This is a genomic window from Prolixibacter bellariivorans ATCC BAA-1284, from assembly GCF_000621705.1.
In the GTDB taxonomy this organism is placed as follows: Bacteria; Bacteroidota; Bacteroidia; order Bacteroidales; family Prolixibacteraceae; genus Prolixibacter; species Prolixibacter bellariivorans.
The window spans coordinates 115,344-173,014 of the sequence record NZ_JHXO01000013.1; the positions used below are offsets into that span (position 1 = coordinate 115,344).

The 57,671-nt window shown below is 44.1% G+C and carries 45 protein-coding genes (2 of these 45 cut by a window edge); 23 read left to right on the forward strand and 22 right to left on the reverse strand.

All coding sequences use genetic code 11. From position 1 onward, the window contains the following. The 4 genes from T426_RS0118045 to T426_RS25295 all read right to left on the reverse strand — a co-directional run. A protein-coding gene (locus tag T426_RS0118045) for a heme-binding domain-containing protein (protein ID WP_025864832.1) crosses the window boundary here: on the reverse strand, positions 1-297 show its 5' portion. Its footprint begins 171 nt before the window's first position; only the first 297 of its 468 coding nucleotides appear in the window; the start codon lies at positions 295-297; its stop codon lies off the left edge, out of view. A gap of 95 nt (positions 298-392) precedes the next feature. Continuing rightward, on the reverse strand, positions 393-1,691 hold the full coding sequence (locus tag T426_RS0118050; RefSeq protein ID WP_025864831.1) for an ArsB/NhaD family transporter: 1,299 nt from the start codon (positions 1,689-1,691) through the stop codon (positions 393-395). Positions 1,692-1,702: 11 nt separating this feature from the next. Beyond that, positions 1,703-2,155 carry a CBS domain-containing protein gene (locus T426_RS0118055; RefSeq protein WP_025864830.1) on the reverse strand — a complete coding sequence of 151 codons (453 nt, stop codon included), beginning with the start codon at positions 2,153-2,155 and terminating at the stop codon, positions 1,703-1,705. Continuing rightward, on the reverse strand, positions 2,152-3,099 hold the full coding sequence (locus tag T426_RS25295; RefSeq protein ID WP_025864829.1) for a 1-phosphofructokinase family hexose kinase: 948 nt from the start codon (positions 3,097-3,099) through the stop codon (positions 2,152-2,154). The genes T426_RS0118055 and T426_RS25295 overlap by 4 nt, the downstream gene beginning before the upstream one ends. Positions 3,100-3,546: 447 nt before the next feature. Here T426_RS25295 and T426_RS0118065 point away from each other — a divergent pair, with 447 nt between their 5' ends. From T426_RS0118065 to T426_RS0118080, 4 genes are all read left to right on the forward strand, one after another. Beyond that, positions 3,547-3,996, forward strand: coding sequence for a DUF2231 domain-containing protein (locus T426_RS0118065; protein WP_025864828.1), 450 nt, complete (start codon positions 3,547-3,549; stop codon positions 3,994-3,996). Positions 3,997-4,026: 30 nt separating this feature from the next. Next, positions 4,027-4,701 (forward strand): response regulator transcription factor, encoded by a 675-nt coding sequence (locus T426_RS0118070; RefSeq protein ID WP_025864827.1) that lies wholly within the window; start codon positions 4,027-4,029, stop codon positions 4,699-4,701. Between the two features lie 24 nt (positions 4,702-4,725). Then, positions 4,726-6,120, forward strand: coding sequence for a sensor histidine kinase (locus T426_RS0118075; protein WP_025864826.1), 1,395 nt, complete (start codon positions 4,726-4,728; stop codon positions 6,118-6,120). A 113-nt stretch (positions 6,121-6,233) separates the two neighbouring features. Beyond that, the gene (locus T426_RS0118080) at positions 6,234-6,860 is read left to right on the forward strand and encodes a rubrerythrin family protein (RefSeq protein ID WP_051538928.1); all 627 of its coding nucleotides are present in this window, start codon (positions 6,234-6,236) and stop codon (positions 6,858-6,860) included. A gap of 93 nt (positions 6,861-6,953) precedes the next feature. On the opposite strand, the gene T426_RS0118085 is transcribed toward T426_RS0118080, so the two are convergent. The 8 genes from T426_RS0118085 to trxA all read right to left on the reverse strand — a co-directional run bounded on the left by T426_RS0118085 (position 6,954) and on the right by trxA (position 15,284). Further along, positions 6,954-7,964: a CAP domain-containing protein gene (locus tag T426_RS0118085; protein ID WP_025864824.1), complete on the reverse strand. Its 1,011-nt coding sequence runs from the start codon at positions 7,962-7,964 to the stop codon at positions 6,954-6,956. A 396-nt stretch (positions 7,965-8,360) separates the two neighbouring features. Further along, on the reverse strand, positions 8,361-8,546 hold the full coding sequence (locus tag T426_RS0118090; RefSeq protein WP_025864823.1) for a hypothetical protein: 186 nt from the start codon (positions 8,544-8,546) through the stop codon (positions 8,361-8,363). Between the two features lie 85 nt (positions 8,547-8,631). Beyond that, on the reverse strand, positions 8,632-9,501 hold the full coding sequence (locus T426_RS0118095; protein ID WP_025864822.1) for an NAD(P)-dependent oxidoreductase: 870 nt from the start codon (positions 9,499-9,501) through the stop codon (positions 8,632-8,634). 202 nt (positions 9,502-9,703) lie between these two features. Beyond that, positions 9,704-11,374, reverse strand: coding sequence for a formate--tetrahydrofolate ligase (locus T426_RS0118100; RefSeq protein WP_025864821.1), 1,671 nt, complete (start codon positions 11,372-11,374; stop codon positions 9,704-9,706). A 223-nt stretch (positions 11,375-11,597) separates the two neighbouring features. Further along, a complete protein-coding gene (locus tag T426_RS0118105; RefSeq protein WP_036984603.1) occupies positions 11,598-12,959 on the reverse strand; it encodes a TrpB-like pyridoxal phosphate-dependent enzyme in 1,362 nt (453 codons plus the stop codon). 268 nt (positions 12,960-13,227) lie between these two features. Next, entirely contained in the window at positions 13,228-14,409 is a 1,182-nt protein-coding gene (locus T426_RS0118110) for a MalY/PatB family protein (protein WP_025864819.1), read from the reverse strand. Positions 14,410-14,471: 62 nt separating this feature from the next. Next, positions 14,472-14,897, reverse strand: a complete 426-nt coding sequence (locus tag T426_RS0118115) for an OsmC family protein (RefSeq protein WP_025864818.1) — start codon at positions 14,895-14,897, stop codon at positions 14,472-14,474. Between the two features lie 18 nt (positions 14,898-14,915). Next, positions 14,916-15,284 carry a thioredoxin gene (trxA, locus tag T426_RS0118120; protein WP_036984601.1) on the reverse strand — a complete coding sequence of 123 codons (369 nt, stop codon included), beginning with the start codon at positions 15,282-15,284 and terminating at the stop codon, positions 14,916-14,918. A 201-nt stretch (positions 15,285-15,485) separates the two neighbouring features. Here trxA and T426_RS24215 point away from each other — a divergent pair, with 201 nt between their 5' ends. Next, complete coding sequence (locus T426_RS24215) at positions 15,486-15,905, forward strand: MarR family winged helix-turn-helix transcriptional regulator (protein ID WP_025864816.1); 420 nt, start codon at positions 15,486-15,488, stop codon at positions 15,903-15,905. 102 nt (positions 15,906-16,007) lie between these two features. On the opposite strand, the gene T426_RS0118130 is transcribed toward T426_RS24215, so the two are convergent. The 4 genes from T426_RS0118130 to T426_RS0118145 form a co-directional block, all read right to left on the reverse strand. Continuing rightward, positions 16,008-17,213, reverse strand: coding sequence for a TolC family protein (locus T426_RS0118130; protein ID WP_036985498.1), 1,206 nt, complete (start codon positions 17,211-17,213; stop codon positions 16,008-16,010). Further along, entirely contained in the window at positions 17,210-20,311 is a 3,102-nt protein-coding gene (locus T426_RS0118135; RefSeq protein WP_027586082.1) for an efflux RND transporter permease subunit, read from the reverse strand. The genes T426_RS0118130 and T426_RS0118135 overlap by 4 nt, the downstream gene beginning before the upstream one ends. Positions 20,312-20,329: 18 nt before the next feature. Beyond that, a complete protein-coding gene (locus T426_RS24220) occupies positions 20,330-21,841 on the reverse strand; it encodes an efflux RND transporter periplasmic adaptor subunit (RefSeq protein WP_025864812.1) in 1,512 nt (503 codons plus the stop codon). 127 nt (positions 21,842-21,968) lie between these two features. Beyond that, on the reverse strand, positions 21,969-22,370 hold the full coding sequence (locus tag T426_RS0118145; protein WP_025864811.1) for a hypothetical protein: 402 nt from the start codon (positions 22,368-22,370) through the stop codon (positions 21,969-21,971). A 574-nt stretch (positions 22,371-22,944) separates the two neighbouring features. Between T426_RS0118145 and T426_RS0118155 the strand changes: the two genes are divergently transcribed. After that, positions 22,945-23,892, forward strand: a complete 948-nt coding sequence (locus T426_RS0118155; protein ID WP_027586083.1) for a hypothetical protein — start codon at positions 22,945-22,947, stop codon at positions 23,890-23,892. A gap of 324 nt (positions 23,893-24,216) precedes the next feature. After that, positions 24,217-25,032: a DUF4382 domain-containing protein gene (locus tag T426_RS0118160; protein WP_025864809.1), complete on the forward strand. Its 816-nt coding sequence runs from the start codon at positions 24,217-24,219 to the stop codon at positions 25,030-25,032. Between the two features lie 69 nt (positions 25,033-25,101). On the opposite strand, the gene T426_RS0118165 is transcribed toward T426_RS0118160, so the two are convergent. Further along, on the reverse strand, positions 25,102-26,631 hold the full coding sequence (locus T426_RS0118165; protein WP_025864808.1) for a carbon-nitrogen hydrolase family protein: 1,530 nt from the start codon (positions 26,629-26,631) through the stop codon (positions 25,102-25,104). Between the two features lie 188 nt (positions 26,632-26,819). Continuing rightward, positions 26,820-27,251 (reverse strand): hypothetical protein, encoded by a 432-nt coding sequence (locus T426_RS0118170; RefSeq protein WP_025864807.1) that lies wholly within the window; start codon positions 27,249-27,251, stop codon positions 26,820-26,822. Positions 27,252-27,589: 338 nt separating this feature from the next. Here T426_RS0118170 and T426_RS0118175 point away from each other — a divergent pair, with 338 nt between their 5' ends. The 8 genes from T426_RS0118175 to T426_RS0118210 all read left to right on the forward strand — a co-directional run bounded on the left by T426_RS0118175 (position 27,590) and on the right by T426_RS0118210 (position 36,535). Continuing rightward, a complete protein-coding gene (locus T426_RS0118175) occupies positions 27,590-27,979 on the forward strand; it encodes an HYC_CC_PP family protein (RefSeq protein WP_025864806.1) in 390 nt (129 codons plus the stop codon). 123 nt (positions 27,980-28,102) lie between these two features. Then, on the forward strand, positions 28,103-31,936 hold the full coding sequence (locus T426_RS0118180) for an efflux RND transporter permease subunit (protein ID WP_025864805.1): 3,834 nt from the start codon (positions 28,103-28,105) through the stop codon (positions 31,934-31,936). After that, positions 31,933-33,177, forward strand: a complete 1,245-nt coding sequence (locus tag T426_RS24225) for a TolC family protein (RefSeq protein WP_025864804.1) — start codon at positions 31,933-31,935, stop codon at positions 33,175-33,177. Before T426_RS0118180 ends, T426_RS24225 begins: the two co-directional genes overlap by 4 nt. Before the next feature lie 13 nt (positions 33,178-33,190). Next, a complete protein-coding gene (locus tag T426_RS0118190; RefSeq protein WP_234406734.1) occupies positions 33,191-35,017 on the forward strand; it encodes an efflux RND transporter periplasmic adaptor subunit in 1,827 nt (608 codons plus the stop codon). A gap of 114 nt (positions 35,018-35,131) precedes the next feature. Continuing rightward, on the forward strand, positions 35,132-35,518 hold the full coding sequence (locus T426_RS0118195) for a DUF302 domain-containing protein (RefSeq protein WP_025864802.1): 387 nt from the start codon (positions 35,132-35,134) through the stop codon (positions 35,516-35,518). 64 nt (positions 35,519-35,582) lie between these two features. Beyond that, entirely contained in the window at positions 35,583-35,825 is a 243-nt protein-coding gene (locus T426_RS0118200) for an SHOCT domain-containing protein (protein WP_025864801.1), read from the forward strand. Positions 35,826-35,855: 30 nt separating this feature from the next. Then, a complete protein-coding gene (locus T426_RS0118205) occupies positions 35,856-36,218 on the forward strand; it encodes a heavy-metal-associated domain-containing protein (RefSeq protein WP_025864800.1) in 363 nt (120 codons plus the stop codon). 77 nt (positions 36,219-36,295) lie between these two features. Beyond that, positions 36,296-36,535, forward strand: a complete 240-nt coding sequence (locus T426_RS0118210; protein WP_036984628.1) for an SHOCT domain-containing protein — start codon at positions 36,296-36,298, stop codon at positions 36,533-36,535. A gap of 25 nt (positions 36,536-36,560) precedes the next feature. Here T426_RS0118210 and T426_RS0118215 read toward each other — a convergent pair whose 3' ends face one another. Then, positions 36,561-38,432, reverse strand: coding sequence for an ABC-F family ATP-binding cassette domain-containing protein (locus tag T426_RS0118215; RefSeq protein WP_025864798.1), 1,872 nt, complete (start codon positions 38,430-38,432; stop codon positions 36,561-36,563). A gap of 176 nt (positions 38,433-38,608) precedes the next feature. Here T426_RS0118215 and nth point away from each other — a divergent pair, with 176 nt between their 5' ends. Then, positions 38,609-39,262, forward strand: coding sequence for an endonuclease III (gene nth, locus T426_RS0118220; protein WP_025864797.1), 654 nt, complete (start codon positions 38,609-38,611; stop codon positions 39,260-39,262). A gap of 7 nt (positions 39,263-39,269) precedes the next feature. Here nth and zupT read toward each other — a convergent pair whose 3' ends face one another. Then, positions 39,270-40,097 (reverse strand): zinc transporter ZupT, encoded by an 828-nt coding sequence (gene zupT, locus T426_RS0118225; protein ID WP_199898609.1) that lies wholly within the window; start codon positions 40,095-40,097, stop codon positions 39,270-39,272. A gap of 216 nt (positions 40,098-40,313) precedes the next feature. On the opposite strand from zupT, the gene T426_RS25615 reads away from it, so the two are divergent. Beyond that, positions 40,314-40,484: a DUF362 domain-containing protein gene (locus tag T426_RS25615; RefSeq protein ID WP_081782451.1), complete on the forward strand. Its 171-nt coding sequence runs from the start codon at positions 40,314-40,316 to the stop codon at positions 40,482-40,484. Between the two features lie 69 nt (positions 40,485-40,553). Here T426_RS25615 and T426_RS0118230 read toward each other — a convergent pair whose 3' ends face one another. Beyond that, positions 40,554-42,149, reverse strand: coding sequence for a YfcC family protein (locus T426_RS0118230; RefSeq protein ID WP_025864795.1), 1,596 nt, complete (start codon positions 42,147-42,149; stop codon positions 40,554-40,556). A 509-nt stretch (positions 42,150-42,658) separates the two neighbouring features. On the opposite strand from T426_RS0118230, the gene hutI reads away from it, so the two are divergent. From hutI to T426_RS24230, 6 genes are all read left to right on the forward strand, one after another. Continuing rightward, the gene (hutI, locus tag T426_RS0118235) at positions 42,659-43,909 is read left to right on the forward strand and encodes an imidazolonepropionase (protein WP_025864794.1); all 1,251 of its coding nucleotides are present in this window, start codon (positions 42,659-42,661) and stop codon (positions 43,907-43,909) included. 81 nt (positions 43,910-43,990) lie between these two features. Beyond that, a complete protein-coding gene (gene ftcD / locus T426_RS0118240; protein ID WP_025864793.1) occupies positions 43,991-45,679 on the forward strand; it encodes a glutamate formimidoyltransferase in 1,689 nt (562 codons plus the stop codon). Between the two features lie 494 nt (positions 45,680-46,173). Next, positions 46,174-49,272, forward strand: coding sequence for a SusC/RagA family TonB-linked outer membrane protein (locus T426_RS0118245; protein ID WP_025864792.1), 3,099 nt, complete (start codon positions 46,174-46,176; stop codon positions 49,270-49,272). 20 nt (positions 49,273-49,292) lie between these two features. Continuing rightward, positions 49,293-50,708 (forward strand): RagB/SusD family nutrient uptake outer membrane protein, encoded by a 1,416-nt coding sequence (locus tag T426_RS0118250; RefSeq protein ID WP_025864791.1) that lies wholly within the window; start codon positions 49,293-49,295, stop codon positions 50,706-50,708. A gap of 1,356 nt (positions 50,709-52,064) precedes the next feature. After that, complete coding sequence (locus T426_RS0118260) at positions 52,065-55,268, forward strand: SusC/RagA family TonB-linked outer membrane protein (protein WP_025864790.1); 3,204 nt, start codon at positions 52,065-52,067, stop codon at positions 55,266-55,268. Between the two features lie 17 nt (positions 55,269-55,285). Continuing rightward, the gene (locus T426_RS24230; protein WP_025864789.1) at positions 55,286-57,055 is read left to right on the forward strand and encodes a RagB/SusD family nutrient uptake outer membrane protein; all 1,770 of its coding nucleotides are present in this window, start codon (positions 55,286-55,288) and stop codon (positions 57,053-57,055) included. Positions 57,056-57,190: 135 nt separating this feature from the next. Here the strand turns inward: T426_RS24230 and T426_RS0118270 are convergent, their stop codons facing one another. Further along, positions 57,191-57,671, reverse strand: the 3' end of a protein-coding gene (locus T426_RS0118270) for a S41 family peptidase (protein WP_025864788.1). It continues 812 nt past the right edge of the window; only the last 481 of its 1,293 coding nucleotides appear in the window; its start codon lies off the right edge, out of view — the gene reads right to left on this strand; the stop codon is at positions 57,191-57,193.

A 57,671-nucleotide genomic window follows, 5' to 3' on the forward strand; every position in this document is an offset into this window, starting at 1 on the left:
GCCCCATTCGGAAAGGTTAATATGTGCCCGTGCTTCATCAATGTGTGATTCCAGCATCCAGGAAACCGGTGCTACATGTGAATACCACGGAAATTCGGTGGCATTGGAATGACAGTCGTAGCAGGCATTTCGCATCATGCTGCTGATTTCGGACGATGGCTGGTTGATGTGCAGGAAATCCTTGGCTGGTGCCGTGTTGGGATCTTGCAAATGAACAGGAACAAACTGAATCAGTATGAAAACGATGAACAAGGCAACGGTGATTTTGCCTAACAGGTTAAGTTTGATTTTTTTCATCAAGTATACATTTGGTTGATTAGTAGTTACTCGCAAGTCATAAAATTACAACAAATCTTTTTCCCTTGCCAATTAAATATGGGAAGCAATAACCGTTAAAAATAGCGTATGTACAGGTACAACGAAGTAATAACAATGGAGACCAGCATCATTGGGAAACCGATTTTGAAATACTCTTTGAACTTAATGGGGTAAGGGGTTTTTTGAGTAAATCCGGCTACAATAATGTTGGCGGCAGCACCAATCAAAGTCCCATTTCCTCCGAAACATGCCCCGAGTGACAGTGCCCACCATATCGGTTCAATGCTTTGGTCGGGGTTGATAGCCATTTCTTTAATAACGGAAATCATGGTTGCCGTGTAGGGAATACTGTTAATGAAGGTTGTCGACAATGCCGACATCCATAGCACAAGCTGGGCAGCTGGCTCTGTTTCGCCATGTGTTACTTCTACCATCTTGTCCGCCAGAAAACTGATGATACCGGTTTTTTCCAGACCACCAATAATAATGAACAGACCAATAAAGAAGAAAAGCGTGGCCCATTCTACCTCTTTCAGTATTTCCTCCGGGTCCTGTTTGGTCACCATCATCATGGTAAAACCACCACCAATGGCTAATGTCGCGAGGTCAATCTTGTGCAGTTGGTGGGTGATGAATAGCGTGATGATGACGAGGAAGACGATCAGTGTAGTATAGAAAAAGCGTTTGTTTTGGATGGCTCTTTTTTCGTCGAATGCCTGAATTTTTTCCTTGTCGGCAATTACGGCAGATAATTTTTTGTAATAGATGAGCCGGAGGAGAAAGAAGGTAACAACAGATACGATCAATACCACAGGTGAATTATTCTGAATAAAATCCATGAAATCGAGGTTGGTGGCACCGCCTATCATGATATTGGGCGGATCACCAATCAGTGTTGCAGCCCCACCGATATTCGAAAAGAGTATTTCGGAAATCAGTATCGGCATCGGATTAATTTTCATGGTGTCAGCTACCGCGAAAGTCAACGGAACAATGATTAAAACAGTGGTAACATTATCGAGGAACGCAGACAAAATTGCGGTAACGATGGACAGCACGACCAGAATCCGCCACGGGCTTCCTCCGGTGAGTTTGATACTCTTAATGGCGATGTACTCGAATAACCCCGATTTTCGCATAACAGCCACGGTCATCATCATGCCACTAAGCAAACCGATGGTTTCAAAATCTATCGCCTCAATAGCTTCTTCCTGATTGACAATGTGAAAAGCCACCAGTAAAAAAGCTCCAATCATGGCTGCAATGGCATTGGGGAGTGTTTCGGTTGTAATAAATACAAACGTAAAGATGAAGATGACCAGGGTGGTGATGATATGGATGGTGTCGAGATGCCAACTCAGGAATTCCGTCATAAGTTGCCTCCTTAGCTTATTTTATTTCCATTGAGAGATACGGTTAGTATTTCGATTCGGGTGAGTAACCCTATCAGCATTTTACCTTCCAAAACCGGAAGGGCTGTTTTTTTTGAGCGAAAAAGCAAATCGGCAGCGTACGACATGGAATCACTGGGTGTCACAGTCGGATAATTTGAATCGGTGAACTTGATGGCTTTCTCATCGAGCAAATCATGCAGGTGCCCGACGATGTGATCCAAATCGGCCATGAATGATGTATTATACATCGATTTCATGTACTGCGGAACCGATGCATTGAGAATATCCTGTTCGCTGATACAGCCTATATATTCTCCCAATTGATTGACCACCGGAATGGCACATACTCTGTGCCGCTTCATGGTGATGATGACCCGTCGCAAATCCGAATTCTCGTTGACCGACAGAATATCCCTGTATATGAAATCTTTCACCCTGTTCATGACACTTCCTCCACATCAATGCGTTCAAGGTTGGCCGTAATTTGTTCGGTATTGCGTATCTCTTTGTACAGCGCTTCGATGTTGGTCAGCCCGGCAGCTGAAGCGTACCGGAGAACATCCGCCGTCGGGAGATTTTGCCGGTATGCATGAATAAATCCCGCGAGGTAGGCATCGGCATAGCCCAGCATGTTGACAATTTTCAAATCTCTCGGGCGCAAAATGTAAGACTGCTTTCGGGTAACCGCCACTACATTTTCAATCCGGTGTGTGAAAATGACAAACTCCGTATCTTTTTGGTAAGCAATGATTTCTCTTCCTGCCTGCAGAAACGCATCAATACCATCGAGCGGACGGCCCATGAAATGGTGGTAACTGCGCATATCCGGATTGATAAGAAATGGTCCGGAATCAATTAATGGATCGGTATATTTGGGCGCAGCGTGCAAAACCACTTTGATCCCGTGTCCCTGGGCCATGATAATCATTTGGCGGTACACATCTTCGATGACACCTTTAGGAAGTGAACCGGCCAGTACAACCATATCAACCCGGTTGAGAAGTCGTTCGTAGCTTTCCAGCAAGAATACCAGGTCGTCTTCCGGAATCTCTTGCCCAAAGTCGTTTATTTCGGTCAGCGTTTCATGTTGCGTGTCCAGAATGGATGTGTTGGTCCGGGTGGAACCTTCGGTAAAGACGAAGCTGGTGGTAATGCCGCTTTGTCGCAGGGAGTCACAAAGCAAATGTCCTTCATGACCACCGGCAAAGCCTGTTGCAATCGTGTCATCGCCCAGTACTTTTAGGTTCAGCGCAATGTTAACACCTTTCCCACCGGGAACCGTCATACTCATCTCCCGACTGTCGAGCCGATGCAACTTGTGAATTTCAAACCCGTTCAGGATTAGGATTTTATCGATGGCCGGATTCAATGTGACGGTTAGTATCATAAGGCATCTCCCGGTTTTTGTTGGATGAGAAAGCAAGTGTGCTATGTATAAATTTAAGGAAAATAATCGTCGGGTTTAGGTAAGGCGGAGGATTTTAAGGAGTTATGCAACATAAACGCTGATGAGATGTAACAGAATATAACCATTTATTAAGTACTCTATTTAGCTAAAAGCGGAATCTACAAAGGTTTAGGTTGAGAGTGGATTGTGTGAGCCTTTCGCCTTGGAATTTAGAATGGATATACAGAATTAAGCATATTTTAAGTTTTTATAGAGAACCAGTTAAGATTAGCTATTGTTTCTTTGACAGAAACTAAGCGAGTTACAGTACTCCTTAATTTCACTTATGATTTTAACTTCCGGAAATATACAAATTGATATGACGTGGCAGAATAAGTTGTTCCCCGTCAGTTTAAACGTTATAAATTCATTTAAAAATTGAACGATATGATTGATATTTCACACATCCACCCCATGTTGGTTCACTTCCCGATTGCATTATTAATTGCTGGGTTTTTCTCTGATGTCCTTGGTCTGTTTGTAAAGAAGGAATTCTTTACCCGCGCTGGATTTTATTTGTTAATTTTGGGAACGCTCGGGGCAATTGCTGCAGTTATTACCGGGCATATGGCAGGCGATGGCATCGAAGCGGGCTCGCTGAAGCAAGCTGTTGAAGTTCATGAAGATGCCGGAACATTGACATTGTGGCTCGCTTTAATTACTTCGGCCTTTCGGATTATTCTGGTCTGGTTTGAAAAATACAGGGGAGCATTAAAAGCTGTGGCACTGGTTCTTTTTCTCGCGACCGTTTTGTCGGTTGCCCGTACCGGATATTACGGAGGTGAGTTGGTGTACAAACATGCCGCCGGCGTCGAACTCAGTTTCGGAAACAACTAATACCTTATCTAACAACTAGTCTGATTCACTATGCGTATTTTAGTCATTGAAGATGAGCCTGGAATTGCCAGGTTCCTGAAAGAGGGTCTCGAAGAAGAATCTTTCGCCGTTGATGTAGCAGAAGATGGAATTAAGGGGCAGGAGATGGCTATGGACAATGGTGAAGAGTACGATTTATTACTGGTCGACTGGATGTTGCCCGGTATGAGTGGTGTGGAGATTGTTCGGCAGATTCGTGAAGAAGGCCTGCAAATGCCGGTCATTTTTCTGACAGCTCGCGATACCGTACAAGATGCTGTATTTGCGCTGGAAATGGGAGCCAATGATTATATTCGTAAACCTTTTTCGTTTGAAGAGTTGCTGGCCCGGATAAGGGTTCAGTTACGTGAGCCTTCAGGCGAAACTTCCCGTTTAAGTACAGGGAAACTGGTCATGGATTTAAACACACATCAGGTTTTTCGTGGTGAGGAAGAAATTCAACTTACGCAAAAAGAGTTTGCGCTTTTGGAGTTTTTGCTTCGAAACAAAGGGAAGGCTTGTTCCCGTACCCGGATAATAGAACATGTGTGGGACATCCATTTCGATTATGATACGTCTGTGATTGATGTGTACATTAATTCTCTTCGAAAGAAGATTGACCAGAAAGATGAGCCTGGATTTATCCGTACCATTCGTGGTGTCGGTTACATCATACAGGAGGAATAAAAATCGCAAACACGAAACCTACGAATGAGACTTAGCTTCAGCAATCGAATTGCTCTGTATTACATGGGAACCACCGCAATTTTGACAATGGTGGTGTTTTTTTTCATATACATGGTGGTATATCAGAGTGTGTACCGGCATCTTGATGCTGAGCTGTCGGAGGAATCCGAGCAGTTAAGCGAAGGCTTCGTTATACTGGACGGTGAGATTGTCATGACGAATCCCTATGAATGGAATGAAAATGAGCATGAGCAGGTTGAGGTGAATCCTATTTTCATGCAAATTAGTGACGTGCACGGTCAGATTATCAAACGCACTCCTAATTTATACGATGATTCACTAAAAATTTACCTGAATCGTACCGAAAACTTTTTCGTCAATACCACACTTTCCAAGCAACCGGTCCGGCAGTTACAAACACCGATTTTTGATTCGTTGAATGAAATAAAGGGATACATGGACATGGCTGTTCCGCTGGAAAGTACAGTGGTTGTCCTGCGGAATCTGCGCAGCGTACTAATTCTGGCTTTTCCGATTGTCCTGATCCTGCTTTTTTTCGTCACGAGCCTGATTGCCCGCCGAAGCATTCATCCGGTATTCCGGTTAACCGAAACAGCCGAAAAGATCAGCAGGGAAAATTTGAATGAACGGATTCCGTTGCCATTACACGAAGACGAATTATATACGCTTACGCAGACAATCAATCAGTTGCTTGAACGACTTGAAGATGCTGTAATTCGCGAAAAGCAATTTACATCGGATGCTTCCCACGAATTGCGGACACCGCTTTCCATTCTGAAGGGAACACTGGAGGTGATGTTGCGGAAAAGTCGTGAGCCGGAATATTACATCGAGAAAATCAGCAGCAGTTTATCTGAAGTGAACCGGATGTCGGATTTGGTTGACAAACTTTTATTGCTGGCTCGTTACGAAGGCGATGAAGCTCCGGTTCATTTGTCGAATGTGGATGTTCAGGATTTGCTGGAAGGCGTTTTGGCCCGTTTTGAAACCCGGTTTGCTGAAAAGAACTTGAAGCTGGCACTGGATTTTACACCGGAAGTTGTTTTGCAAACGGATCGGTTTATGGTAGAGCAAATTGTGGAGAATCTGATTACGAACGCCATTAAATACAGTCCGGCTAATTCCAAAATATCGATCACCTTACAAAAACAGAAAAAAGTGACCAGCCTGGCGGTAGCCGATGAAGGTCCCGGTATTCCCGAACATGCAATGGACGGGATTTTTGACCGCTTTTATCGTGTCGACGAATCGCGGAATTCCTTTATCGAAGGTAATGGTCTTGGTTTGGCACTAGTCCGTCGGTTTTGCGGATTGCTGCACATTAGGCCGGAGGTGGAGAGTAAGCCTGGAAAAGGTACCCGGTTTACCTTGTATTTCCCTGAAGAAAATAGTGTGTAAACGGATGTTTTCATCCGATTTAAGCTGTTCTTAAGTTTCTCTTTAGACGATCTTTATGGTTGGTGTATTAGATTTGTTCTCATAATAAATAAAGAACAAAACAAACATTGACCATGATGAAAAAAGAATTTTCTTCCTTGTTACTGGCATTTGTATTAATGCTGGGATTTACGCCTGTTTTTGCTGCAGGAAATACACAAACCGTGAAAGATTTACAGGACGCTTTCACGGGTGAGAGCACAGCGCATGCCAAGTATGCGGCTTTCGCCAAAAAGGCAAAAGAAGAAGGCTATGCTAAAATTGCTTTGTTATTCGAAGCAGCTTCACGTGCAGAGAAGATACATGCCGGAAATCATCAAGCGGCCTTGAAACAACTCGGAGCAGATGTTCCGGTAGTGAATCCGGAGTTTGATGTGAAAGGTACGCGTGACAATTTGAAAGATGCAATAGCGGGCGAATCATACGAAGTGGCAACCATGTATCCCAACTTTTTAAAGGATGCATCGAAAGAGAAGGTAAACATTGCCATGATGTCATTCAACTACGCATTCCAGACTGAGAAAAAACACAAAGAGTTGTATGAGAATGCACTTAATTCGCTGGATAATAATCAGGTAAATAGTATGCCGTCGCTTTACCAGGTTTGTCTGGTGTGTGGCAACACCTATGCCGGACAAGGACCTGCCCGTTGCGGTATTTGCATGACGCCGAATGAAAAATTTGTTACACTGAAACTTTAAGAGTAGAGAAGACCATTTTGATGCAGTGTTACTGAAACAATTGGTTGATTAATTGAGAAGAGGGCTTTCCCGTTTATTTGGGAAAGCCTTTCTTTATTCTACCCTGATGACGATTCCAGATGCTTGAATTTTACCACGGTTACTGGCTCTCCTTCCACCTTGATACGGTTCTTTGCTCAGGTAAATCTGAATGTAGTATAAGCCTTTTTTATTGAAGCGTTTTCGTATGGTGATATAACCGTCGCGGTTGGGGGATGGAATTTCCCAGGGCCATAACTGGAAAGCTATTTCTCTGGTGAAATCATTGTAGCTATTCAATCGATTGATTTGAGCGCGGGTCATGGGCTTCAGTGGAGGTTCGTAGTAGCCGATGATGGCATACGGGTAAAGCTTCTTATCCAACAACCGGAATTGTATTGCAGCCGTTTCTCCCTTCTTGATGGTTTGCAGAAATGGACCAAACTGTATATAGCGGTCGAGATATTCTTCGTAATACCGGAAGCCATGCGTACACGAAGCCGTTCCGATACCTACGTAATTATGAAACGGCCCAATGACCGTTTGCTTGTGTCCGTCATCCGGAGCTTTTTCTTCCATGAAACCGGTATGAGCATTCTCCATCAATTTGACAATATTATCGAAATCGGGTGAAATCTTTCCTGTGGTGATTAAGGCCGAAGCGTTTTCCGATACATGGTCGGTACCACCGGCAAAAGCGTATCGGTGGTATGGTTTTTCACCTTGAAGATTCCAGTGCCCGAAAAAGCCATTGTCACACGATTTGCGGCTCATTTTGTTGGCTACCCGGCTGGCCAGAATATCCAGTTTCAGTGACGGAACAGAATATTTTCTCCGGCTTTCGTTGATGTGGTGCAGCAGGATGATTTTGGATAAAAGCATCAAATTGTCATCCCGGTAGTTACTTAGCCGGTGTTCTTTGTTATTCAGAATCTGGTAATAGGCAAATTCTTCCCGTGAAATATGGTGGTCCCGAATTTTTTGGTCCAGGTTAGCTTCAGGTTCCGTCAAATTTTGGGAAAAAGCAATCCCGTGAAAGAGACTGAAGGAAATAATAAGTAAAGCAAAAAATGGAATGATTTTCATGCCTTTTGAATAAATAGTCCTTACCTGAATAACAAATATCAGACCTTTTGGATGACAAAAAAAGGGGCAGATGCCTTAACATCGCCCCTTTTTCGCTCTCGGGTTCCTCGGGGAGGAATGGATTGGTTGGGTTAAAAAAATAAATTGGTTTTGAAAAAGTCAACCAAGCCTCGCTCAACTAACTGAATCCATCATTCTAAACCTGACTGCTCTGATAGGTTAACCATTTTATTGATAAATAGCAGATAATCTACTAGTTGCAAGTTTCTGAATCTTGTTTTATAAAAACGGGGATGTTGTAAATTTGGTATGTGGAAGAGCAAAAAAAAATAAAGTTTTTCGCACAGAAAATCAATATGTTAACTGATGAAAGGGTAGATGAGGATTACCTTTTATTTACTCCTTCGTTTTTCGACTCATTAGAACAATAAAAATGCCGATAACGGGTGTCAGCAAAATACACCAGAAAACGGAACGGCCATAACCTATGGTCCGGTTTTTCCCGATGTATTCTGCAATAAAATGGGTGAGGATGAAATAGACTACACCAAATACGATCGATATGACAATTCCGGCATTCATTTTTAGTTGTATTAGTCAATACATTTCATTTTACCGGCTCCTCGTAAATATCTTGTCTCTTCGATCTAATTTATGGTAAATTCATCTATTTTGCTCGTTTTTCAAGCGATTTAATGATGGCCGAAAAATCATCCCGTGCAAAACCATCTGCTTTTGCCGATGCATAAATTTCACTGGCTACCGATGCCATAAATTGTGGCACTCCGTTGTCATATGCAGTCAATCCAAGCAGGTGAAGGTCCTTCTGCATCCACTCCAAAGGAAATTCAACCGAGTAGTCATTCGACTTGATTTTATCGGTTTTCAACTTAATAAAAGGAGCAGTTACCGGAAGTGCGGATAAAAATTCTAGCAAAAAGTCACGGGAAAATCCCATTTTTTCACCCAAAACAACCGACTCGGCAAAAACGACCATAGCTTGAGCCAGTTGTGAATTGACCAACATTTTGAGTGAGGTTCCCATTCCGGTATCACCTGCGTGAACTGTTTTCTTTCCCATAATATCGAATAGCGATTGGACCTCTTGCATATCATGAGCGGCTCCACCTACCAGGAATACAAGTTCGCCCTTTTCAGCGGGAATTTTGCTTCCGGCTACAGGTGCGTCCATGAAACGGACGTTGTAGCTTCGGGCTTTAGCCGCTGCATCGCGCGAAAAACCAGGATCGACAGTGGTGCAATCGACCCAAAGAGCGTTTTGCTTCATGTGTTTAACAAAACCGGAATCGCCGAAAGCAATGTCGTTTACCACGCCGGGCGTTGAGAGCATCGAAATGACCACATCTGCGTCCTTAACAGCATCAGCTGTCGATTTAGCCACAGTGGCACCTAGTTTGACCAGTTCGGCCGCGGCTGATTGGGTACGGTTGTAAACCGTTACATCCAGCTTTTCTTTTACCAGATTTTTAGCCATCCGGCTTCCCATAATTCCTAATCCGATAAATGTGATTTTCATAGCACAATATTTTTGAGTTTAACTAATTCAAATTGTTCTTCATTAGTATTAACTATGAAGGAAAGTAAAGGTTTGTTGTTCTGTTATAAAAAATGACAATTTATATTATTGAAAAACATCGACTTAAAGTGTTGTTTGATGCTTGTAAAACAAAATTCCCCCATAACAATCTGTTACAGGGGAATTTGATTTTATTCCGGATTTAGAATAAACCGGTAATGTTTCCTTCGTTGTCGATATCGATATTCTCGGCAGCTGGTTTCGCCGGCAAGCCCGGCATCCGCATAATGTTTCCCGTAATGGGAATCACAAAGCCTGCGCCCGAGGCAATTTCAATGTTGCGTACCGTTACTACAAAATCCTTGGGACGTCCCAGTAATGCGGGGTTATCCGATAGCGATTTTTGTGTTTTGGCAATACAAACCGGTAATTTATCGAGTCCGAGCTTTTCAATCTTTTTCAAATCCTTTTTAGCCTGGCTGGAAAAATCGATGGCTTCAGCTCCGTAAATACGTTTGGCTACGGTTTCGATTTTTGTTGGAACATCCCAGTTCCAGTCATAAAGCGGCGTGATTTGATTTTCACACCTTTCGCAAGTTCCGGCAACGATATCTGCCAAATCCAATGCTCCTTCTCCGCCTTTGGCCCATACATCGATTGGAGATACGTCTACGCCCATTGATTTGCACTTTTCCACAATCAGGTTGATTTCGGCATCGGTATCCGAAGTAAAACGGTTAATCGCAACTACTGGACAAGCCTTGAACTGCAGCATATTTTCGATGTGCTTTTCGAGGTTGGCAAAACCTTTTTGCAATGCCTCCAGATTTTCCTCTTTCAGCGAATCAAGCGGAGCTCCTCCATGGTATTTCAGTGCACGCACGGTGGCAACCAGGACAACTGCCGAAGGTTGTAAATCACCATAACGGCATTTGATATCGATGAATTTTTCGGCACCCAAATCAAAACCAAATCCTGCTTCCGTCACTACATAATCCGACAGCGAAAGCCCCATTCGTGTAGCAATAATGGAGTTAGTTCCCTGCGCAATATTGGCAAACGGTCCGCCGTGGATAATGGCGGGAGTGCCTTCGATGGTTTGTACCAGGTTGGGTTTAATGGCATCCTTCAGCAGTGCCGTCATGGCACCCTGCGCTTTTAGGTCGCGTGCATAAACAGGCTTGCCGCTGTAGGTAAATCCGATGAAGATATTACCCAGGCGCTTTTTCAGGTCCTCAAAGTCATCGGCCAGACACAAAATGGCCATAATTTCGGAGGCAGCGGTGATATCGAAACCGGTTTCGCGGGGAACACCTGAGCTGGTTCCGCCCAAACCCAAAATCATTTGCCGCAACGCCCGGTCGTTCATGTCCATCACGCGCTTCCATTCCACTGTGCGCGGATCGATACCCAGAGAATACTGTTTGTTCTGTAGATTATTGTCGATTAAAGCAGCAAGGAGATTGTGCGCTTTTTCTATCGCCGAAAAGTCACCGGTGAAATGAAGGTTAATGTCTTCCATGGGAAGCACTTGAGACCAGCCACCTCCGGTCGCACCTCCTTTAATACCGAAAACCGGTCCAAGAGAAGGCTCGCGCAATACCACCGTTGTTTGATAGTTTTGGCGGTTCATCGCCTGCGCAAGCCCAATGGAAACAGTGGTTTTTCCTTCTCCTGCAGGCGTGGGCGAGATGGCCGAAACCAAAATCAGCTTATGCTGTTTTACCTTTTCCTTATCGATAAACCGAAGTGGAATTTTTGCCTTGTACTTTCCGTACAGTTCCAAATCGTCAAATTCAATGCCCAGTTTTTCCGCAATCGATGCGATGGGCTTCATGCTCACGGAGTGTGCAATTTCAATGTCGGTCTTCATCTGAATTTCGTTCGTTTTATGATTTTCCGGATGCGCCGGTTCCTAAAGTAGTCCTTATTGGTTATGGTGAAATTTCGGCATAGTACGAACTTAACGAAAGAATCAGACGAAGACAATGTCATCTGTCAGCAATTTTGCTGATAAGAGAGAAATCGAAAGTGGGAATTTCGAAGGGCTAAGAACTAAAAAAAGAGAGGCAACCATTGCCTCCCTTATGTCAGTATTATGGTTTGGGATAACCTTTCAAGAGAGCGACCGTTTTGGCAATCTCCTCATCGGGTAATTCATAATCGGTGAGCTGTCCCTGCAGAAACTTTTCGTAGCCAACCAAATCCATCAATCCGTGTCCGGAAAAATTGAAGACGATGGTTTTCTCTTTACCTTCTTCTTTTGCTTTCAACGCTTCACGGATGGTGGCTGCGATGGCGTGGTTTGTTTCCGGTGCCGGAATGATTCCTTCCGTTTTGGCAAACAAAACACCGGCATTGTAACATTCGTTCTGATGCAAAGAAACGGGGTTGACCAAACCTGCTTCTACTGCTGCACTGACTAACGGTGCCATTCCGTGGTAACGAAGTCCGCCGGCATGAATAGGGGCCGGAATAAATGTATGTCCGAGACTGTGCATCGGGAGGAGTGGAGTCATTTTGGCAATATCACCATGGTCATATAAGAACGGAGCTTTGGTCAACGTTGGGCAGGATGAAGGTTCAGCTCCGATGATTTCGATATCGGCGCCATTAATTTTGTCGTTCACAAACGGGAAAGAAAGTCCTGCAAAGTTACTACCCCCACCGCAACAACCAATAACCACATCCGGCTTTTTGATGCCGACTTTCGCCAACTGCTTTTTGGTTTCTAAACCGATGATCGTTTGATGCAGCATTACGTGGTTCAGCACTGAACCCAGGGAATAGCGGGTTTCGCCGGTTGGGTCGGTAACAGCTGCTTCGATGGCTTCGGAGATGGCGATACCCAAACTTCCGGGCGTATCCGGATCGTTTTCGAGCACTGCACGACCGGCAGCTGTTTCCATGCTCGGGCTGGGAATACACTTTCCTCCCCAGGTATTCATCATCATCTGCCGGAAAGGCTTTTGGTCAAAACTTACCCGTACCATAAAAACCTTGCACTCAAGGTCCAGCAGGGAACAGGCAAATGAGAGCGCACTTCCCCATTGTCCGGCACCGGTTTCAGTAGTGATGCGTTTGATGCCAAACTCCTTGTTGTAATATGCCTGGGCAACGGCAGTGTTTGGTTTGTGGCTTCCAGCCGGAGATACACTCTCATTTTTGTAATAGATTTTGGCCGGAGTTCCCAGCGCTTTTTCCAAAGCATAAGCTCTAACCAACGGACTGGGACGCCATATAGAAAGTAATTCCAGAACCTTTTCGGGAATATCAATCCAGCGTTGGGTACTTACTTCCTGCTCAATAATGTTCATGGGGAAAACGGGTGCCAACATCTCGGGCGAAATCGGTTTTCCATCAGGTCCGAGGGGAGGACTCATTTTCAAATCAGCCGCCAGGTTATACCATTGCCGTGGCATTTCGGATTCATCGAGAAAGATTTTTTTCTGCAGCATAGTAAATGGTTTAGTGGTAATGGTGTTGAACGAGAAGTAAGAGGACTTTTCATCAACAACTTTAAAGATACAACTTGGTAATATATTTTCGCATTATAAATGTTTTATAATGTGTCGAAAATGTATTTTATCAAAAGTAAAAAAAATTGGGAAAAGTAAAAACAAGGGAAGCAGATAATGACTTGAAATCTAATGGGCGAATGACAGACAAGGAAGGAAACAGGAATGAAAAAGTCGCATCAGGAATGGACCGTGATGCGACTTGGAATTATTTTACTTCGAGGGAAGTGAATGCGTGTTTTATTTTCTCCAATGCGTGTAGAAGCAATTGTCTGGGTATGCCAATATTCATTCGCTGGAAATATTCTCCGCCGGGGCCGAATGCCTTACCTGGAGAAAGGCCAAGACCAGCTTCGCAGATGAGTCGTTCGCGGACTTCTTCAGGCGGAAGCCCGGTTTGCGAGAAGTTTAGCCAAACCAAAAAGGAAGCTTCTGCTTCCATGGGAATGATTTCCGGAAGGTTTTCTTTGAAGAAAGCGTGAACGATACGATGGTTTTCTTCGAGGTAAGAGATCAGTTCCTTTCGCCACGATTCACCATTGGTATAAGCCGCGCGGGCGGCTTCGTAAGCCATGATATTTCCACGGAAAAGATGCAACGCATGCATCCGGTGGTTGAGTTTTTCACGGATTTCCGAATTGGGAACGATGGCAGTAGCAGCGGATAATCCGGCAATGTTGAAAGTTTTAGTCGGTGAGATGAGCGTGATGCTATTCATCGCCGCTTCATCTGAAACCGTAGCAAATGGTACATGTCGATAATCATTCAGCACTAAGTCTGCATGTATTTCGTCCGAAATAACCAGAACATTATTCTCTGTAGCGATGGACGCCAGTTCTTTCAATTCATACTCCGACCAGACACGACCGCCTGGGTTATGCGGATTGGAAAGAATGAAAACTTTGATGTTTTCTTTCATTTTTGCCCGCAAGTCATCCAGATCCATCCGGTATTTTCCATCCTCCAGTTTCAGGTTACTGAACACAACTTTTCTGTCGAGGTTGTGGGGCACATCGAAAAATGGCGTGTAAACCGGAGCGTGTACCAAAATATTGTCATCCGGTTCGGAAAAAATTTCCAGCGCCAGCCCAATGGTGGGTACAACGCCGGGGACAAAACTCAACCATTCACGGTCTATTTTCCAGTTGTGGTGAGATTCTTGCCAGTCTTTAATCGCGTCGAAATATTCATCTCCCGGTAGGGTATAGCCGAAAACACCGTGGTTTGAACGTTGGTGCAGCGCTTCGATGACTGGTTCGGGACTGCGAAACTCCATATCTGCAACCCACAGCGGCATCACATCTTCGCGTCCGAAAAGCGCTTTACGCCGGACGTACTTAATGGCGCCGGTTCCGGAGCGGTCTACAATTTGGTCAAAGTTAGTTGTCATGGTAAGGGTTTAAATAAAAAACCCCGGACCATACGGACCGGGGCGTGATTTTTCTGCAACAGTTATTTACTTTCCGGATTCACCTCGATAGATGATGTAATTGGGAGCGCTTTCTTGTAAATAGCCGATACGCCACAATACCGATCCTGCGAAAGATTTATCGCTTTTTCAAGCTTTTCCATTGGTAAATCTTCTCCCCAGAACTGATAAGTAATGTGCATGCTGGTATAAACCTTTGGATGCTCTTCACTCAGTTCGCCAGATACTTTTACATCGAAATTATCGGGGGTAACCCGCATCTTTTTCAAAATGGAAATGACATCCATGGCGGTACAGCCTGCCAGGGCAGTCAGCATGAACGGTTTCGGACGGGGGCCTAAATTTTTGCCTCCAACTTTTTCGTCCGCGTCCAGCATGATTTTATGCCCGTTGACTTCGGCTTCAAAAGCCATGTCTTCTTTCCACGAAATTCCTACTTCATGCTTCATAAAACAGTGCTGCTTTTATTAGTTTGCCTCTACTTTCAGTACGTCGCTGATAGCCTGAACGAAGGTGTCTTTAGGAAGTGCACCCATCGCCATTTGCGGCTGACCTTCAACCGGTACGAAAAGCAGTGAAGGAATACTCTGGATTCCGAACATGGCAGCCAATTCGCGCTGGTCTTCAGTGTCAATCTTATAGATTTTCAGTTTTTCTTCGCCGTATTCTGCCTGGAGTTCTTCCAGAATAGGAGCTACCATTTTACATGGGTTACACCAGTCAGCGTAGAAGTCGATGATTGCAGGCACGTTGCCTTCAAATTTCCAATCCTTATTATTTTCGAAATCAAATACTTTTGATTTAAAGGTCTCTTTTGTCAAAAATTCCAAAGCCATTTTGTTTACTTTTTTTGGTTTCTAAATATTGTTTATTTCAAATATTGCCAATAGCAAAAGTTTCGATGCAAAAGTAAGTAGTGATTTTGAAAAAACAAACTTTTTTGAGAAAAAAGTTGCTAATAGCAAAAAATGTGCTTGTGAATAATTGCTTTATTTGTATTTTTGTATCCGGAAAAGAATCGAAAAAATTGAAATACAATGGAAAACGGGAATGGAATCATGTTTATGATTTATGAACTAAGGCGCAAATGTGCTTCGGTCGATCAACGCTTGATGGATGATTTAGGACTTTCGCAATCGGAATTGTTGTTCTTTTCGGCGCTGGACAACTGCGAAAAGATCAGCAGTCCGGAATTGGCCAAGAACATGGACTTGTCGCCTTCGCGCGTGAGCAGGGTCGTGGATAAGTTGGTCAATAACGATTTCCTTATTCGGGAAGTCGACCCGAATGATCGCCGGGCTATTACATTAAATCTGACTGAAAAAGGTAAAAAGGTGAAGGAACAGATTGACATGGGCCGGCAGGAGTGTGAGGCGCAGTTGATGGAGATTATGCCGGACACCGATATGAAGAGATTCAGTGAACTTGTCACCAAGATTGTTACGACATTAAAATAGTGAATTCCCCGCAGGCAAATTAACCTCGGGGAATTCAACTATGTTTACTATTCTACCAGAATCTACTCCTGATTTTTCCCCCCGTAATAATTCCAGTCCGGATTATAACCGGTAGCGCATCAGTACAGCCAGGGCACGGTAATAGTCGTGTTCGGCGCTCAGAAAATTCTCATAGGCACCAATGTAGTAGTTCATCTCCGTCACATAATTAATGATGGAAATTTGTCCAAGCTGTAAAGACTTGTTCAGTAACTGCATACTAGACATTTCTTCGAGCCCTTTCCGGTAATTCTTTACCGACTTTTGTAACGATTCCACCTGACTGTAGGTATGTTCCAATTCAAATCCGGCTTGTTTTACTTTTCCGGCGTATTGAACAGCAGCCCATTCCTGTTGCGCTTTGGCTCGTTTTACATTGTTCTTGTTAGACCATAACGGAATGGAAATTCCTACTTTCGGACCGCCATATTGTTCGCCCGGAACCGTTTCCGATTCATATCCAACTATAAGTTTGGGCAGTCCTCGAGCCCCAGCCAGTTTTCGAGCTTCTTCCGCTACGTTTTTCCTGGCTTTCGCCGAAAGAAGGTCCGGACGCGACCGAATGATGTCACTAAATAATGAATCTCTTCCTGGTAGGATTTCTTCCCTGTACGAGAATTGACGCAAAACCGGTAACGAATCACCACAAAGCCACGTAAGTTTTTCCACCAGTTGCTGCTCGTTTGCCTTAATGAGCGTTAACTGGTTCTCCAGCTCAATCCGTTGGATACGCGCTTTGTTTACTTCCAGGATGGTAGCTTCACCTCGTTCCATCTTTTGGTTTAGCGATTCGTGTAGCTTCACCGTATTTTGTACCCGATCGGTTAAATACCTGTCGCGCTTTTTCTGATACACCAGCTCATAATAGGTAAGTTGAGTTTCGAGTAGTAGTTGCTGTCGGAAATCGCGGTAATCCATTTCCGATTTATTGGAACGACTGTTGGCCAGTTTATTTCGGTAATGATAAACCGAAGGGAAATCGAGGCTTTGGGTCGCCGAAAAAATTTTCTTGTCACCCAGTTCGTCCGAATTGCCGGGCATGAAGCCAAATTCTATTTCCGGGTCGGAAGGCGTCAAGCCGGTCCTGTATTCCCACTGTTGAGCTTCTTTCAGTTTTCTCCCGGCTTCCAGATTTGGATTCGCCTCTTCGGCTGCCTGAAGCAATTGCAGAAGTTCATTCTGTGCCATCGCCGGACAGAAAACTAAAACCATCGTGAAAAGGAGCAGGATTTTCATCGCACTAATCTTGTTCATTCTTTCTATTGTCATCGTTTTTCCTCCTCTTTTATTTCCTTCCGGTTTAACCGGAAATAGACCACCGGAATGACAAAAATGTTCAGCAATGTTGAGGTGAGCAGGCCGCCCAGAATCACTATGGCCATAGGACTTTGGATTTCATTACCGGGAAGGTCGCCATTCACAGCTAACGGAATCAGCGCCAAAGCAGCTGTCAAAGCCGTCATGAGGATCGGATTTAGCCGGTCGGCCGAACCCTTGATGATTCGCCGGTAAAGCCCGACACCTTCTTTCTTCAGAGCCTGGTAGCGGGAAACCAGCAGGATACCGTTTCGGGTAGCGATACCAAACAGCGTGATGAATCCGATGATAGCCGGGATGCTCATCACACCTGATGTGAAAGCCACTGCCATGACACCTCCGATGAGTGCGAGTGGAAGATTTAGCAGAATGATGCTCGTCACGCGCATATCTTTGAATTCCTGATACAGCAGCAGGTAGATAACCAGTAATGCAAAGAGCGATGCCAGCAGCAGTTTGCGTTGTGCATCGGCAGCACTTTCAAACTGACCGCCATATTCCACGCGGTAACCTTCGGGCAGAACGATTTCCTGTTCAACCTCGTTGCGAATATCTTTCACAACAGAGTTCAGGTCCCGATCGGCCACGTTGCACGAAACCACTAGCTTTCGCTGAACATTCATCCGGTTGATGGTATTGGGACCGGATTCGGAGCGAACATCGGCGACATAATACAGCGGCACTTTGCGTCCATCTCCGGTATCGATAAGTGCATTCTTAATGGCTTCGATATTTCCACGGTGTTCATCGTCGAAGCGGAGAACCAAATCAAATGAGCGTTCTTTTTCGAACACATCGCCCATTTTTTCTCCAGCGAAAGCCACATCGACAAAACGGTTGAATTGTTTCATTGGGATACCATAACGAGCCAGCATTTCTCTTTTCGGGCGAATGCGGATTTGCGGAATTTCGATTTGTTGTTCCACAAACGGGTCAGCTACACCTTCAATACCAACCATCAGCGACTTGATGCGTTCGCCCAAATGGTGCATTACCGGAAGACTGGTGCCGTAAACGCTGATGGCGATATCGGCGCGCGAACCGGAAAGCATGTGGTTGATTCGGTGACTGATGGGCTGTCCCACTTCGATAGACACGCCGGGTAACGTATTCAGTTTCTGCCGGACTTCCGCCAGAAATGCATCGCGTGAGCGTTTCCCCAGGAGAAAAGGTGCATCGATTTCCGAGACGTTGGCACCAAAAGCGTGTTCAGCTAATTCGGCTCGTCCTGTCCGACGTTCAGTGACTTGAATTTCGGGAACGGAAAGGAGCAGTTGCTCGGCTTCGCGTCCGATTTTATCTGATTCAGCCAGGGAAATTCCCGGCATTGAAGCTACATTGATCGTCAATGTTCCTTCATTGAAAGGAGGCAGGAAACTTCCACCAAACCGCGAAAGGAAAATCAGCGCGACAATGAAAAGAGCGACCGAAAGTCCGATGGTCAGATTTTTGGCCCGCATTACCTGGATTAGGGTTGTCCTGTACCATTCCACCGTTTTTGTTTCGAGCCAGCTTCCTTTGCTGTGCTTCTTCAGTTGCTTTCGGTTCACCAGCAACAAGCTGGAAAGAACAGGCGTAACCGTGATGGCCACCACCAGCGATGAAAACAGGGAAATAATGTAAGCAACACCCAACGGTCGCAGCATACGACCTTCCATTCCGCTCAGGAAAAAGAGCGGAATAAATGCAACGATAATGATGAGAGTGGCATTCATGATGGATGCGCGGATTTCGACTGAAGCTTCGTAGATAACTTTCAACGAATTGCGGCGTTTCTTTTTTGGTAATTTTATATTTTCCCGTAATCGCTTGTACACGTTCTCCACATCGATGATGGCATCGTCGACCAGTGAACCAATAGCGATGGTCATTCCGCCCAGCACCATGGTGTTGATGGTGTAGCCCATTAGTTTCATCACGATGACCGACATTAAGAGTGAAAGTGGAATGGCCGCCAGCGAGATCAGCGTTGTCCGGTAGTTCATCAGGAAGAGTGCCAGGATGATGGCGACAAAGATGGCGCCTTCCATTAGTGCGCGTTCCACATTGCTTACCGATGTGTCGATAAAGCTCCGTTGCGAAAAGACGTCGGTGTGGATTTTGACATCCGGCGGCAATGTTTTCGCGATAGTTGCCAGTTCAGTATTAATATTGTCGGACAGCTTCCTTGTGTTAACATTGGGTTGTTTCGAGACGGTCAACACTACCGCTTTTCTTCCTTTATACGAGCCATCTCCGATTTTTGGCGCCGGCCCGATACGAAGTTCTGCTACATCCGACAGTTTAACGGGAAATCCGTTGGCCACACGGATAACCGTATTGCCTAATTCACCTACCCGGTTGGAACGTCCGATGCCTCTGACGATATAGTTATTCCGGTATTCTTCAATGAAACCACCGGGTACGTTGTCGTTGTAACCATCGAGCAACTCTGTCAACTCATCGAAACGGATACCATAATAGCGTAGCTTTTCCGGGTTGACGAGAATCTGGTATTCTTTGTATTCTCCACCGATTGTGTTCACTTGCGCCACACCACCCACCGATAGAATGCGCGGACGTACCTGCCAGTCTGCAAGTGTGCGCAAATCCATGGGGGAGGTTGAATCGGATGTCATGGTAAAAACCATGACTTCGCCCATAAGTGATGATTGCGGAGCCAGTGTTGGACTTCCAACGCCTTTGGGAAATCGGTCCCGGATGGTCATCAACTTTTCCGCAACTACCTGCCGGGCATTGTAAACGTCCATGCCCCAGTCGAATTCGGCCCAGACAATGGAAAAACCCATAGCTGATGATGAGCGTACTCTGCGTAATCCAGTCGCTCCGTTAATGGCGGTTTCAATGGGAAAGGAGACCAGTTGTTCCACTTCTTCCGGTGCCATCCCGTGCGCTTCGGTCATCACCACCACGGTTGGGGCATTTAGGTCGGGAAAAACGTCCACCTCCATCTGCCGGACGGAATAGTAGCCGACCAGCATGAGTAACAGCGCCCCGACAATGATGAGCAACCGGTTGTGTAACGAGAATCGTATGATTTTATTTAGCATGTGAATGAGTTCAGGAGGTTAGTGATTATGGTTATGTGCCGGGGCGCTTCCACTCATGGAAGCCAGTTTGACACGGTAAGCACCTTGCGCTACTACTCGCTCACCGGCTTCCAGACCGGATAGAACTTCGAGTCGTTCTCCGTCATTGCGCCCGGGAGTGATGTACCGTTTCAAATACTCTTCTCCATTCTTTTGAACAAAAACATAGAAGTTTCCCTGTTCTTCCATCAATGAGGAGAGAGGGATTGTCAGTGCATTCTTGAAGGAACCCGCTTTCAGGTATACTTCCACGTATGATCCGGGAATCAGGTTTTCTGTGTTGATGACCTCGAAATAGACCGGTGTGAAGAACGTCTTGTCGAGCGTCGACTTCCCGAAGGTAATTTTTCGGCCTCCCAGATTATCGACAGAGTGCACTTGTAAATCGTAAGGAGTGATGAAGTTAGCTGAAAAAACACTCGGTAGCCGGACATAATCCTTTTGAGGTACATCGGCCCGAAGTGTCAATTTCCGGTTTTGCGTAATTACCATCAAAGCCTGTCCGGCTTGCACAAACTGGCCTTCCGAGACCAAACACTCTTTTATGTAGCCGGTTTGCGGTGCAACAATCCGTTCTCCCTGTGTGGTATGAAAACGGCTGATATTTTCATAAACGGCTTGTGCACTTCTGAATTCGGCTTCCGCTGAGCGAAATTCGGTTTGGGTGATCAGCCGGTCTTCGATCAGCTGTTTGGAGCGTTCGTAATTTCGGCTGGCTTTGTCGTAAGCCGCTTTGGCTTTCAGGTAATCCTGATTCAGGTTACCATCAAGCAACGACGCTGACAAAGTCAATAGTTCCTCGTTCTTTTTTACCGGTTCCCCGGAAAGGAGTTGCGTGCCACCTAAAAGGACGGTTCCCCGATGTTTGGCTGTCACGACAATTTCGTCGCCTTGTGCCGGCATAATTTCACCCGATGTTTTGATGATTTCGAAGAAGGGCTCTTCTTTCACCGGTTCAATCGCAAAATTAATTTTCCAGGCTTCCTCTTTAGAGAAAGCAATCACTTTCCCATGTTCGTGGTGTTTTTCTTCACTTTCGTGGAAAGCGGTTTCGTTTTTAAAAACACGAACGTTTTTTAACGAAAAAAGAACCGGAATGCCTTTGTCTGTTACTTCTATTTCCAGGGGTAACAGACCTGTTTTCGGCGGAGTAAAGGACACATGGAAAATACCAGGTACTTCCGGCTGAGCTACAGTCGCAAGCAACTGATGGTTATTCAAGAGCTTCAAGCTTCCCTGTTTCAGAGGTTCGTATTCCGGTAAAAGAGTGACGTGCACGAGCAATTCAGCTTCTTCATTTTGGATAAAAGGTGTTGATTCGACGAAAAGTTCGTATTGGTTTTGGCTGTCAAAAACAGTGAAGGTTTGTTTTTCCATGGCTTCACTTTCTTCATGACCTTTGTCAGCCTGGTGATTTTTGGTATTATAACAAGCTGTTGTCATTCCTCCAACAAACCATATTGTCAGGAATAGTAATCGGAGTTTTCTCATGGTAGAAAATAGATTATGAGATAATTATCGCGTAAAGAAAAAAAGGATGTTTCCCGAATCGGAGAAAAGAAACAGGTATAACAGTCCCAATTACTGGAACAGTATTAGTTACCGGGGAAACGTGAAATTAAACGCGAAGGGTAGGAGGGCCTCTGACGGTTGAGACCTTACCGGGTGGCTCGTGATAAACCGGAAGGATAGCTACCGGATAATCGGTTTCTCGGGGTTGGTAAGTCGTATTGGTATACTCGGGTGAAAGAGTAATAAACTGCGGATTGAAATGCAGATTTACAGCGGTAAAGAGCCAGTTGTGATGGTTGTGCTGCGTACATTCACCGTGCTCGTTGCTGGCTTCGTGGTGATGAGGAGCGGGAATTTGGAAAATCTCAGGTGTATCTTCGTGCTCCATATAGCAGATCTGCTCCGGTTCGCCTGAGCCAACCGGCTCGGCATGCCAGATGCCGTTGTGATAAATGAACACGACGGCGAAAATGATGAGCCATAATCTGCTATGTAATGAAATTTTCATTGCAATAGCAAAAGTAGCAGATTATGTCAATTCCGCAAATGGTTGTAAATGTGCCGGAAAACAACTGTTGTTAAGCGGCCGGCCGAAAGCTGTCGGGACGAAGTAAAAAAAGCTATGTTCATTGTTGACTTTCCTGGCTGAGGCGAATGGTTTCAGCCAATTGCAATTTTACTAAATCGTCAGTCTGTTTAATCTTCCGGGCTGCGAAAATTATTCTTTTGTTTAAGTAATTTAATATCAGATTGTTTTTATCATAAGTCCGTAGATGTAACATAAAATTTCAGGAATACATAAAATAATGTAGAAATATGCACGTTTACATAAATAGATCAAAGACCCAAATACAGATGTAGGTGATTGAAAAGTAAATTAAGCAATTTGCCTTTTGTTTCAATGACCTTGAAAATAACCATTCACAATTAAAAAGGGATTCAACCACTCCGACTAACCCCGTTGTTTGATGGTTGAATAAGTATAATAGCATGGAATTGAATTGTTTGTTGAAGTGGGGTATTTCAAGGGATAATTATGTCGGTCCGTCTTGGGCCGGGAGGGAAACTTAAAAAACTACATCATGAAAAATTTGCTTAATTTATTGTTGGGCGTGACTTTCCTGTTGGGAATGGCAAGCTGTAATAAAACAGACAGCAACGCAACCGACACACTTCCGCAAGGGGAAAACACGGTTCTTTCAATTCAGGGAGTAACTTCCACAACACAAGTAAAAAGTGCTTCGATAGCGAGCATACCAACCATTTCACTATCGATTACCGGAAAAGACGGCAGTACGATAGGTACGGCCACATTAACTCAGGCAAAGATTGCTGTCAAAGAGATTCAATTTAGCATGCCCGACAGTGAAATTGACAATGAGGCGAAAAAGGAGCAGGAGGATGAAGTTGAATTCAAAGGACCGTTTATTGTTGACCTGATTACCGATTCGGTGACCCCGGAATTGAAGCCAGTTGCGCTTATTCCTGGTACTTATACCGGGATCAAGCTAAAGCTTGACAAGATTGAAGGTAATGAAACTAATGAAGATGACGGTTCTGCATTGGCTACTGAAAAGGACTCTATTTATCAGCATTCAATTTACCTTGAGGGTACCTATACCGGAACAATTCAGCAGGTCCAGTATCAGAATATTCCTTTCACAGTAAAGTATGATATGGATAAGGAGATCAACTTTAATACGGCAGGAACCAAAGGTTTCAAGGTGGCATTGGATTCTATGAATAATGTTATCGTAGCCTTTAACCTGGACGATTGGTTTAACTTCTCTAACCGGGAAACCAATCCCGATCAGGTTGATTTTAGTGACTTAACGGTACAAACTGATGCGAATGGTGATCCGTTCATCGTAATTGAAAAGACCGAAGAACAGAGTGATGTTAATGCTGCCGTTCAGGAAGTGATTGAACACAATCTTGAAATGTCGACCCGTTACGGTAAAGACGAAGATCATGATGGTCAACTAGGAAATAAAGAAGATGATGAGACTTCAAATGACAACGGGGAATAAATAACATTCATAAGATTGAAATCCCTGAAATACGCTCAAATCCAATTGGGGCTGATCTTTTAAAGATCAGCCCTTTTAACACTAATTAAAGATTGAGCGCTTTAAACTTTTATATTTTTACGATGTTGTGAAAGAACAAAGGACCTAAAGACAATAGCATTCTTTATTGAAGATCTTGCGATAAGTGAATTTGTTTAAATGAGATATTAAGCTGGTGAGATGCAGTCCCCCCACCGTTCTGCATTGTTTTCGATTTAGTAACCCCATCGGGAACGATTGGATAGTTGTTTCCGGTGCACAAAATGATCAAAAACGAAGGAAAAGATGAGAAAAATTCAATTCGTAATGGCCATCGCTCTGATGGTTGGAGTAGCTGCATGTAATAACAATGATAACAATTCAACACCTGGAGAGGCAACGGTGAAAGTTCACATGACCGATGCACCTGCCGATTTCTCGGAGGTGAACGTAGATGTTCAATCGATTACCCTTATGCCGGCAGATACTGCTAATGGAGCATCCGAAATAGACTTGGGAGCGCATGCCGGCGTTTATAATTTGCTGGAACTAACGAATGGTCTGGATACATTGCTTGCCAATAAAAACATCCCGGCAGGGAAATACAGCCAGATTCGTGTAAAACTCGGAACGGACAACTCATTGGTGATGAATGGCAATACCTATTCAGTGAAAGTTCCCAGTGGATCGTCAAGTGGTTTGAAGCTACAGTTGAACGCTGATTTTGTGGGAGGTGTCACCTATGATATTTTACTGGACTTTGATGCGGCACGGTCGATTGTTGTACTTGGTAATGGCGGTTTCAACCTGAAACCCGTTATCCGGGTAAGTACCGAAGCAACTTCCGGTAGTATTAAGGGAAGTGTGAACCCAGCAAATACCGAGGGAGTGGTTTATGCCATTTCTCCCAGCATGGATACTTTGTCGACATACGTCGATACGGTTTCCGGTAGCTTTATACTTCGTGGAGTTCCGGCGGATATGTATACCGTTGAGGTTAATCCGGCTACCGATTCAGGCTTCGGTAAAAAATCAGTAGACAATGTAAAAGTTGTTGAAGGGACACAGACTGACGTCGGTACGATTGATTTGACGACACAGTCATCTGGTACTGCACAATAAAGCACGAACATTTGTGTCTGATATAAAGAGACGGGAGAAGTCAATTGGCTTCTCCCTCTTTCTTTTCTGCTATTCGTCGTTCAGATTCAATTCATACAAATCGGAGCGACGGTCTTTCAGATTGCGGACAGCTCCGAAATAGTGCAGTTCTTTCAGCAAATCCAGATCCACGTCAGCTACCAGAATCATTTCCGTATTCGGTGTAGCTTCCGCTTTTATTCCCGTGGTCGGGAAGGGGAAGTCGCAAGGTGTAAATACCACTGCCTGGGCAAACTGAATGTCCATGTTCGATACTTTAGGAAGATTTCCAACACTTCCGGCAATAGCTACATAGCACTCGTTCTCAATGGCTCGTGCCCTGGCACAGTAACGAACCCGCGAATAACCGTTTTGTGTATCGGTAAGAAACGGGACAAATAAAATATCCATTCCCTGTTGCGCGAGCAATCGGGGAAGTTCCGGAAATTCTACGTCGTAACAGATTACGATACCAATGCGGCCGGCATCGGTATCGAAGACTTTAACCTGGTTACCACCGGTTAACCCCCAGAATTTAATTTCATCGGGAGTTACGTGAATCTTTTCGTATGATTCGTATGTTCCGTCTCTGCGGCAGAGGTGGCCAATGTTGAGTAAGCGGTCATCTTCATTGATGTAAGGCATGCTTCCTGTAATGATGTTGACATTGTAGGTCATCGCCAGTTGAAGAAAGCGATCCCGTATTTCTTCAGTATACTGTGCCAGTTTTCGGATGGCTTTCGACTCTTCCAGGTCGTTGTATTTTGCCATCAACGGGGCATTGAAGAATTCGGGGAAGAGGGCAAAATCGCTCTTGTATCCGGAAACGGCATCCACGAAAAACTCGACCTGTTCGAACAGCTCATCCAGGCTTTGATAGGAGCGCATTTGCCATTGTACCAATCCTAATCTGACTACCGATTTGGTCGTCGCAATTTTGGGAGACTTTTTTTCGTAATATATATTATCCCATTGCAGCAAAACCGCGTATTCTTTCGATTCCCGGTCGCCCGGAAGATAACCTTTCAACACTTTCTTCACGTGAAAATCGTTCGCCAGCTGGAAAGTAAGCGTCGGGTCGTACAGCTCTTTGAATTTTACTTTTTGGATGAATTCCTTGGGCGTCATTTCTGCCGCGTGCTTATGGTAATTCGGAATTCTTCCGCCAAAAACAATGGCTTCCAGGTTCAGGTTTTCGCACAATTCCTTCCGGGCGTCATAAAGCCGGCGGCCCAGGCGCATCCCCCGAAATTCAGGACGAATAAACACATCAATACCGTAAAGAACATTTCCTTTCCGCGTATGCGTATTAAAGCTGTATTTTCCGGTTATTTCTTCATACGTATGGTTATCACCAAAATGCGAGTATTGCACAATAATGGAAAGAGCACACCCGACCACCACATCGTCGACAACAATAGCCAGCTGTCCTTCCGGGAAAATAGAAAGCAGTTTGTTGAAATGATTTTCTTTCCAAAAGGCACCGGGCCAGTTGGGATAAGCATCAATCATCGATTTTTTCAGCTCTTCGTAATCATCACTATTCAGGGTTCTTAGTTCAATTGTATTGATTGTGCTCATAAGCCGTTATTGTTGAGTTTTCAATTTTTGTCAGACCGTTGGAAGATAAACAGGAAACGTAGAAAGATATCGATTTCCGTCTGATTTTATTCCGTAGAGAAATGAATTTTCAATATTATGTAACAATAGTATTGAGATGAAGTTCATATTCAAACTATTGCAGGGGCTTAAAGAAACCTACTTGAAAGTTAATTGTGTACGGTATTGTGATAATTAGGAAAGCGATCTCTGTGACGCCTTTTGTAATAAATGTACCACTTAATGAAGCTGAAAACGAGTAGGATAAAGGATAGTGAACCCAAAACGATGATTCCTCTTAGAGGGATGGCAAGATGTCCGAAAATCAGCCACAGGCTTAATATGGTGCCTGCACTAAGATTAATAACCAATGCGCCACGAAATCCGAGGCCCGGAGCAGCTTCTTTTTCCTTTCTTCTTGCCTCCATTATAAGCGATATAGCAATGCCCAGAAGTACGGCCCCCAGCAAATTAGGGTAAAATCGAGAGTAGGCTCCCGGAATTCCCGTAAATTCCCAAACTTCAGGACTGAATAGTAACAAAGCGATTCCGAGTAATCCATCGATTACCGCATCAACGATTAAAAAAGCACGCATGCGCATGGTAACAGCACTTTAGGTTTTGGTTGATTACAAATTGACAACTCCGGTTAAATAAGTTACGAATTTTATTGCGATATGTTATGGTCAGTCGTCGTTTTGACGGAAGTAGGTGCAGATAATTTTTTCGCTTCGGGGTATATGGTAGATAAAAGGAGTTTTTGTTGTGTATATCCGGATAGTCTGTTAACACTTTTCGCATTTTTTAGCATTTTCTGTAAGATGAATACTGACAATGTTTTAATGGAATTGTTAGAATCTAAAAATCGGGCTTTAAACATTTTATGATACTTATATGTTGAGTTTTCTGATTGGAATCGATAGCTTTGTTCCACGTAAATATGATTCGAAAAACAGGACATATCCTTACAGCCCTGATACTTTTAGCTTCAACAATCGGGGTTACCATCAACAAACACTATTCGAATGGTCGGTTGTTTGATGTGTCCATCTATGCCGCTGCGCAATCGTGCTGTTCTCCTGGTCACCATATGGATGGTTGCCGCGATACGCACGATCATTATCAGGTGGTAAATGATTTTCTGGCGTCGAATTTCGATAACGATTTTCAGGCACCGGTAATGAATTTTTTCACTCCGGTGATGGTGGTTCCTGCTTTCGAATTGTCTGTTATTTCAGAAGTCAACTCTCCGTTATTTCCTCATCAAAACAAACTCCCCGTTTATGATGCAGGGGATTGGTGTGCCCTTACGCAAGTATTTCTATGTTGATTTATATCGTATAAAATCAGTCGGATAGACTGATTATTGTAGCCGGATGCATTGGTCTGCATCTTGGGTTGCAGTTTTTGTACGTTCAGATAAATCATTTCATCACAGCTTAATTGTAAGAGCATGCTGAATAAGATCATACGATTCTTTTTAGAGAATAAACTGGTCACGTTTCTGGCACTTCTAACATTTGTTGCCTGGGGTATTGTTTCTGCACCTTTTCAGTGGGATACAGGTTCCCTGCCTCGCGATCCGGTGCCGGTCGATGCGATTCCCGATTTAGGTGAGAACCAGCAAATTGTCTATGCCCAGTGGCCGGGGCGTTCACCGCAGGATGTGGAGGACCAGATAACTTATCCGCTAACCACAGCACTGCTGGGAATACCCGGAGTCAAAACCATTCGTAGCAATTCTATTTTCGGACTCTCCAGTATTTACGTCATTTTCGACGATGATGTAGATTTTTACTGGAGCCGTACCCGGATATTGGAAAAGTTAAATTCGCTTCAGTCCGGTACGTTACCCAATGGTGTCACACCGTCGTTAGGGCCCGATGCAACGGCCTTGGGACAGGTTTACTGGTATACACTCGAAGGGCGGGATAAAAACGGGAATCCAGCCGGAGGATGGGATCCGCAGGAATTGCGAACAATACAGGATTACTTCGTCCGATATGGATTAATGTCTGCCAAAGGAGTTTCAGAAGTAGCATCCATCGGAGGCTTTGTGAAGGAATACCAGGTCGATATCGATCCCGATGCCATGAAAGCGAATCATGTGAATGTAGCGCAGATTATGTCGGCCGTCAGGAAGAGCAATCTCGATATAGGAGCACGCACCATTGAGTACAACCGGGCTGAGTACATGATTCGCGCTTTAGGTTATATCAAGAATATTCACGATTTGGAGCAGAGCGTTGTGGCCGTTCATAACAATGTTCCCATCCGGATAAAGGATGTGGCGCACGTGACTTTTGGACCAGCTACCCGTCGCGGCGGACTGGATAAAGACGGCGCTGAAGCGGTTGGAGGAGTCGTGGTAGCCCGTTACGGTTCCAATCCATTGCAAACCATCAATAACGTTAAAGAGAAAATTAAAGAGATATCCCCCGGACTTCCGTCGAAGACGCTGAAAGATGGTACTGTATCGAAAGTGACTATCGTGCCGTTTTACGACCGGACCGGCCTGATTAAGGAGACGCTGGGAACACTGGAGTCGGCATTGTCGCACGAAATTCTCATCAGTATTATCGTGGTGATTGTACTAGTACTAAACCTCCGGGCTTCCTTCTTAATATCGAGTTTATTGCCGATTGGGGTGCTCATCACCTTCATTGTGATGCGGCAGTTTGGCGTGGATGCCAACATTGTAGCCTTGTCGGGAATTGCCATTGCCATCGGTGTGATGGTTGATGTGGGAATTGTGTTCACGGAGAACATCGTCAGGCACCTCGAAATGCCCGAGAACCGTGGCGCCCGTGGACACGACCTGCTGAATGTCATTTACAATGCGACCATCGAGGTGGCTTCGGCGATCATTACCGCACTGGCAACCACGGTGGTGAGTTTCTTGCCGGTCTTCGCGATGCAGGCCGCCGAAGGAAAACTCTTCAAACCGCTGGCCTTTACCAAAACATTTGCGTTGCTGGCCTCATTGGGAATTGGCATTATCCTGATTCCGGCGATGGCACACATCCTGTTTGGCATCCGTTTCGATAAAAAGCGAACCAGCCGGGTTTGGTATGCGGCATTAGTCGCGGCGGGTATTCTTTTCCCAATCATTTATCATTCATGGGTGGCGTTGGCATTGCTGGCTTTCGGTATAAATGGCCTGTTGGAATACCGTTGGCCGGAAGACAAGCGCAAGTACGTTACGTGGATTAATATCGCGATAGCGGTAGTGATCGTCGTTTACTACCTGTCGTCCGAATGGATGCCACTGGGAGCAGAGAACAGTCTGTTCGTGAATTTCCTTTTCGTATCCATCATTGTCGGTGCGGTGTTGGGAACGCTGATGACCATCGTTCATTACTATTCCTACATATTGAAATGGTGTCTGGCGAACAAGTGGAAATTCCTTAGCATCCCGATTGCTTTGGTGCTGTTTGGTATTGTTGTTTGGCAGGGATTCGATAAAACGTTCTCGTTTATTCCGGCTACGATGAATAAAATCGGGTGGAATATTCGGACGACCAATCTCTGGACTTCGCTGGATAAGTCATTCCCCGGAACGGGGAAAGAGTTCATGCCGTCGCTGGACGAAGGTTCGTTCCTGTTGATGCCGACCACGATGCCGCACTCCGGTGTTCAGGAGAACATCGATGTGATTCGGCAAGTCGATAAAAGAGTGAACGCTATTCCGGAAGTAGAAAACGTGGTAGGTAAATGGGGGCGCGTGAATTCGGCTCTCGACCCGGCTCCGATTTCGATGTTCGAGAACGTGATCAATTACCGTCCGGAATACATCCTCGACGAAAACGGTCATCGCATGCGCTTCAAAGTCAATGATGATGACGCGTTTGTGCTCAAAGACGGTTCGACATACGATCCGAAGAAAGACGGCTATCGTCAGATTGATAAGAGTCAATTAATAGAAGACGATAATGGCGAATATTTCCGTCAGTGGCGCAATAGAATCAAGTCGCCCGACGACATCTGGAAGGCCATTGTGAAAGCTTCTTCTGTACCCGGATTAACTTCCGCACCGAAACTGCAGCCCATACAGACCCGACTGGTGATGTTGCAGACGGGTATGCGGGCGCCAATGGGCATTAAGGTGTTTGGACCTGATCTGAAAACCATTCAGAATGTTGGTTTCGAACTGGAGAAATTCCTGAAGGAGGTTCCCGGCATCAAGCCTAAGTCGGTATTTGCCGATCGGGTTGTTGGAAAACCTTACCTGGAAATCAACATCGACCGGGATGCAATTGCCCGCTACGGGTTGACTGTTCAGGATATGCAATCATACATTTCCGGAGCCATTGGCGGAATGAAGCTGACGACCACGGTGGAAGGCCGTAAGCGTTTCCCCGTTAGGGTGCGTTATGCCCGCGAATATCGCGACAACCCGAATGATTTGAAGAATATACTTATCCCGACGCCAACGGGTGTGCAGGTTCCGCTGGGTGAACTGGCGAAAATCACTTACACACGCGGTCCGCAAATGATTAAGAGTGAAAACACCTTTCTGGTAGGTTACGTAATTTTCGATAAGCAACCGGGACATGCAGAAGTGGATGTTGTGGAGAATGCGCAGAAGTTTCTGCAAAAGAAAATTGCCGATGGCGAATTCAAGGTGCCGGCCGGTGTGAGTTACAAGTTCACCGGTAACTATGAAAACCAGGTACGGGCAACCAAACGATTGATGTTGGTGGTTCCGATTTCGCTGTTGTTGATCTTCCTGATCCTCTTCTTCCAGTTCCGTTCAGTGACGACCTCATCAATGGTCTTCAGCGGTATTTTCGTTGCCTTTGCCGGAGGTTTCCTGATGTTGTGGTTGTATGGCCAGCCGTGGTTCATGAACTTCAGCGTGGCGGGAATCAACATGCGCGGCCTCTTCCAGATGCACACCATCAACCTGAGTGTGGCGGTCTGGGTCGGGTTTATCGCCCTGTTCGGTATTGCCACTGACGATGGGGTGATTATGGGAACGTACCTGACGCAGGTGTTTGATAAAGAGAAACCGGAAACCATTGCACAGGTGCGCGAGTCTGTTCTTCACGCCGGTCGAAAAAGGGTTCGTCCCGCGATGATGACCGCAGCTACCGCGATTATTGCCCTGATACCGGTACTGACTTCTACCGGAAAAGGTTCCGATATCATGGTTCCGATGGCTATCCCTTCGTTTGGCGGAATGCTTATTCAGGTGATGACCATGTTCGTGGTTCCGGTTCTGTACAGTATGTGGCAGGAGAAAAAGGTGAAGAAAGCCCTCAAACATAAATCGATTGAATCATGAAGCGATTAATATATATCATCCCGCTGTTGTTCGTTGTGGTTTTGCTTTCGCAGGAAAAGACTTCGGCGCAGGAAGCGTTGAACAACTACCTGGTGCAGGCTGCAGAAAATAACCCGGGATTGAAAGCCAAATTCAATGACTACCGGGCATCACTTCAGAAAGTGCCGCAGGTAGGAACATTGCCCGATCCACAGGTCATGTTCGGTTATTTTATTCAACCGGTCGAAACCCGGCTGGGGCCGCAAAAAGCGAAGATTTCAGCCACGCAGATGTTTCCCTGGTTTGGAACGCTGAAGGCTCGCGAGAATGTGGCCACCAACATGGCGCAAACCAAATACGAAGCTTTTGAAGATGCCAGGTCGAAGTTATTCTACGACTTGCGCTCCAACTATTTTAATCTCTATTTCACCGGAAGGTCGATAGCGATTACCAAAGAGAACCTGAAGTTGATGCAATCCTTCAGGAAACTGGCGCTGGTAAAGATAGAGGCCGGTATGGCTTCCACGGTAGATGAATACCGACTGCAAATGGAAATTGGCGAGTTGAAAAATCAGCTGGCTTATCTGCAGGATAATTACCAGACGCAGCAGGTGGCCTTTAATAACCGGTTGAACCGGGACCGCCATGCAACGGTGGAAATCCCGGATACCCTTTGGGTGAAAGATTTGCCGCTGAATATGCAGCAAATTGCCGATAGCGTGAGTTTGCAAAATCATCAGGTTAAACGACTGGACAACCTGATGGCCGCTTACCAGGCCGAGCAGGAGGCCGCCCGCAAAGCTGGTAGCCCGAAGTTTTCCATCGGTTTCAACTACATTTTTGTGGGAAAAGGCTCGATGAGCAGCACTGATGCCGGGAAAGACGCATTTTTCCCATCGGTGGGGATTACCATTCCGCTGTACCGGAGAAAGTATCAGGCCATGATTCAGGAAGCAGAGTTCAAGGAGGAAGCCGCGACCAACCAGAAACTGGACAAGGTCAATACCCTGAACAGTGTTTTGGAACGGGCCAACCGCGATTACCGGGATGCCGTTCGCAGGGTGGCACTTTTCCGGAGACAGCTGAGCCTGGCACATCGCTCATTGAACATTCTTGAATCGTCGTATTCAACCGACGGCAAAAACTTCGAGGAAGTGTTGCGGATGGAACGGAAGGTGCTGAAGTATGCGCTGGAACTGGATAAGGCACGGGCCGACCGAAATGCTTCAGTCGCTTTTATCGATTACTTAATGGGTAAATAAAATGGATTTCAAGATGAAAAAATATATCGACCTGTCGAAAAAAGAGTGGTACCGCATTGGCATCGCGGTGCTAGCCGGATTGCTGGTGGGATGGTTGTTTTTCCACGGAAGTGGAAATAACGCGACCGAACCGGTCAAGCATCATCATGAGCAGGCAGAGGCCGGAACTAAAAAAGTCACCATCTGGACCTGCTCCATGCACCCGCAGATCCGTCAGGATCATCCGGGGAAATGCCCCATCTGCGGCATGGACCTGATTCCGCTGACCGATCTGAAAACAACAGAATCGGCTTCAGCAGATGAAATTCCGATGACAGAGGCAGCCATGAAGCTGGCCGATGTCCAAACCATGACGGTACAGAAGGGGTATCCGGCCAAAGAAGTTCGCTTGCTGGGTAAGGTTAAACCCGACGAACGAAACATTGCCGAGCTGACAGCCCGTTATGGCGGACGAATCGATAAGCTCTTTGTGAACTTCACCGGGCAGCATGTGCGAAAAGGAGAGAAGTTGGCGTTGATTTATTCGCCGGATCTGATTACGGCTCAGAAAGAGTTGCTGGAAGCGATTCAGTACAAGAATACCAATCCCGATTTGTACCGGGCTGCCCGGAATAAACTGAAGCTATGGAATCTGACGGATGCACAAATTAATGGCATCGAACAGAAAGGAACCATTCAGGAAGATTTTGAGGTAATGTCTCCCATTTCGGGTACGGTGACCAAACGGCAGGTGTCACTGGGGGATTATGTAAAAACCGGGGCCAGTCTGTTCGAAGTCATCAACCTCACCGATGTGTGGGTCATGTTCGATGCTTATGAAACCGATTTGCCGTGGTTGCGCAATAATGATAAGGTGCAGTTTACGGTGGCTTCCCTTCCGGGTGAATCCTTTAAGGGAAAAGTGACCTACATCGATCCGTTTATCGATGCCAAAACACGCGTGGCACACGTTCGTGTTGAGGTGCACAATCCGCACCTGGAACTGAAACCCGAAATGTTTGCCAACGGCATTGTCACCTCGCAGCGGGCTGAAAACGGAAAAGTGTTGTTGATTCCGCAAACAGCAGTCTTATGGACCGGCAAACGCTCCATTGTTTATGTGAAAGTGCCCAACCGCGAAGAGCCGACTTTCAAAATGCGGGAAATCACGTTAGGTCCCGAATCGGGCGATAATTATGTAGTGGCTGACGGACTCAAGGAAGGCGAGGAGATAGCTGTAAATGGCGTATTTCAAATCGATGCGTCGGCGCAGTTGGCCGGTAAACCCAGCATGATGAATCCCAAGGGCGGCGACTCAGGTGCCGGAAGTATGCCCGGAATGGATATGGGCGGCAGTAAGTCGACCTCTTCCGCGAAAGCGAAAACGGCTGAAGAAGCATCCGAGACGAAGGTTCCCGAAGCATTCAAGCAACAGCTTACTAACGTTTACGAGGCCTATTTAAAAATGAAAAATGCCTTCGTCGCCAAGCAGTTCGATAAAGTACAGGCCGATGCAAAAGCTGTTCAGGCTGCATTGGGAAAAGTCGATATGGAAGAGCTGAAAGGAGACAACCATCTGGCGTGGATGAAGCAGCTGAATGTGATGAAGCCCAACATTGCCACGATTACGTCAACGGTAAAACCGGATGAGCAGAAAGCGGCTTTTGCAACGTTTAACAAAACTTTCTACGAAAGTGTAAAACGGTTCGGTTTGAAAGGCGTAACCATTTATTACCAGTTCTGCCCCATGGCACTCAATAACAAAGGAGCTTTCTGGTTGAGTGAGTCCGCAGATATCCGCAATCCGTATTTTGGTTCGGACATGTTAACCTGCGGCGAAACCCGTGACACCATTCAATAATAGAGTGCTAAAGTGTGTTAATTCATAAGATCATATAAAACATTTAATGAATTGTATAACACACTACCGGTAAGCATGGGGTAGCTTTGAGGTATGACTTTGAAGACAAAAGAAATGAAGTATTACATCAATAAAAAAGTGGAAGGCAGCTTCGACGAGGTAATCGTTCAGGTTACGGAAGCATTGCAGCAGGAGGGATTTGGTGTATTGACAGAGATGGATATTCAGCAAAAGCTGAAAGAAAAACTGGATGTCGATTTCAGAAGATATAAGATTCTTGGAGCTTGTAATCCACGGTTTGCTTACCAGGCATTGGAATCCGAAGACAAAATCGGGACGATGCTTCCCTGCAACGTGGTTGTTCAGGAACTGGACAGCGGCGGAATTGAAGTCGCAGCCGTTAATCCGGTAGCTTCGATGCAGGCGGTTGAGAACGACGATTTGTTCTGCATTTCGACGGAGATTTTGAGAAAACTGGAACGGGTGATTGCTTCGCTTTAGGAAAGTTTTCTTCAAGATAATGACATCATAGAAGTTATTAACGAATAAGAAATGGAGGTTTATCATGATGTACGGTTATGGAGGACATTGGTTTGGCATGGGAGGCGGCTGGATAATCGGCCTGCTCTTCCTTATTGTTGTCATTTGGCTGTTGGTCCGGGCAACCGGTTCGAATCAGCAACCTCATCATCCCTCAAATTCTTCCCATCAGGGAGGAAATTCAGCGGTCGATATCCTGAAAGAGCGTTATGCACGCGGCGAGATTGACAAAGAAGAGTTCGAACAAAAGAAGAAAGACTTACAATAATTAACTGGTTATTTATTTAAAAGCAGACACATGAAGAATGCAGTAGTAACGTTGATTTTTGGAATTTTAATGATGGGTGCGCAGTCGTTATTGGCTGATAACGCACAGAAAACTGACACCTTTAAAGTGTACGGAAAATGTGGTTCCTGTAAGGCCCGCATCGAAGGCGCTGCAAAAAGCGTTGACGGGGTAGCGAAAGCCGACTGGAACATGAAAACGGAGATGTTGGCGGTGACGTACAATCCTTCGAAAACCAATGAGAAGAGCATCAGTAAAGCCATTGCCAAAGTGGGACACGATACCCAGTTCGACAAAGCGTCAGATTCGGCTTACGCCGGACTTCCTGGTTGCTGCAAGTACGACAGGGCCACGTATCCCGATAAGAAAAATTAACTTTTTTCATATGAAATACCCGGGGTTGCTCCCGGGTATTTTTGTAAGTTTACTAGAGAAACTTAAACGATATGGTTATGAACGATTGTTTTCAGTTTGGATGGGGCTGGGGATGGCCCTTTGGATGGCTCATTTGGTTTGCCTTTATTATTCTGGTCGTTTTATTTATCGTGCGTTTAACACGTGGTCCGGTTTCCCAACCGCCAAGAGATATTGGTCACGACGCTGCTATGACGATCCTCAAAGAGCGTTATGCCCGTGGCGAAATCTCGCGTGAGGAATATATGGAGCGGAAGAAAACACTGGAGGAAAGCTAAAACGGATTCATTTTCCGTTTGTGCATCAAGCCAGTTCGCTGAGTTCGAGCCAGCGCATCTCTTTTTCGTCCAGCAGGTCTTGCAGTTCACCGTGCCGGTTGGATTGTTCGACCAGTTCTTCCGGCGATAAGTTGCCTGCATTCATCGCCTCTTCGATGGATGCTTTTTCTTTTTCTAGCTCAGCGATATCCGTTTCCAGCTGTTCGAATTCTATCTTTTCCTTATAGGTGAGTTTGCGTGGTTTCGGTTTGTCCTGTTTAGCGGGCTCTGCTTTTTCGGCTTTCTCCTGTTTTTCCTGTTTGCGTTCCAGCTTATCCTGTTCTTCTTTCCAGTCGCGGTAGTCGCTGTAATTGCCCGGAAAATCCTTGATTTGGCCTTTACCCCGGAAAACGAACAGGTGGTCGACAATCTTGTCCATGAAGAACCGGTCGTGCGACACGATAATCACGCATCCGCTGAAGCTTTTCAGGTAATCCTCCAGCACGTTCAGCGTCATGATGTCGAGGTCGTTGGTCGGTTCATCCAGAATCAGGAAGTTGGGATTCTGAATCAAAACAGTACAGAGATACAATCGCCTTCGTTCTCCACCCGAGAGTTTTTCCACATAGGAATATTGCACTTCCGGCGGAAAGAGGAACATGTTCAGAAACTGTGCAGCCGTCATCACCTGGCCATTGCCCAGGTCAATCACTTCGGCAATCTCTTTCACGATATCCAACACCCGGTCTTCGGGTTTGAACTGCATGCCGTCCTGCCGGTAATAGCCAAATTTAATGGTTTCGCCCACGTCGATGGTTCCGCTGTCAACGGGAATAGCGCCGGTAACCAGGTTCAGGAAGGTGCTTTTGCCGGTTCCGTTTTCTCCCACAACGCCCACTTTTTCGTAGCGACTGAATTTATACGAGAAATCCTCCAGAATCCGGATGTCGCCAAAGCTTTTGGAAAGATGGTCCACCTCCAGTATTTTTTTCCCCAACCGGGCACCTTGCACATTCAGTTCCACGGTTTCGTCCGAACGTCCCTGCGAGGCTTTTTCCTGCAGCTTGTATGCATTTTCCACCCGGTATTTAGCTTTGTGTCCCCGGGCCTGTGGCATTCGCCGAAGCCATTCCAGTTCGGTGCGATACAGGTTTTTGGCTTTCTCTACTTCAGCGGTTTGTTGCTGAATTCGTTCTTCCCGTTTGGTGAGGTAATAGGAGTAATTTCCCCGGTAACGGTAAATGGTTTGGTCGTCCAGTTCCAGAATTTCATCGCACACCCGGTCGAGAAAATAGCGGTCGTGCGTCACCATGAAGAGGGTAGACTTCGCTTTGCCCAGGTATTTTTCCAACCATTCAATCATGTCCAGATCCAGATGGTTGGTGGGCTCATCCAGAATGAGAAAGTCGGGTTCGGTAATCAGCACATTGGCTAAAGCCACCCGCTTTTGCTGGCCGCCGGATAGTTCACTGATGCGCTGCTCAAGATTATTTATCTTCAGTCGTGACAGGATTTGCTTAATACGCACTTCAAAATCCCAGGCATTCAACCGGTTCATTTTTTCCATCGCCTCAGCCAACAAGTCATGGTTCTGGCTATCTACAGCTTCTTCGTACTGTTGGATGGTTTCTACCAACTCGTCCGATGATTTGAAGGCCGCCTGCATTACGGTATCATCTGGATCGAGATCGGGCGTTTGCCTTAGGTAGCTTACACGGATGTCGCTGGCAATGCTAATGCTGCCTTCGCTGGGTGAGTTGATGTTGTAAATTAAGTCCATCAAGGTCGATTTGCCAGTACCGTTTTTGGCAATCAAGGCAACTTTTTGACCTTCCGAAATGGTGAAGTTGATATGTTCGAACAGGGCGAGTTCGCCCCAGTATTTTGTCAGATTTTCAACCTGAAGATATGGCTTCATGCAATCCTTATTTTAGCCCTCAAAAATAGCAGGAATTACATGAAAAACCACAATTGTTGACTGTTATAAGTTTAATGGGAAAATTGGGAAACGACTGAACAAAATCCGGTTGTTTTCAGTTGGAATGGTGATTTACATAAGCGAAACAATTAATTTTACCGCAAACGAATTAACCAATGCAGAAAAAAGAACGCTTTGCCCGCATAATTGAGTGGTTTCAGAAAGAGATGCCCATTGCCGAAACCGAACTCGAATATACCAATCCCTATGAATTATTGGTTGCTGTTATTTTATCAGCACAATGCACGGACAAAAGGGTAAACCAAATTACGCCGGAGTTGCTTCAACGGTTTCCCACTCCCGAAAAACTGGCCGAAGTAGAGCCGGGCGAAGTATTCGAGTACATCCGCTCGTGTTCCTACCCAAATAATAAAGCCAAACACTTGGTTGGCATGGCCAAAATGTTGGTGGCAGATTTTAACAGCGAAATTCCGGACACGGTGGAAGAGTTGGTGAAGCTGCCCGGTGTGGGTAGGAAAACTGCCAATGTAATTGCTTCAGTGGTATTCAATAAGCCGGCAATGGCCGTCGACACACATGTTTTTCGTGTGGCAGCTCGCCTGGGGTTGAGTACGAATGCCAAAACACCGCTGGAAACCGAAAAGCAGTTGGTAAAATACATTCCGGAAGATTTGATTGCCACAGCACATCACTGGCTCATTCTGCATGGCCGCTATGTTTGCCTGGCGCGAAAACCGAAATGTGAAAAGTGCGGACTGACACCTTACTGCAAATATTATCAGCAAAAGCTGAAAAAGGAAGAAGCTTAATTCGTATTCAGGAAAGCACCATCAGGCTAAGCGCCATCACAGCCATTCCGCCAATGAGACCATAAACCGAGAGGTGATGTTCCCCATATTCTTCTGCCGATGGTAGCAGTTCGTCGAATGAAATGAAGATCATGATACCGGCGACACCAGCCAAAATATAGGCGAAAATCAAGTCCATGTTTTCCGGTGTAACGAACGGAAGAATCAGTAAATAACCAAGCAATGCGCCAACCGGTTCCGAAACTCCTGACAGGAAAGAGAGCCAGAACGCTTTTTTCCGGTTTCCGGTAGCATAATATATAGGTACTGAAACAGCAATTCCTTCCGGGATATTGTGAATGGCAATAGCAATCGCGATGGCAATACCGATGGATGGATCTTGCAGTGCAGACGCAAACGTGGCCAATCCTTCCGGGAAATTGTGAATACCTACAGCCACTGCTGTCATGATTCCCATGCGGTAAAGTTTCCGGAACGCAATGGCTTTGCTCTTATCGTCCATATCCTCTACAGCCTTAACCTCGTGCGGGTTTTCAAAATTCGGGATGAATTTGTCGATTAAGGTAATCAGCAACATGCCACCGAAGAAAGCGATTAAGGAATACCAGTGTCCGCGAAGTTTTCCTAACTTTTCAATCAGTATATGCTGTGCATGCGGAAAAATTTCCATGAACGAGATGTAAATCATCACACCCGCTGAGAAACCAAGGGCAACACTCAGTAACTTGGTATTGGTTCGCTTGGTGAAAAAGGCAATGGCACTTCCTATTCCGGTTGACAAACCGGCAAAAAGGGTGAGCATAAACGCGGTTAGAATATTCCCGGATATCTCCATATGATGGGTTTAGTGTAAGTTGGTTACAGGCCGTTTTTCCCTTATTATAAAACGAAAATAATAAAACCTCTTGAAAGTAACGGCTTTCGGCCGTTTTTGGAATGATTATAAAATTCCCCAAAAAATGTTATTAACACATGTAGAGAATTTGTTTTTTAGTCAATCTTTGTACATTTGCTCTTAATAAAATGTTATCAACAAAAATCCATTTAAGTTATGGCTTACGTTATTTCTGACGAATGTATTGCTTGCGGAACTTGCATTGACGAATGTCCGGTAGAAGCGATTAGTGAAGGTGAAATCTACAAAATTGATCCGGAACTTTGCACAGATTGCGGTTCTTGCGCAGAGGTTTGTCCTGTTGAAGCAATTGCTCCGGGAGAGTAATCTCAGAAAAGCATAAAAAATAAGCCTGTTCCAGTTTGGGACAGGCTTTTTCATGTATAAAAGTGGCGTTCAAAAGCCGTTGAGTTTCATCGTCACGGTTGGAATAAGCAACAGAAAGCCAATCAGAATTAAAATAGCCATCAGGGGAGCAATCCACTTTACCCATTTCTCGTAAGGAATTTTTGCTACGCCTAACACACCAATCAAAATCCCGGAAGTGGGCGTGAGCATATTGGTAAATCCATCGCCAAATTGAAATGCCATGACTGTTGCCTGCCGGGAGACGCCGATTAAATCGGAAAACTGTGACATCATGGGCATGGTTAGCGCTGCCTTGCCGGAACCAGACGGAATAATAATGTTCAGCATCGTTTGAAAAATGTACATCATGCCCACCGACGCGACCTTACCCAGATTATTCATCGATTGAGCAATGTAGTGCAGCAGCGTATCAATAATATGTCCATCATTCAGAATAACGATAATCCCTCCGGCAAGGCCTACCACCATGGCAGCCGATAGAATATCCTTCGCACCTTCGATAAAGAGTTTGGTAATTTCGTTTCCGCTTTTCCCGGTCGCCAATCCTGATGCAATTCCTAATCCCAGGAAAATCGTGGCGATTTCCATCACGTACCAGTCGTAACCCATCACCCCGATAATAAGGAATACAATGGTGAACAGAAGAAGTGTGAGAATAAAATAATGAACGGTTTTTCGTAAACTCAGGATTCCTGTTACCAGGAAAACAAAAGTTGCAATGGGAATAGCCGGCATCGGATACCTACCATTTCCAATTTTTAATTCCGTTACCGGATACCGAAAAGCCGTATAAATCATGATGACCGAAAGAATTCCAAATATCCACCAGGCAACTTTGGGCGTTTGGAACTTCAGATTCTCAATATGAGCGTTTCCTCGTTCCCGCCAGTAAGTATCCTCTTCGTAAACAGGCGACTTTGTCGGATTTTTCTTAATCCTTCGAGCATAACGGATAATGAAAACAAAACCGACCAGGTTAATTACCACCCAACTGAAAAGCCGGTATTCGATTCCTGAAAAGAGGGGCAAATTAGAGAGTCCCTGGGCAATTCCTATGGTAAAAGGATTCAGGATGGCGCCCGCAAATCCGAGTCCGGCGGCTACAAAGCAGAGCGATACACCGACAATGGAATCGTATCCCATGGAAATGGAAAGTGGTACGAAGATGATGATGAAGGCGATGGTCTCTTCACTCATGCCGAAAACAGCGCCAAATACCGAGAACATCAGCATGATTAAGACAAAGATGAGGTTATCGACGCCAATTTTTTTCAGCCAGCGGTGGTGTTCGAGATTGCGGGCGAAGAGAAGAAATGAATAAATTCCCATATCGATGGCCTTACTTTCGTTGACAATCCAAAAGGCACCTCCAATAATCAGGATAAAGACAATGATGTTGGAGGTATTTTCGAATCCTTTGAAAAAAGCTGAAAACACCTGCCAGGTTTGAGGCGATTTCTCGACAAAATGAAAGGAGTTACTATCGATAACTTCTCTTTGCACATGATTAACGGTGACCGTTTCTCTTGCAAATTCACCTCCGGGGAGAATCCAGGTGAGAGCAGCCGAAAAGAGAATGATGAGGAAAATAATGACGTACGTATGCGGTACTTTCTTTATCATAAGGAATTAGTTTAGCGGTTTTCAAAAATAAGCAAATGCGTCAAATGAGGGAGTATTTCGGTCAATTCAATTTTTTATAGCTAAAAATGTGTTGGTAGTTAGTGTTTTACGTGGGTGGGAAGTCGTATTGAATTGAATTTTTGAAAGGATAAAAAAATTAAGTTTTTATGCCTGATATGTCTCATTTTTTATCTGCGTTTCCTTAAATTTATTTATTACTATTAAACTTTCATACTTATAAACAGTATGGAGTTTATAAAACCATCTGGCCTGATTAAGCTTAATCTGTTACTACTTGAGATGAAACTCCCATTCGTTTCAGAAATTAGGTAATAGAGGTCGGTACTGATAAGTGATAGTTGAGATGCACGGATTGATTCTGGATTTTGTTAAAGGCAAATAAATGATCCATTGATTTTCCGGGTACGAAAAATCGTATAAAAGCAAAAGCTCCTGGTTGGATATCCATTGTAAGGGTGAGTTTTCGAGGAGCGCTAAAAAATTAGCAGATGAAAATATTGTTGGTAAATATCAAAGAGCTGGTGCAGGTTGAAGAAGAACCCAAACTATGGGTTGCCGGAAAGGATATGGCTAAAGTCCATACGATTAAGGATGCATTTCTTTTGCTGCGTGACGAGATGATTGTTGATTTTGGTTCGATGGAGGAGTTGAACGGACGTGATTTAGATAATTATGATGTGTTGATGGAAATAGACTGTACGGGACGAATGGTTTTTCCATCCTTCTGCGATTCGCATACGCATTTAGTTTATCCGGCCAGCCGCGAACAAGAGTTTGTCGATAAAATCAAAGGGCTGTCCTATGAAGAGATTGCCCGGAGAGGCGGAGGCATTCTGAATTCGGCCAACCGATTGCACGAAATGAGTGAGGAGGAGCTTTGCGTTTCGGCTCTTGAGCGGATATCTGAAATCATATACAAAGGTACCGGAGCGGTTGAAATTAAAAGTGGTTACGGTTTAAATCCGGAAGATGAAATTAAAATGCTTCGTGTCATTCGCCGGTTAAAAGAGTCAACTCCATTGGCCATAAAGTCCACATTTCTGGGCGCACATTCCATTCCGATGGAATATCGGGATAATCCATCAGTTTATGTCGATCAGATCATTAATGAAATGTTGCCGCGCATAGCGGATGAAGAACTGGCTGACTACATCGATGTTTTTTGCGATACCGGCTTTTTCTCGGTTGCCGATACAGAAAGAATTCTCGAAGCTGGAACAAAGTATGGACTTCGGGCAAAAATACACGCCAATGAATTAGGACTCACCGGTGGGGTACAGGTTGGCGTAAAAAACAAGGCTCTTTCAGTCGATCACCTTGAATATTTAGGGGATGACGAAATAAATGTTCTTAAACATTCGCAAACCATGCCGACCATTTTGCCTGGTGCTGCCTTCTTTCTTGATTTACCTCTTTCACCAGCGCGGAGGCTAATAGATTCGGGACTTCCGGTGGCATTGGCTACCGACTTCAACCCAGGTTCATCGCCTTCGGGTGACATGAAATTCATGCAATCGCTGGGATGCATCCGGTATAAGATGCTTCCCGAAGAGGTAATTAACGCTACGACAATTAATTCCGCCTATGCCATGGGCATTAGCGATGGCTACGGAAGTATTGCCCGGGGCAAGGCAGCCAATGTGTTTATAACCAGGGATATTCCTTCGTATCAGTATTTTCCGTACGCCTACAACTCCGAACTTATCGAGACGGTAATCCTCAGGGGAGAGATTCAGTGATGTATGAGAAAGATGTGAATTATCATGGTATTCTCAGTTTAACACTTCTATTTTGTAGTGCCTTAAAAAAATGAGAGTTCTATGACAAAACGGATTATCGAATGCGTTCCCAATTTTTCAGAGGGACGCGATTTGTCTGTTATTAAAAAAATTACGGATACCATTGAGCTGGTAAAAGGAGTCAAATTACTGGATGTCGATCCGGGACATGCCACCAATCGTACCGTTGTTACATTTGTAGGAGAGCCTGAACTGGTAATAGAAGCGGCTTTTCAAGCCATTAAGAAAGCTGCCGGGCTAATTGATATGTCGAAACACAGCGGTGAACATCCTCGCTTTGGAGCTACAGATGTTTGTCCTTTGGTACCGGTCTCGGGTATATCGATGGAAGAGACTGTTGAATACGCCCGTCAATTAGGAAAAAGAGTAGGCGATGAGTTGGGGATTCCGGTCTACGCTTATGAGTTTGCTGCTTTTACCGAAAAACGAAAAAGTTTGGCCTTTTGTCGGTCCGGCGAATATGAAGCCCTTCCAGACAAACTGAAACATCCGGAATGGAAACCCGATTTCGGACCGGCAGAGTTTGTTCCCCGAACGGGAGCAATTGCTATTGGCGCCCGAAATTTCCTTGTTGCATACAATATTAATCTGAATACGACATCCACGCGTCGTGCCAATGCCATTGCATTTGATGTCCGCGAAGCCGGGCGTGTAAAGCGGGAAGGAAATCCCGTAACCGGAAAAATCGCAAAAGATGCAAATGGCGAACCGGTACGCATTCCGGGTACGTTAAAAAAAGTAAGGGCAATTGGATGGTACATCGAAGAATATGGAGTTGCTCAGATTTCGATGAATCTAACCGATTTAACCGTAACACCTGTTCATGTAGCCTTTGATGAAGTGTGCCGCAGTGCAGAGTCACGTGGCATCAGAGTGACCGGATCGGAGCTGGTGGGTATTATGCCGTTGAAATATATTCTCGACGCCGGTAGATATTTTCTGCGAAAGCAAAATCGTTCTACCGGTATTCCCGAAAGGGAAATCATCAAGATTGCTGTCAAATCGTTGGGACTTGACGAACTTCAACCGTTTGATCCAGATAAAAAAATCATTGAGTACATGCTCGATGATAAGGAACAAAAGAAGCTGGTTGATTTAACGGCTCGTGGTTTTGCTGAAGAAACTGCTTCAGAAAGTATGGCTCCGGGAGGAGGTTCGGTATCTGCATACGTTGGAGCGTTGGGAGCTTCACTGGCTACTATGGTAGCTAACCTCTCTGCGCATAAACGTGGCTGGGATGACCGATGGGAAGAGTTTTCCGACTGGGCCGAGAAGGGGCTGAAAATTCAGCAGCAGTTGCTCAAACTGGTCGATGAAGACACCCAGGCATTCAATAATATAATGGCTGCTTTTGGTATGCCGAAAGGCTCGGATGACGAAAAAGCGGCACGTACGGAAGCCATTCAGGCTGCCACACTCAATGCTATGGAAGTTCCGCTTTCAGTAATGGAAACCTCACTTGCCTCATTTGAGGTAATACGTGCCATGGTTGAGGAAGGAAATCCGAACTCAGTTACAGATGCCGGAGTAGGAGCATTGTGTGCACGAACCGCTGTTCTGGGTGCCTGGATGAATGTCAGAATCAATGCTTCCGGATTAGCTGATGAAGCAAAAAAACGGGAGCTACTTGACAAAGGAGAAGAAGTAGCCCGGAGAGCCGCTGAGTTGGAGCAAGAAATTGTGCAGTTGGTTGAGCGGAAAATGGAATAAATTGTCAACTCAAACATCAGGATGAGTTACAGTTTTTTGTTATAATGTGGGTTGCTACGTTTTATTGTTAATTTATGTTATCAAACTGTAAATTTTATACGGTAATTATTCATGCTGTTTGGGTTTAATGATTTGGGATAAAACGAATATGCGTTGAAAAAGTCGTTTTGTAAACGATTTGAAATAAAAGCGTTAAAAATATTTAAATCTGGGCTTTATCATATGAACATACTTGAGATTATCAATAAATTTAAATTTATGATTACAAGTGTGGCTGTGAAAGGCTGAGGTTTGTTACAAATTCTTTTTATTTTTGTTCCTCTGGTTAAAAAATGCCAAGGATATTTTAATACTTAATGTATTAAGTTTATTGTGTGTGATTGTTGCCCTATTTCCAATTTATTAGGGTTTGTATGTAATTTAAAGTGAATCTTATAGTGGCTTGGTGTGAGGCCATTATGGGTATTTGTTTTATTAATCTAAAAATTTAATCTATGAGAAACTTTGCGCTGTTAATTACAGTATTAGCAATTAGTTTGCAATCCTTATGGGCGCAGACACGAGAAATTTCAGGAGTGGTTACCTCCGGTGATGATGGAAGTACAATACCTGGTGTTTCTGTTAGTGTTAAAGGCACTACATTAGGTACAATCACTGATGTCGATGGTAAGTATACTTTGAATGTACCACAAGATGCCAACGCATTGGTATTTTCGTTTGTTGGTATGAAAACGGTTGAAGTGTCATTAACAACACAGACTGTTTACAATGTTACCATGAAAAGCGAAAGTGTAAATGTTAATGAAGTAGTTGTAACCGGATATGGAGTGAAGAAAAAAGCTGCCTTTACCGGAGCTGCTTCAACACTGGACCAACAAAAAATTACTGACAGAACTAATCCGAGTCCAATTGCAGCTCTAAGCGGTAATGTGGCAGGTTTGCAGATGAGTACAGGTTCAGGTCAACCTGGGGCACCTGCGACAATTTATATTCGCGGAAGAAACTCATTGAACTCCGGAACCCAACCTCTTTATGTTATTGATGGTGTGCCAATGGCAGCAGGCTCATGGGGGATACGTGCAGATGAAGGTCAGACTTTTTCTCCCCTTAGTTCCCTGAATCCAGACGATATTGCATCAATTACTGTTCTTAAGGACGCGACTGCTACTTCAATTTATGGTGCACGTGCTGCTAATGGTGTTATCGTGATTACAACCAAACAAGCGAAAGCCGGTGCCAAAACTAAAGTTTCGCTGGATGTTAAAACCGGATGGGAGGAAATGCCCTCATTTACCAATCGATATAAGGTCGTAAATGCAGATCAGTATAATGAATTACAGGTTGAAGGATGGAAGAACTATTTCAATGATGGTGTTACCGATCCTAGCAAGCTTATGACTACTGAGGAAGCTTCTAATCGATATTACAACGGTTCAATTTACGGATATTCTTTACCTGAACAGGGGATTACTAAAGATAATATGGCGAACGTAAATTGGTTGGACCAGGTGACTCGCAAAGGACTTGTTGAGAATTATAATCTGAGCGTTCAGTCTGCAGGTCAATCACCAAAATCACCGAGATATTTCTTGTCATTGGGGTATATGAAAGATAAAGCCATAATTGTTGGTAAGGATTTTAAGCGATACAGTGTACGGTTAAATCTTGACCAAAACCCAACCAATTGGCTTACTTTCGGTATGAATACCTCATTGTCTTATACAGAGACAAATATGGGAGCCGGAGGTGGTTATTTTTCAGACCCAATCACACAAGCATATATGCAATCGCCACTTACTCCGGTAAAAGATCAAAATGGCGATTGGAATTTCAATACCGTTAACGGTTACAACCCGGTGGCGCAGAGAAGTGCTTTGGGCGATAAATCCCGTAACCAAAACTACAGGGCTTTGATTTCACCCTACCTGACGATTAAATTCATGCCTGAATTGAGTTATACTTCTCGTTTGGGTGTTGATTATATGCACATGAATGAGTTTGGTTACTGGTCGTTCCTTCAACCTCAGGGGAAAGATATGCGTGGAATGGGAGAAAATTCGACGAATGATCAGTCCGTGATTACCTTGACCAACACACTGAACTACATTAAGACTTTAAATGGAGGTCATAATATTAATTTGATGTTAGGGCAGGAAACTTCATCTACCAATCTGAATACAACCTATCTTTCGGGTAGTAATTATCCTGTTCCTGATAAAAACGTTGCTTCTTTGGCAGCTACACCGGGAAGTGCCTCAACTGATAAATATGAATTAAGACTGGCTTCTTTTTTCTTCAACGGAGAATATGATTATAACGACAAATATTACTTGTCTGGTAGCTATCGTGTTGACGGTTCTTCCCGGTTTGGTTCGAACAATCGATGGGCAGGATTCTGGTCGGTAGGTGCGAAATATCGTATTACGCAGGAAGACTTCATGAGTTCTACCAGTGGGTGGTTGAATAGCCTGACTATTCGAAGCAGTTACGGTACTTCGGGTAACCAGGCTGTAGGTTTAGATCCTAATTCTACAACTATTTACAATGGCTGGTATGCGTCAAGGCCTCTGTGGGGGTATGGATATAACTATAATTCCAACGGTGGTAGCAGCCCGGAGCAAGTCGGTAATCCTGATTTGAAATGGGAACAAACAGCTAAGTTTAATGTCGGACTGGATGCGACTTTATGGTCGATGTTTGACATTACTTTTGACTATTATCATCACGAGACTCAGCATATGGTATTTGCTATGCCGTTGTCAATGACCAGCGGGTATTCCAGTGTTCCAAAGAATATTGGTAAACTCAAGAATACAGGATTTGAGTTGTCGCTTACCGCAAATATTATCAGGAGAAAGGACCTGAAATGGTCGGCTACTTTTGTTGGTGCAACTAACAAAAACAGGATTGAGAAGTTGAGTACAGACAATCCGATTGAAAGTACTTATACCATAATTGAACCGGGCCATGATATTTACCAGTTCAAAATGAAGGAATTTGCAGGAGTTGATGCACAAACCGGTGCACCGTTGTATTACCTGAATGAAACTGGAGATAAAACAACAACCGATTATAACGCCGCTGCTAAGCGCTATGTTGGTAAAGCCTCTCCTGATTACCAGGGAAGTTTCTCTACGGCTTTGAAGTTTAAAGGATTTGATTTTTCTGTTCAGATGAACTATGCATTAGGGGGTAAGATCTACGGTAGCAACCTTCGTTATGACGAGCAAAGAGGTGGAGGTCTTAACCAGGCGATGACACGTTATGTGTATGACAACCGGTGGCAGCAACCAGGTGACATAGCAAAGGTGCCTAAGTTTGAGATGACAGAGTCCAATTACCATTCTTCACAGTTTTTGATGAATGGTGACTACTTGAAAATTGAGAATGTAGTTTTGGGATATACTTTCCCTCGTACTTTGGTTAAGAACTTGCAGAATTTGCGTGTCTATGTTACCGCCAATAATCTGTATACATTTACTGCATCTGACTACCGGGGATTTGATCCGGCAAGTGTTGGAGCCAATGGTATTCAGTGGTGGAACTACCCGACACCGAGAACCTTCATGGCTGGTCTTAGTGTAAACTTTTAATTATTGCTAAAATTGATATTATGAAAAGAAAGATATTTTATGTGCTCAGTTCGTTACTTGTTTTGATGACAAGTTGCGATTCTTTTCTGGACACGAAATCATATAATCAAATAAACTCAGGAGATGCCTTTAAAACTGTTGACGACGTTAAGGCAGCCAGAAACGGTTTGTATTATGATCTTGGGAGTTATCGTTTTTGCGGAAATTATGTAATTGCTATTGGTGACTTTGCAGGCGATATCTCTGTTGCGGATGGTTCATCTGGTCACTTCGTTAATATTAATAATTATGCTATTTCCGATGCGACCCCGGAACTTTCAGATGTATGGCAATATGGATATAAGATTGTTAACAATTCCACGAAGATTATTAATGGCATCGATGCTCTATTAGATAATCCGGAAACTACCGAAGCTCAAAAGAATGAATTAAATCTTTATAAAGCCGAGAGTTACGGTTTACGTGCTTTGGCGTATTTCCATTTGGTAAATATTTTTGGTCTTCCTTATGGCGTGGATTCAAATCCTCATGGTGGTTTGGTTTTGATGGATAAAAATGCGATTGAACCAGAACAGAATGTGTCCAGAAGCTCTGTTGCTGAGACCTACAGTCAGATACTTAGTGACATTGATAATTCATTGGCTGCATATAAATTGACCCCCAGTAAAGTAAATCAGTTTTACTTCAACCGGGCAGCCGTTTATGCCTTGAAAGCACGCACGATGCTTTATATGGAAAATTATTCTGAGGCAATTACCGCTGCACAAGAATCACTTGATTTGCGTGTTGTTAAGGAAATGAAGAAAGCTGATTACCTCGACATGTGGAAGAGTCTTACTATTTCTGACGAGGATATTTTTACTATTGCAAAAACCAGCGACGATAATTTATCTTCAAATTCTCTTAATACATTGTATGGTTCATATGGTGGCCATGTTTCTCCAGGTTTGGTTGGTGATTTTACATCGACTGATTACCGGTTGAGCCTGATTGATACTACTGCATCGAGTAATCATCCGATGAAATTTGACGGAATAGAAAGTTCTGCTGCAACAAGTAACATCCCGCAGTTCCGCGTTTCAGAAATGAAACTTATTATTGCCGAGGCTAGTGCGCATCTTGGATTACTGGATGATGCCAGGGCAGCACTCTTTTTTACTGCTCAAAGAGACAGTCAAATTACTTCGGTGGATGATTTGCCATCTACTCAGGCTGATTTGTTAGCATTTATTGCCAAAGAGCGTAAGAGAGAATTGTTCCAGGAAGGGCAACGTTACTACGATGCACGTAGGACTGGTGAAAAACTCACTATAGCAAATGGAAAATACACCAATTTTGATGTACGGAAATTTGTTTATCCTATTCCTGCGGATGAAATCAATGCTGGTTATCAGTGTGAACAGAATGAAAATTGGTCCGACAATTTGCCTAAATAGAGGTAGTAGATGATATGCATGATGTGCAGCTTTAAAAGCTGATGCTAATTGTCAAATATATTTAGAGAGGCTGTCTGTACTTAAGACAGCCTCTTCTCTTTGTCCGAAAATTTATGACGAGTTTGATAATCTTGTAACACATATAATCAAGCAATGGATTAATAATCTACGCCTGGAAATGTCGGAACTATTATATTGTTGACCCATTTTAATATATTTTATTGCTTGACTTAAAGATATATAGCATACCTTAAAGATATTGGCTTAAAGGCTCTCTGAATTCAGGGAGCCTTTTTTTTGTGCCTTCCGAAAAACCAAGGCGGAGGACAGGCCTAAAGCGGGTCGTTGAGCATACATGCTTTTCTAAGGTGCAATGCCCAAAATATGTTGTGGGTACATATTTTTTCGAAAGGGGGGACAAGTATTCGAGGTCTAAATGAAAAACCAGCGCAGGTTTCACCCAGAACCACGTGTGGTTTGCCATTAGATCACGTGTGTTTTTCGTCAAGATCACGTTAGGTTTGGAGCAAAAGCACGTGTGGTTTTCATTGAAAGCAGGCGTGCTTCTAAAAAAGGTACCAATGGTTACCCCCAAAAAAGAGGAATTTCATGCTCATGATTTCCGGATTTCAAGCGCATCATATTAGAATCATGCTTATGATTTTTGAAAACGTAAGCACGAAATGGAAAGAACCAGGTATCGAAAGTTTCGGCTACGGGTTATTCGCTTTTTATCGTTTAACAACTAAAACGATTGAGAAGACATGAAATGAAGGCTGGAGCCGCATGGAACAAGCAACCACGCACAGAGCCAAACATCTCATGGTTCGGGCGGTTTTATACGCTGAAAGGATAATTCGGTCATCGTTGAACGACAATTTTGTTGCGAGAACGGTATGTTCTCCCCGCTAGATCGTACCTGAAGCATATAGATCATATGATATAATGCCGGTTATGTGGAAGCTTTTATTTTTTATCTCACCAGTTGTAGTGACAGAGCAACCATTAGTAATGGCAGGCAATCGGGATACCGATTTAAAGATCACTAACATCTTTTAACACATAAAATTAAAGATATGTTAATAAGCATATCTAAAAAAAAACAAGCTTAAAGGCTCTCTGCGTCCAGAGAGTTTGTTTTTTGTATCCATCACAAATACAGGCAAATAGATGTCTGTTGTTTGACATGGAAATCAGTGTGGATTCGTCATGAAAAGCCTGTTTTTAAGTATAATTCCAATATTAATTAAAGAAAAAAAATGTTAATATTCATTAAAATGTATTTTTTTCATATTTTTAACGGTCTATGTAAAATAACTGGCTTCACAACTACTTAATCTTTTAATACAATTATTTATGAAAAAACTTGTGCTATTACTTGCATTTTTCGCCTTTGGTTTGCTTTCGCTTATGGCGCAAACTAAGGAAATAACAGGAACAGTTACTTCTGCAGATGACGGAAGTTCCATTCCCGGAGTTTCTGTTTCAGTTCAAGGTACAACATTGGGAACAATAACGGATATTGATGGGAAATACCGTATTAGTGTACCTCAAAACGCAACAACACTGGTTTTCTCGTTCGTTGGAATGGAAACACAGCAAGTGGCGATATCTGGAAGTGTCATTAATGTAACCCTGAGTCCTGATTTGGTTGGGTTGGATGAGGTACTGGTCGTTGCTTATGGTACTGCAACTCGAGAGTCGTTCACCGGTGCAGCAGCAGTTGTTGACGCTTCAACTCTTGAAAAGAGACAAGTATCAAACGTGACCCAAGCGTTAACAGGAGTTACTGCCGGTGTCCAAGCAGCTAGTAATACTGGACAACCAGGTACCTCTGCTAAAATCCGAATTCGGGGGGTCGGTTCATTGAGTGCATCTAGTGCTCCTTTATATGTTGTGGACGGGATACCCTATGGCGAAGATATTTCTTCAATTAGTACACAGGATATTCAGTCAGTAACCGTACTGAAGGATGCTGCTTCTGCAGCTCTTTATGGTGCCCGTGGTGCCAATGGTGTAATATTAATTACAACCAAAAAAGGAAAAAAAGGGAAGGTCTCTGTTAATTTGGATGTGAAGGCAGGTATTAATCAACGTTCTGTGCCTGAGTATGATATTATGACAGACCCGGCCATGTATTACGAAAAGTACTACGAAGGGATTTATAATAATCAAATCGCGGCAGGATTATCTCCGTCAGATGCTAATGTTCAAGCCAATCAATTGATGTTTGGAAATCAAGGTCTGGAATATAATATTTACACGGTCCCTGATGGTCAAAATTTGATTGATCAGAACGGCAAGATTAATCCCAATGCTACGTTAGGTCGGGTTTGGGACAACGATTATTACCTAATTAATGATAATTGGTATAATGAGCTGTTTGGTAAAACCAATACTCGGAAGGAAGTTAATCTTTCGGTAAGCGGAGGAAATGATAAGCAAACAACGTTCTTTTCGTTAAACTACTTAAATGACGAAGGTATTATTTCCAACTCCGGGTTCGAGAGAATTACTGCCCGTATTAATACCGATTACCAACTCAACGACTGGATTAAAGTTGGGGGAAATATTAGCTATTCAAATTCCGTTAGTCGTTCACCATCTGATCAGTCAGGATTGAGTTCGAAAAACTTATTCTATGTAAGCCGTATTGTGGCTCCGATTTATCCTTTATATGTGAGAGGTGCAGACAAACAAATCATTGTAGACGATCTTGGTCACACATTGTATGATTATGGAACAGGTGAATATCCAGGATTAACCCGTCCGATAATGTCTATCGCAAACCCGGCTTCTGACTTAAGACTGGACAAACAGCAATATAATGTTGACCTAATTGGCATTAAAGGCTTTGCAAATTTCAATCTTATGGAAGGATTAAAGTTTGCGTTAAATGTAGGTTATGATGTTGATAATACACGGTATTTAGATAAAGGAAATGCTTACTATGGTCAAAGTGCTGATTTCGGTGGAAACATTTACAAAAGAAACACACATATTTCCGCTTTAACCTTGCAGGAATTGCTGACCTACAAAAAATCGATTAATCAGCATTCCTTCGACATACTTGTAGGGCATGAAACCTATGATCGGCAGTGGGAACGTATGTATGGTATTAAGTATAATCTATTTGATCCGGAAAGTGAGGAACTATCAAATGCTATCCTACGGCAGGAAACTGGTTCTACTGGCATTGGATACTTTGTACAGGGTTATTTCTCCAGACTACAATACGATTATGCGCAGAAATATTATTTGTCGGCCAGTTACAGAAGGGATGCTTCTTCTCGCTTTACACCCGATAATCGCTGGGGTAATTTCTGGTCAGTTGGTGGTTCCTGGTTAATGGAAAAAGAAGGATTCCTGGCAGGAGCTGACTGGTTGGATATGTTAAAGTACAAAATCAGCTACGGTGCTCAGGGTAACGATGCTTTACTATATGAAAACCCTGCTAATTATTATGATGGTGGGCAGAATTATTACCCGGCTCAGGATCAGTTTAATATAAAGAATTCAAATGACGATTTTGCCATTGAGCTTGATTATAAGGGAAATAAAGATATAACTTGGGAAACCAGTTACAACTTGAATACTGGTTTTGAATTCTCACTATTTAACGGAACATTCAGTGGATCGGTTGAGTATTTCAACCGGAGAGTAGAAAATATGCTTTATTATATTCCCGTTCCGCCAACAGTTGGTTATTCATCATATCCTGACAATATTGGTTCTATGAGGAATAGAGGAATTGACGTTGATTTGCATGCAAGGTTGATTCATACTCCAAAATTTACTTGGTCTGTTTATGTAAATGGAACGCATTACAAAAATGAGATTCTTTCTTTACCTCCGCAGTTTTCAGATCCTGACGGATACATTAATGGAAGACGAATTTTGCGTGTAGGAGGAAGTATTTATGACTTCTGGTATCCAGTCTATGCTGGTGTTAATCAGGAAACGGGTGCTCCGCAATGGCGAATCACAAATGATGATGGGACTTATGGTGTAACTGAGGATTATTCTACGGCTTCATTAAAGAAAAACAGTGATAGTCCGGGTACCTCTCTTCCTGATTTACAAGGAGGCTTTGGAACCTCGGTTGATGCTTTTGGTTTTGATTTCTCGGTATCGTGTACTTATGGTCTGGGTGGTTTAACTTACGATTATATCTATCAACAGTTGATGCATGGAGGTCAGGCAAGTGAAGCTGGTACGAATTGGCATAAAGATATCCTGAATTCTTGGACGGCGAGTAATACAAACACAGATGTTCCGATGGTGAACTTTGGAGGTAAAGATATTGGAGCCACTTCAGATCGCTTCCTGATTTCATCTTCCTATTTGAGTATCAATAATGTTACCTTGGGATATACTTTGCCGAAGAAGGTGTTGAATAAGATAGACTTAGAGGCTGTTCGTTTGTATTTTGCTGCTGACAACGTTTATCTGTTCTCTAAGCGGAAAGGACTTGATCCTCGTCAAAACTTCAGTGGGTCCACTGACTTTATTTACTCTCCCATCAGGACAATATCTGTGGGGGCAAACATCAAATTCTAACAGCTAAAAAGAACAAGATGATGAAAAATATAAAATTCCTATTGCTACTGGTAATCACTTCCTCTATCTTCGGATGTGATGATAAGTTAAATCAGACCCCGGATGGTGGCATGATCACTGGGGATCAGTTGACTGAAGTCATTAATAATGATCCCTCTAAACTTCAATCGGAAGTAAACGGACTCTATTCTATTATGAAAGCCTTTCCAGCAACTACCGGAAGCGGTGATTACCAGGAAGATTTTGGTATTCCCGGTATCGCTGCTAAAACAGATCATAATGGTCAGGACCTTGTAGGTGATGTGACTGGTTATAACTGGTTCAGTGGAGAGCAGGATTTAACCAACCGAAATTTTACCTATCGTGCTCCTCGTGTTGTCTGGAATCAGTTTTATAAGCAAATTCGTACTGCAAACTCAATTATTGGAAAAATAGATCGTGCAACGACAGATCCAATTGGAAAGAGTTATCTGGGACAAGCTTTCGCTGTTCGGGCTTATGACTATTTCAATTTGGTTCAGTTATTTCAGTTCACTTATGTTGGAAATCAGGATAAACCTGCAGTGCCAATTATTACGGATCAGACACCTGTCGATTCGCTGACAAATAATCCGAGAAAAACGGTTGCCCAAGTGTACGCTTTTATCATGAAAGATCTGAACGATGCGATTGGATATCTGGATGACGATGATATTCCTGCAAGACCTGATGTTTCTGCAGTAAACTTAGCTATTGCATATGGTCTCCGGGCCCGAGTCAATTTAGTGATGCAGAATTGGGATGCTGCTGCTTCTGATGCAGCCAATGCGCTAAATCAAAGTGGACAATCTCCAATGTCTATGCAAGCTGTTTCTGTTCCAACCTTTGATGATGTAACAGAACCGGGTATTATGTGGGGATGTATTATCACAACGACGGATGATGCTACAACCTCCGGAATCTGTAATTATACATCGATGTGTACCAATCTTTGCTTCGGTTATGGCGGTTATACGACTATTGTAGGTACATGGAAGAAGGTCAATAAATTGTTGTATGATGAGATTCCTGCCACCGATGTTCGCAAAGGATGGTTTCTGGATGAAAACTATGAAGCTGCTGCTTTAAAAGGTTACGAAAATAGCGGCGAAGCAGAAGAGGCATTTTATGAGTGGTATGGGGAACCTTATTCACCTGATTATGGCCCAATTTGGGGTGTAATGGGAATGGAACCTTATACAAGCGTTAAATTTGCACCTACAAATAAGCAGTTAACTTATCCTGAGAATTCAAATGACTGGCCTTTGATGCGTGCTTCCGAAATGGAACTTATTATTGCAGAGGCCAAAGGAATGGGAGGCGATTTAGCTGGAGGAAAAGCAGCGCTGGAGGCATACGTTCAAGCTTATCGTGATCCTGATTTTGTAAGTACTGCAACGTCAGCTCAGGATTTTCAGGATGAGGTATGGCTGCAACGTCGTATCGAGTTTTGGGGAGAGGGCATCTCATGGTTTGACCTGATGCGCCTTAACAAGCCTGCGATTCGCTATAAAGAGGTTGATGGAAAAGTGGTAACAAATTACGGTGCTTTGGCTATTTTTGATATTCCTGCTGATGCTCCTTACCGTCTTTGGCCGATTCCTCAAAAAGAAATTCAGACTAATGATGGAATATCAGATGCTGAAAATAATGATATGGGAACGTTACCTACAAGTCTGCCTGTGCCGGCTTCGATGAAAAAAGCACAAACTAGAGAGTTTGGCTTTGTCAAGAGCATTTCCGGATTACAGGATTCATCACCTTTTTAAGCTAGTCAGATAATAACAACTCCTTAGTTGTTTTATATATAAAGAGGCTGTTCAAAAGTATTGAACAGCCTCTTTTTTAGTTTACTTTTAAAATGAAATGTTTTTTCTATTTTCTCTTTTATCTTGGGCGGCGTTTTATTTTTTTATGTCATACAAATTAGAAACGGTCACATCGGTACCCTTGCTAAGCAGCTTTGTTGGCATTGTACCTGATTTTAGCATCGCGGCAGAAGTGCCTGTGCTTCCTGTTGAGAGATAATTAAGCGCAGCTTTTAGACACAACTCATTCGGATCGCCAAAAGGATATTTTACGTCTTCATAGACGGTATAATCTACGGGAATGCCATCGAAATAATCGCTATAGCCCGCACTATTGACGTTGCGGAAACTAATGGGAGCGATAGCAAGGTTGTCCTGTGTGTCAGAAAAAATGCTCATGCCAACCGGTTTTCCGAGCGTTTGTGTCCCGATAAGGGTAACCGGATACAAAGGCATCAGGCCCGAAATGGTCAGTTCACTGGCCGAAGCAGTTGAAGATGACGTAATAATAACAATCTTATTTAAGTTCAGACTATTAGCTGCTTGGTGAATCACGTTATTCTCGTTTGCATCGGTG

What these genes read in the sequence shown, in the direction of transcription:
- T426_RS0118050 (WP_025864831.1), bottom strand. Translation starts at nt 1,691, where the DNA reads ATGACGGAATTCCTGAGTTGGCATCTCGACACCATCCATATCATCACC.
- T426_RS0118055 (WP_025864830.1), bottom strand. Translation starts at nt 2,155, where the DNA reads ATGAACAGGGTGAAAGATTTCATATACAGGGATATTCTGTCGGTCAAC.
- T426_RS25295 (WP_025864829.1), bottom strand. Translation starts at nt 3,099, where the DNA reads ATGATACTAACCGTCACATTGAATCCGGCCATCGATAAAATCCTAATC.
- T426_RS0118065 (WP_025864828.1), top strand. Translation starts at nt 3,547, where the DNA reads ATGATTGATATTTCACACATCCACCCCATGTTGGTTCACTTCCCGATT.
- T426_RS0118070 (WP_025864827.1), top strand. Translation starts at nt 4,027, where the DNA reads ATGCGTATTTTAGTCATTGAAGATGAGCCTGGAATTGCCAGGTTCCTG.
- T426_RS0118075 (WP_025864826.1), top strand. Translation starts at nt 4,726, where the DNA reads ATGAGACTTAGCTTCAGCAATCGAATTGCTCTGTATTACATGGGAACC.
- T426_RS0118080 (WP_051538928.1), top strand. Translation starts at nt 6,234, where the DNA reads ATGATGAAAAAAGAATTTTCTTCCTTGTTACTGGCATTTGTATTAATG.
- T426_RS0118085 (WP_025864824.1), bottom strand. Translation starts at nt 7,964, where the DNA reads ATGAAAATCATTCCATTTTTTGCTTTACTTATTATTTCCTTCAGTCTC.
- T426_RS0118090 (WP_025864823.1), bottom strand. Translation starts at nt 8,546, where the DNA reads ATGAATGCCGGAATTGTCATATCGATCGTATTTGGTGTAGTCTATTTC.
- T426_RS0118095 (WP_025864822.1), bottom strand. Translation starts at nt 9,501, where the DNA reads ATGAAAATCACATTTATCGGATTAGGAATTATGGGAAGCCGGATGGCT.
- T426_RS0118100 (WP_025864821.1), bottom strand. Translation starts at nt 11,374, where the DNA reads ATGAAGACCGACATTGAAATTGCACACTCCGTGAGCATGAAGCCCATC.
- T426_RS0118105 (WP_036984603.1), bottom strand. Translation starts at nt 12,959, where the DNA reads ATGCTGCAGAAAAAAATCTTTCTCGATGAATCCGAAATGCCACGGCAA.
- T426_RS0118110 (WP_025864819.1), bottom strand. Translation starts at nt 14,409, where the DNA reads ATGACAACTAACTTTGACCAAATTGTAGACCGCTCCGGAACCGGCGCC.
- T426_RS0118115 (WP_025864818.1), bottom strand. Translation starts at nt 14,897, where the DNA reads ATGAAGCATGAAGTAGGAATTTCGTGGAAAGAAGACATGGCTTTTGAA.
- trxA (WP_036984601.1), bottom strand. Translation starts at nt 15,284, where the DNA reads ATGGCTTTGGAATTTTTGACAAAAGAGACCTTTAAATCAAAAGTATTT.
- T426_RS24215 (WP_025864816.1), top strand. Translation starts at nt 15,486, where the DNA reads ATGGAAAACGGGAATGGAATCATGTTTATGATTTATGAACTAAGGCGC.
- T426_RS0118130 (WP_036985498.1), bottom strand. Translation starts at nt 17,213, where the DNA reads ATGACAATAGAAAGAATGAACAAGATTAGTGCGATGAAAATCCTGCTC.
- T426_RS0118135 (WP_027586082.1), bottom strand. Translation starts at nt 20,311, where the DNA reads ATGCTAAATAAAATCATACGATTCTCGTTACACAACCGGTTGCTCATC.
- T426_RS24220 (WP_025864812.1), bottom strand. Translation starts at nt 21,841, where the DNA reads ATGAGAAAACTCCGATTACTATTCCTGACAATATGGTTTGTTGGAGGA.
- T426_RS0118145 (WP_025864811.1), bottom strand. Translation starts at nt 22,370, where the DNA reads ATGAAAATTTCATTACATAGCAGATTATGGCTCATCATTTTCGCCGTC.
- T426_RS0118155 (WP_027586083.1), top strand. Translation starts at nt 22,945, where the DNA reads ATGAAAAATTTGCTTAATTTATTGTTGGGCGTGACTTTCCTGTTGGGA.
- T426_RS0118160 (WP_025864809.1), top strand. Translation starts at nt 24,217, where the DNA reads ATGAGAAAAATTCAATTCGTAATGGCCATCGCTCTGATGGTTGGAGTA.
- T426_RS0118165 (WP_025864808.1), bottom strand. Translation starts at nt 26,631, where the DNA reads ATGAGCACAATCAATACAATTGAACTAAGAACCCTGAATAGTGATGAT.
- T426_RS0118170 (WP_025864807.1), bottom strand. Translation starts at nt 27,251, where the DNA reads ATGCGCATGCGTGCTTTTTTAATCGTTGATGCGGTAATCGATGGATTA.
- T426_RS0118175 (WP_025864806.1), top strand. Translation starts at nt 27,590, where the DNA reads ATGATTCGAAAAACAGGACATATCCTTACAGCCCTGATACTTTTAGCT.
- T426_RS0118180 (WP_025864805.1), top strand. Translation starts at nt 28,103, where the DNA reads ATGCTGAATAAGATCATACGATTCTTTTTAGAGAATAAACTGGTCACG.
- T426_RS24225 (WP_025864804.1), top strand. Translation starts at nt 31,933, where the DNA reads ATGAAGCGATTAATATATATCATCCCGCTGTTGTTCGTTGTGGTTTTG.
- T426_RS0118190 (WP_234406734.1), top strand. Translation starts at nt 33,191, where the DNA reads ATGAAAAAATATATCGACCTGTCGAAAAAAGAGTGGTACCGCATTGGC.
- T426_RS0118195 (WP_025864802.1), top strand. Translation starts at nt 35,132, where the DNA reads ATGAAGTATTACATCAATAAAAAAGTGGAAGGCAGCTTCGACGAGGTA.
- T426_RS0118200 (WP_025864801.1), top strand. Translation starts at nt 35,583, where the DNA reads ATGATGTACGGTTATGGAGGACATTGGTTTGGCATGGGAGGCGGCTGG.
- T426_RS0118205 (WP_025864800.1), top strand. Translation starts at nt 35,856, where the DNA reads ATGAAGAATGCAGTAGTAACGTTGATTTTTGGAATTTTAATGATGGGT.
- T426_RS0118210 (WP_036984628.1), top strand. Translation starts at nt 36,296, where the DNA reads ATGAACGATTGTTTTCAGTTTGGATGGGGCTGGGGATGGCCCTTTGGA.
- T426_RS0118215 (WP_025864798.1), bottom strand. Translation starts at nt 38,432, where the DNA reads ATGAAGCCATATCTTCAGGTTGAAAATCTGACAAAATACTGGGGCGAA.
- nth (WP_025864797.1), top strand. Translation starts at nt 38,609, where the DNA reads ATGCAGAAAAAAGAACGCTTTGCCCGCATAATTGAGTGGTTTCAGAAA.
- zupT (WP_199898609.1), bottom strand. Translation starts at nt 40,097, where the DNA reads ATGGAGATATCCGGGAATATTCTAACCGCGTTTATGCTCACCCTTTTT.
- T426_RS25615 (WP_081782451.1), top strand. Translation starts at nt 40,314, where the DNA reads ATGGCTTACGTTATTTCTGACGAATGTATTGCTTGCGGAACTTGCATT.
- T426_RS0118230 (WP_025864795.1), bottom strand. Translation starts at nt 42,149, where the DNA reads ATGATAAAGAAAGTACCGCATACGTACGTCATTATTTTCCTCATCATT.
- hutI (WP_025864794.1), top strand. Translation starts at nt 42,659, where the DNA reads ATGAAAATATTGTTGGTAAATATCAAAGAGCTGGTGCAGGTTGAAGAA.
- ftcD (WP_025864793.1), top strand. Translation starts at nt 43,991, where the DNA reads ATGACAAAACGGATTATCGAATGCGTTCCCAATTTTTCAGAGGGACGC.
- T426_RS0118245 (WP_025864792.1), top strand. Translation starts at nt 46,174, where the DNA reads ATGAGAAACTTTGCGCTGTTAATTACAGTATTAGCAATTAGTTTGCAA.
- T426_RS0118250 (WP_025864791.1), top strand. Translation starts at nt 49,293, where the DNA reads ATGAAAAGAAAGATATTTTATGTGCTCAGTTCGTTACTTGTTTTGATG.
- T426_RS0118260 (WP_025864790.1), top strand. Translation starts at nt 52,065, where the DNA reads ATGAAAAAACTTGTGCTATTACTTGCATTTTTCGCCTTTGGTTTGCTT.
- T426_RS24230 (WP_025864789.1), top strand. Translation starts at nt 55,286, where the DNA reads ATGATGAAAAATATAAAATTCCTATTGCTACTGGTAATCACTTCCTCT.